The 57,671-nt window shown below is 34.4% G+C and carries 61 protein-coding genes, 1 other RNA gene and 1 pseudogene (2 of these 63 cut by a window edge); 27 read left to right on the top strand and 36 right to left on the bottom strand.

What is annotated here, in order from left to right; all coding sequences use genetic code 11:
- The 15 genes from TDSAC_RS08440 to TDSAC_RS08505 all read right to left on the bottom strand — a co-directional run.
- Nucleotides 1–46, bottom strand: partial view of a complex I subunit 4 family protein gene (locus tag TDSAC_RS08440; RefSeq protein WP_108310031.1) — the 5' end (the start) only. It extends 1,463 nt beyond the left edge of the window; the window shows 46 of its 1,509 coding nt (coding positions 1–46); its start codon is at nt 44–46; the stop codon falls past the left edge of the window.
- Nucleotides 47–1,825, bottom strand: a complete 1,779-nt coding sequence (locus TDSAC_RS08445; protein ID WP_108310033.1) for a Na(+)/H(+) antiporter subunit D — start codon at nt 1,823–1,825, stop codon at nt 47–49.
- Nucleotides 1,815–2,060 (bottom strand): hypothetical protein, encoded by a 246-nt coding sequence (locus TDSAC_RS08450; RefSeq protein WP_108310035.1) that lies wholly within the window; start codon nt 2,058–2,060, stop codon nt 1,815–1,817. The genes TDSAC_RS08445 and TDSAC_RS08450 overlap by 11 nt, the downstream gene beginning before the upstream one ends.
- A 22-nt stretch (nt 2,061–2,082) precedes the next feature.
- On the bottom strand, nt 2,083–2,235 hold the full coding sequence (locus tag TDSAC_RS09125) for a hypothetical protein (protein WP_199919791.1): 153 nt from the start codon (nt 2,233–2,235) through the stop codon (nt 2,083–2,085).
- Between the two features lie 41 nt (nt 2,236–2,276).
- Nucleotides 2,277–3,755 carry a monovalent cation/H+ antiporter subunit D family protein gene (locus TDSAC_RS08455; protein ID WP_108310037.1) on the bottom strand — a complete coding sequence of 493 codons (1,479 nt, stop codon included), beginning with the start codon at nt 3,753–3,755 and terminating at the stop codon, nt 2,277–2,279.
- Nucleotides 3,756–3,758: 3 nt separating this feature from the next.
- The gene (nuoK, locus tag TDSAC_RS08460) at nt 3,759–4,061 is read right to left on the bottom strand and encodes an NADH-quinone oxidoreductase subunit NuoK (protein ID WP_108310040.1); all 303 of its coding nucleotides are present in this window, start codon (nt 4,059–4,061) and stop codon (nt 3,759–3,761) included.
- Complete coding sequence (locus TDSAC_RS08465; RefSeq protein ID WP_108310042.1) at nt 4,062–4,577, bottom strand: NADH-quinone oxidoreductase subunit J family protein; 516 nt, start codon at nt 4,575–4,577, stop codon at nt 4,062–4,064.
- Nucleotides 4,574–5,575 (bottom strand): NADH-quinone oxidoreductase subunit NuoH, encoded by a 1,002-nt coding sequence (gene nuoH, locus TDSAC_RS08470; protein WP_108310044.1) that lies wholly within the window; start codon nt 5,573–5,575, stop codon nt 4,574–4,576. Before nuoH ends, TDSAC_RS08465 begins: the two co-directional genes overlap by 4 nt.
- Nucleotides 5,576–5,577: 2 nt before the next feature.
- Nucleotides 5,578–6,114 (bottom strand): NADH-quinone oxidoreductase subunit C, encoded by a 537-nt coding sequence (locus TDSAC_RS08475; protein WP_108310047.1) that lies wholly within the window; start codon nt 6,112–6,114, stop codon nt 5,578–5,580.
- On the bottom strand, nt 6,111–6,503 hold the full coding sequence (locus TDSAC_RS08480; protein ID WP_108310049.1) for an NADH-quinone oxidoreductase subunit A: 393 nt from the start codon (nt 6,501–6,503) through the stop codon (nt 6,111–6,113). The genes TDSAC_RS08475 and TDSAC_RS08480 overlap by 4 nt, the downstream gene beginning before the upstream one ends.
- Complete coding sequence (gene nuoI, locus TDSAC_RS08485; RefSeq protein ID WP_108310051.1) at nt 6,500–7,078, bottom strand: NADH-quinone oxidoreductase subunit NuoI; 579 nt, start codon at nt 7,076–7,078, stop codon at nt 6,500–6,502. Before nuoI ends, TDSAC_RS08480 begins: the two co-directional genes overlap by 4 nt.
- Nucleotides 7,075–8,334: an NADH-quinone oxidoreductase subunit D gene (locus TDSAC_RS08490; protein ID WP_108310054.1), complete on the bottom strand. Its 1,260-nt coding sequence runs from the start codon at nt 8,332–8,334 to the stop codon at nt 7,075–7,077. The genes nuoI and TDSAC_RS08490 overlap by 4 nt, the downstream gene beginning before the upstream one ends.
- Nucleotides 8,316–8,852 (bottom strand): NADH-quinone oxidoreductase subunit B, encoded by a 537-nt coding sequence (locus TDSAC_RS08495; protein ID WP_108310060.1) that lies wholly within the window; start codon nt 8,850–8,852, stop codon nt 8,316–8,318. Before TDSAC_RS08495 ends, TDSAC_RS08490 begins: the two co-directional genes overlap by 19 nt.
- A gap of 115 nt (nt 8,853–8,967) precedes the next feature.
- On the bottom strand, nt 8,968–9,474 hold the full coding sequence (locus TDSAC_RS08500) for a 4Fe-4S dicluster domain-containing protein (protein WP_108310062.1): 507 nt from the start codon (nt 9,472–9,474) through the stop codon (nt 8,968–8,970).
- A 72-nt stretch (nt 9,475–9,546) separates the two neighbouring features.
- Complete coding sequence (locus TDSAC_RS08505) at nt 9,547–11,631, bottom strand: molybdopterin-dependent oxidoreductase (RefSeq protein ID WP_108310064.1); 2,085 nt, start codon at nt 11,629–11,631, stop codon at nt 9,547–9,549.
- A gap of 212 nt (nt 11,632–11,843) precedes the next feature.
- Here TDSAC_RS08505 and queF point away from each other — a divergent pair, with 212 nt between their 5' ends.
- The 6 genes from queF (at nt 11,844) to TDSAC_RS08535 (ending at nt 18,616) form a co-directional block, all read left to right on the top strand.
- Entirely contained in the window at nt 11,844–12,227 is a 384-nt protein-coding gene (gene queF, locus TDSAC_RS08510; RefSeq protein ID WP_108310066.1) for a preQ(1) synthase, read from the top strand.
- 136 nt (nt 12,228–12,363) lie between these two features.
- Complete coding sequence (locus TDSAC_RS08515; RefSeq protein WP_108310068.1) at nt 12,364–14,538, top strand: methyl-accepting chemotaxis protein; 2,175 nt, start codon at nt 12,364–12,366, stop codon at nt 14,536–14,538.
- Between the two features lie 156 nt (nt 14,539–14,694).
- Nucleotides 14,695–15,255, top strand: a complete 561-nt coding sequence (locus TDSAC_RS08520; RefSeq protein WP_108310070.1) for a nitroreductase — start codon at nt 14,695–14,697, stop codon at nt 15,253–15,255.
- 18 nt (nt 15,256–15,273) lie between these two features.
- A complete protein-coding gene (locus tag TDSAC_RS08525) occupies nt 15,274–16,449 on the top strand; it encodes an FprA family A-type flavoprotein (protein ID WP_108310072.1) in 1,176 nt (391 codons plus the stop codon).
- Between the two features lie 2 nt (nt 16,450–16,451).
- Nucleotides 16,452–18,074: a citramalate synthase gene (gene cimA, locus TDSAC_RS08530; RefSeq protein WP_108310074.1), complete on the top strand. Its 1,623-nt coding sequence runs from the start codon at nt 16,452–16,454 to the stop codon at nt 18,072–18,074.
- A complete protein-coding gene (locus TDSAC_RS08535; protein WP_108310077.1) occupies nt 18,071–18,616 on the top strand; it encodes a CPBP family intramembrane glutamic endopeptidase in 546 nt (181 codons plus the stop codon). The genes cimA and TDSAC_RS08535 overlap by 4 nt, the downstream gene beginning before the upstream one ends.
- A 192-nt stretch (nt 18,617–18,808) precedes the next feature.
- Here TDSAC_RS08535 and TDSAC_RS08540 read toward each other — a convergent pair whose 3' ends face one another.
- Both TDSAC_RS08540 and TDSAC_RS08545 read right to left on the bottom strand, forming a co-directional pair.
- On the bottom strand, nt 18,809–19,864 hold the full coding sequence (locus TDSAC_RS08540) for a hypothetical protein (RefSeq protein ID WP_108310079.1): 1,056 nt from the start codon (nt 19,862–19,864) through the stop codon (nt 18,809–18,811).
- Nucleotides 19,865–19,956: 92 nt separating this feature from the next.
- Nucleotides 19,957–20,373 (bottom strand): hypothetical protein, encoded by a 417-nt coding sequence (locus tag TDSAC_RS08545; protein ID WP_108310081.1) that lies wholly within the window; start codon nt 20,371–20,373, stop codon nt 19,957–19,959.
- Nucleotides 20,374–20,593: 220 nt separating this feature from the next.
- Between TDSAC_RS08545 and TDSAC_RS08550 the strand changes: the two genes are divergently transcribed.
- The 7 genes from TDSAC_RS08550 to TDSAC_RS08580 all read left to right on the top strand — a co-directional run bounded on the left by TDSAC_RS08550 (nt 20,594) and on the right by TDSAC_RS08580 (nt 27,934).
- The gene (locus TDSAC_RS08550) at nt 20,594–21,142 is read left to right on the top strand and encodes a TlpA family protein disulfide reductase (protein ID WP_199919792.1); all 549 of its coding nucleotides are present in this window, start codon (nt 20,594–20,596) and stop codon (nt 21,140–21,142) included.
- Nucleotides 21,126–21,980 carry a zinc metalloprotease HtpX gene (locus TDSAC_RS08555; RefSeq protein WP_108310086.1) on the top strand — a complete coding sequence of 285 codons (855 nt, stop codon included), beginning with the start codon at nt 21,126–21,128 and terminating at the stop codon, nt 21,978–21,980. Before TDSAC_RS08550 ends, TDSAC_RS08555 begins: the two co-directional genes overlap by 17 nt.
- Nucleotides 21,981–22,020: 40 nt before the next feature.
- Nucleotides 22,021–22,590, top strand: coding sequence for a GTP cyclohydrolase I FolE (gene folE, locus TDSAC_RS08560; protein ID WP_108310088.1), 570 nt, complete (start codon nt 22,021–22,023; stop codon nt 22,588–22,590).
- The gene (folP, locus tag TDSAC_RS08565; RefSeq protein WP_108310090.1) at nt 22,587–23,426 is read left to right on the top strand and encodes a dihydropteroate synthase; all 840 of its coding nucleotides are present in this window, start codon (nt 22,587–22,589) and stop codon (nt 23,424–23,426) included. The genes folE and folP overlap by 4 nt, the downstream gene beginning before the upstream one ends.
- Nucleotides 23,426–23,932, top strand: coding sequence for a 2-amino-4-hydroxy-6-hydroxymethyldihydropteridine diphosphokinase (gene folK / locus TDSAC_RS08570; RefSeq protein WP_108310092.1), 507 nt, complete (start codon nt 23,426–23,428; stop codon nt 23,930–23,932). Before folP ends, folK begins: the two co-directional genes overlap by 1 nt.
- Nucleotides 23,907–24,407: a bifunctional nuclease family protein gene (locus TDSAC_RS08575; protein WP_199919793.1), complete on the top strand. Its 501-nt coding sequence runs from the start codon at nt 23,907–23,909 to the stop codon at nt 24,405–24,407. The genes folK and TDSAC_RS08575 overlap by 26 nt, the downstream gene beginning before the upstream one ends.
- A 62-nt stretch (nt 24,408–24,469) precedes the next feature.
- Nucleotides 24,470–27,934 (top strand): translocation/assembly module TamB domain-containing protein, encoded by a 3,465-nt coding sequence (locus tag TDSAC_RS08580; RefSeq protein ID WP_199919794.1) that lies wholly within the window; start codon nt 24,470–24,472, stop codon nt 27,932–27,934.
- A gap of 94 nt (nt 27,935–28,028) precedes the next feature.
- Here TDSAC_RS08580 and TDSAC_RS08585 read toward each other — a convergent pair whose 3' ends face one another.
- Nucleotides 28,029–29,723: an ABC1 kinase family protein gene (locus TDSAC_RS08585; RefSeq protein WP_108310099.1), complete on the bottom strand. Its 1,695-nt coding sequence runs from the start codon at nt 29,721–29,723 to the stop codon at nt 28,029–28,031.
- 15 nt (nt 29,724–29,738) lie between these two features.
- On the bottom strand, nt 29,739–30,029 hold the full coding sequence (locus tag TDSAC_RS08590; protein WP_108310101.1) for a phasin family protein: 291 nt from the start codon (nt 30,027–30,029) through the stop codon (nt 29,739–29,741).
- A gap of 188 nt (nt 30,030–30,217) precedes the next feature.
- On the opposite strand from TDSAC_RS08590, the gene ffs reads away from it, so the two are divergent.
- The 8 genes from ffs (at nt 30,218) to TDSAC_RS08630 (ending at nt 34,291) form a co-directional block, all read left to right on the top strand.
- An RNA gene (gene ffs / locus TDSAC_RS08595) (signal recognition particle sRNA large type) lies at nt 30,218–30,484 on the top strand.
- A 52-nt stretch (nt 30,485–30,536) separates the two neighbouring features.
- Nucleotides 30,537–30,929, top strand: coding sequence for a PaaI family thioesterase (locus tag TDSAC_RS08600; RefSeq protein ID WP_108310103.1), 393 nt, complete (start codon nt 30,537–30,539; stop codon nt 30,927–30,929).
- Nucleotides 30,926–31,372, top strand: a complete 447-nt coding sequence (smpB, locus tag TDSAC_RS08605; RefSeq protein ID WP_108310105.1) for an SsrA-binding protein SmpB — start codon at nt 30,926–30,928, stop codon at nt 31,370–31,372. The genes TDSAC_RS08600 and smpB overlap by 4 nt, the downstream gene beginning before the upstream one ends.
- 18 nt (nt 31,373–31,390) lie before the next feature.
- Nucleotides 31,391–32,260 (top strand): signal peptide peptidase SppA, encoded by an 870-nt coding sequence (gene sppA / locus TDSAC_RS08610; protein WP_108310107.1) that lies wholly within the window; start codon nt 31,391–31,393, stop codon nt 32,258–32,260.
- Between the two features lie 25 nt (nt 32,261–32,285).
- Nucleotides 32,286–32,636, top strand: a complete 351-nt coding sequence (locus TDSAC_RS08615; RefSeq protein WP_108310109.1) for a cupin domain-containing protein — start codon at nt 32,286–32,288, stop codon at nt 32,634–32,636.
- 10 nt (nt 32,637–32,646) lie between these two features.
- Complete coding sequence (locus tag TDSAC_RS08620; protein ID WP_108310111.1) at nt 32,647–33,027, top strand: cupin domain-containing protein; 381 nt, start codon at nt 32,647–32,649, stop codon at nt 33,025–33,027.
- Nucleotides 33,028–33,043: 16 nt separating this feature from the next.
- Nucleotides 33,044–33,637 (top strand): riboflavin synthase, encoded by a 594-nt coding sequence (locus tag TDSAC_RS08625; RefSeq protein WP_108310113.1) that lies wholly within the window; start codon nt 33,044–33,046, stop codon nt 33,635–33,637.
- Entirely contained in the window at nt 33,638–34,291 is a 654-nt protein-coding gene (locus TDSAC_RS08630; RefSeq protein ID WP_108310116.1) for an endonuclease III domain-containing protein, read from the top strand.
- On the opposite strand, the gene TDSAC_RS08635 is transcribed toward TDSAC_RS08630, so the two are convergent.
- Entirely contained in the window at nt 34,278–35,924 is a 1,647-nt protein-coding gene (locus TDSAC_RS08635) for a DHA2 family efflux MFS transporter permease subunit (RefSeq protein ID WP_234405745.1), read from the bottom strand. The genes TDSAC_RS08630 and TDSAC_RS08635 overlap by 14 nt on opposite strands.
- Before the next feature lie 106 nt (nt 35,925–36,030).
- Nucleotides 36,031–37,116 carry an HlyD family secretion protein gene (locus TDSAC_RS08640; protein WP_108310121.1) on the bottom strand — a complete coding sequence of 362 codons (1,086 nt, stop codon included), beginning with the start codon at nt 37,114–37,116 and terminating at the stop codon, nt 36,031–36,033.
- Between the two features lie 261 nt (nt 37,117–37,377).
- Between TDSAC_RS08640 and TDSAC_RS08645 the strand changes: the two genes are divergently transcribed.
- Nucleotides 37,378–37,794 carry a universal stress protein gene (locus TDSAC_RS08645; protein WP_108310123.1) on the top strand — a complete coding sequence of 139 codons (417 nt, stop codon included), beginning with the start codon at nt 37,378–37,380 and terminating at the stop codon, nt 37,792–37,794.
- A 48-nt stretch (nt 37,795–37,842) separates the two neighbouring features.
- Here TDSAC_RS08645 and alaS read toward each other — a convergent pair whose 3' ends face one another.
- The 7 genes from alaS to TDSAC_RS08680 all read right to left on the bottom strand — a co-directional run bounded on the left by alaS (nt 37,843) and on the right by TDSAC_RS08680 (nt 46,177).
- Nucleotides 37,843–40,407, bottom strand: coding sequence for an alanine--tRNA ligase (gene alaS / locus TDSAC_RS08650; protein ID WP_108310125.1), 2,565 nt, complete (start codon nt 40,405–40,407; stop codon nt 37,843–37,845).
- A 60-nt stretch (nt 40,408–40,467) separates the two neighbouring features.
- Nucleotides 40,468–41,106, bottom strand: a complete 639-nt coding sequence (locus TDSAC_RS08655) for a nitroreductase family protein (protein WP_199919795.1) — start codon at nt 41,104–41,106, stop codon at nt 40,468–40,470.
- 69 nt (nt 41,107–41,175) lie between these two features.
- Nucleotides 41,176–41,982: a slipin family protein gene (locus TDSAC_RS08660; protein WP_108310129.1), complete on the bottom strand. Its 807-nt coding sequence runs from the start codon at nt 41,980–41,982 to the stop codon at nt 41,176–41,178.
- Nucleotides 41,983–42,043: 61 nt separating this feature from the next.
- Entirely contained in the window at nt 42,044–43,336 is a 1,293-nt protein-coding gene (locus tag TDSAC_RS08665) for an NfeD family protein (protein ID WP_108310131.1), read from the bottom strand.
- A 2-nt stretch (nt 43,337–43,338) separates the two neighbouring features.
- Nucleotides 43,339–44,532: a DUF3084 domain-containing protein gene (locus tag TDSAC_RS08670; RefSeq protein ID WP_199919796.1), complete on the bottom strand. Its 1,194-nt coding sequence runs from the start codon at nt 44,530–44,532 to the stop codon at nt 43,339–43,341.
- Nucleotides 44,520–45,617 carry an LptF/LptG family permease gene (locus TDSAC_RS08675; protein WP_108310136.1) on the bottom strand — a complete coding sequence of 366 codons (1,098 nt, stop codon included), beginning with the start codon at nt 45,615–45,617 and terminating at the stop codon, nt 44,520–44,522. Before TDSAC_RS08675 ends, TDSAC_RS08670 begins: the two co-directional genes overlap by 13 nt.
- Nucleotides 45,614–46,177, bottom strand: a complete 564-nt coding sequence (locus TDSAC_RS08680) for an LptA/OstA family protein (RefSeq protein WP_199919797.1) — start codon at nt 46,175–46,177, stop codon at nt 45,614–45,616. The genes TDSAC_RS08675 and TDSAC_RS08680 overlap by 4 nt, the downstream gene beginning before the upstream one ends.
- Before the next feature lie 227 nt (nt 46,178–46,404).
- On the opposite strand from TDSAC_RS08680, the gene TDSAC_RS09130 reads away from it, so the two are divergent.
- Genes TDSAC_RS09130 through feoB form a run of 3 tightly spaced genes read left to right on the top strand, consistent with a single transcriptional unit; the run spans nt 46,405 to nt 48,924 of the window.
- Nucleotides 46,405–46,581 (top strand): hypothetical protein, encoded by a 177-nt coding sequence (locus TDSAC_RS09130; protein WP_199919798.1) that lies wholly within the window; start codon nt 46,405–46,407, stop codon nt 46,579–46,581.
- Nucleotides 46,568–46,795 carry a FeoA family protein gene (locus TDSAC_RS08685; protein WP_108310140.1) on the top strand — a complete coding sequence of 76 codons (228 nt, stop codon included), beginning with the start codon at nt 46,568–46,570 and terminating at the stop codon, nt 46,793–46,795. The genes TDSAC_RS09130 and TDSAC_RS08685 overlap by 14 nt, the downstream gene beginning before the upstream one ends.
- Nucleotides 46,762–48,924, top strand: coding sequence for a ferrous iron transport protein B (gene feoB, locus TDSAC_RS08690; protein ID WP_199919799.1), 2,163 nt, complete (start codon nt 46,762–46,764; stop codon nt 48,922–48,924). The genes TDSAC_RS08685 and feoB overlap by 34 nt, the downstream gene beginning before the upstream one ends.
- Here feoB and TDSAC_RS08695 read toward each other — a convergent pair.
- The 3 genes from TDSAC_RS08695 to TDSAC_RS08705 all read right to left on the bottom strand — a co-directional run bounded on the left by TDSAC_RS08695 (nt 48,894) and on the right by TDSAC_RS08705 (nt 52,108).
- Nucleotides 48,894–49,487: a ComF family protein gene (locus tag TDSAC_RS08695; RefSeq protein ID WP_108310145.1), complete on the bottom strand. Its 594-nt coding sequence runs from the start codon at nt 49,485–49,487 to the stop codon at nt 48,894–48,896. The genes feoB and TDSAC_RS08695 overlap by 31 nt on opposite strands.
- Nucleotides 49,488–49,560: 73 nt before the next feature.
- On the bottom strand, nt 49,561–50,754 hold the full coding sequence (gene metK / locus TDSAC_RS08700; protein ID WP_108310147.1) for a methionine adenosyltransferase: 1,194 nt from the start codon (nt 50,752–50,754) through the stop codon (nt 49,561–49,563).
- 118 nt (nt 50,755–50,872) lie between these two features.
- Nucleotides 50,873–52,108: a hypothetical protein gene (locus tag TDSAC_RS08705; protein WP_108310149.1), complete on the bottom strand. Its 1,236-nt coding sequence runs from the start codon at nt 52,106–52,108 to the stop codon at nt 50,873–50,875.
- 178 nt (nt 52,109–52,286) lie between these two features.
- Here TDSAC_RS08705 and TDSAC_RS08710 point away from each other — a divergent pair, with 178 nt between their 5' ends.
- Nucleotides 52,287–53,384: a PocR ligand-binding domain-containing protein gene (locus tag TDSAC_RS08710; RefSeq protein ID WP_108310151.1), complete on the top strand. Its 1,098-nt coding sequence runs from the start codon at nt 52,287–52,289 to the stop codon at nt 53,382–53,384.
- Here the strand turns inward: TDSAC_RS08710 and TDSAC_RS08715 are convergent, their stop codons facing one another.
- The 5 genes and pseudogenes from TDSAC_RS08715 to TDSAC_RS08735 all read right to left on the bottom strand — a co-directional run.
- Complete coding sequence (locus TDSAC_RS08715; protein WP_108310153.1) at nt 53,385–53,987, bottom strand: hypothetical protein; 603 nt, start codon at nt 53,985–53,987, stop codon at nt 53,385–53,387. It abuts the gene before it with no gap.
- Between the two features lie 21 nt (nt 53,988–54,008).
- A complete protein-coding gene (locus TDSAC_RS08720; protein WP_108310155.1) occupies nt 54,009–54,359 on the bottom strand; it encodes a DsrE family protein in 351 nt (116 codons plus the stop codon).
- A complete protein-coding gene (locus TDSAC_RS08725; RefSeq protein WP_108310157.1) occupies nt 54,356–55,336 on the bottom strand; it encodes a molybdopterin-binding protein in 981 nt (326 codons plus the stop codon). Before TDSAC_RS08725 ends, TDSAC_RS08720 begins: the two co-directional genes overlap by 4 nt.
- A gap of 1 nt (nt 55,337) precedes the next feature.
- Nucleotides 55,338–56,501 (bottom strand): molybdopterin molybdotransferase MoeA, encoded by a 1,164-nt coding sequence (locus TDSAC_RS08730; protein ID WP_108310160.1) that lies wholly within the window; start codon nt 56,499–56,501, stop codon nt 55,338–55,340.
- 47 nt (nt 56,502–56,548) lie between these two features.
- Nucleotides 56,549–57,115: pseudogene (locus TDSAC_RS08735) on the bottom strand (class I SAM-dependent methyltransferase); the annotation flags it as partial.
- A 217-nt stretch (nt 57,116–57,332) separates the two neighbouring features.
- Between TDSAC_RS08735 and thiM the strand changes: the two are divergent.
- Nucleotides 57,333–57,671, top strand: the 5' portion of a protein-coding gene (gene thiM, locus TDSAC_RS08740; RefSeq protein WP_108310164.1) for a hydroxyethylthiazole kinase. Its footprint extends 483 nt past the window's final position; only the first 339 of its 822 coding nucleotides appear in the window; its start codon is at nt 57,333–57,335; its stop codon lies beyond the right edge, outside the window.

Raw genomic sequence — 57,671 nt, forward strand, 5'->3', positions numbered from 1 at the left:
CAATAACAGGTATTAAAAGAATAAGAGACAATATAGGAAAGTTCATCTAAATCCCCCCTCTCAATAATATAATTACACAGGCAAGAATAAGTATCCCGATAACAAACAGGATCATGTAATCCTGCAAGTTTCCTGTTTGAAGTTTTCTCAAAGTCTTGCTTACCGAATAAGTTGACCTTGCACTACCGTTTACTGTCCCGTCAACAACATATGTATCAACTCCCTTAAAAAACTTTGCAAAAGCCATCATAGGATTCAAAAATAGCCATTCATATGCTGTATTTACTATTCTATCTTCAAATTCAACCAATACCTTCCTATCAATATACATAAATAATTGTAAACCCCTTCTATAAAACCAATCAAAATCAAGATTTATAGCCCTCATTTCTGGCGGATAGATACCTGATAACATAAGTAAGGTGAATGCAAGGGCAGAAAATCCTAATAATTCAACCATCTCCATCACATGATTTGGAGCATACGGGATATAGTGAACTGGGTATGGAAGTATGGAATAAAGTGCCCATGGGTAAACCCCTATTGCTATACAAAGGAATGCAGCTATTCCCATAGCAAGTAGCATATGAAATGGTGCTTCTTTAGGTCTCAAGCCTGAATCATGTGAAAAAAATGCAAAAAATGGGATCTTAATACCAGAGTGATGGAAAACACCAGCAGAAGCAAACAAAAGCAAAAACCACGCAATAGTAAGACCTTGATGTGCAGATGCCGCAACTATCATAGACTTGCTTACGAAGCCACTCGTTAGAGGAACACCGGATATGGATGCTGCCCCAACAATACAAAAAGTTAAAGTCCATGGCATTGTCCTAAATAAACCGCCTAATTCAGTAGCCTTTATCTTTCCTGTCTGTTTCAAAACTGCACCCATAGACATAAATAGAAGCGCCTTATACAGTATGTGGGCAAACGCATGAGCTACAGTTCCATTCAGAGAAAGTTCAGTTCCTATCCCTATTCCGGTTACCATAAATCCAACCTGGTTAATTAGAGAGTAAGAAAGAACTTTTCTCATATCGTTTTCAATGACTGCAAAGAATATTGGAAAAGCTGTCATTATTACACCTGCAATAATTAATATTTCTGTTCCTGGAAAAGCTCTTGCAAGAGTATAAACTGCAGATTTTGTTGTAAATGCACTGAGCACCACAGTACCAGCATAGCTTGCCTGTGGATAAGCATCTGGAAGCCATGTGTGTAAAAGTGGAAATACCGCATTTATACCAAACCCAATCAAAATGAGCAAAGATGCTAAATTCGTTAAGCCCAGATAATTAAATGCAATTGAACCTGTTTGATGAAAATGAAGAAGTATCCCACCCAATAAAAAAACTCCGCCTGTTACATGCATCAAAAGATATCTAAATGAAGCCTTTAGAGAATCCTCTCTCCCGCCTATTGCCACCAGGTAAGACGTGGACAAAGCCTTTATTTCCCAAAAGAAAAACAACGAAAAATAATCCCCAGCAAATACCACTCCCAGAGCAGCAGCCTCTGTCAAAAGTGCTGCTACGTGATGACGATAATCATCAAGTCCATAGGCATAAATAGAGTTTAGCAAACTTATAATACAAAATATTAACCCAAAAACATATGAAAGTTGATCTATTCTTACTGGAGCTAGATCAAGTCCAATAAAGTGTATGTTATAAACAAAGCCTTTTGGCAATATGAAGGCATTAAATAAAGCTACAGCCGGAACAATAATTATCCACCACTTCAAGACTTTGCCCCTAAGAAAAAGCGCAAAAAACGAACCGATCAAAAATATCAAAAATGGTGGTATGAAGCTAATTGTCATAATAATCCTCCTTGCGTTTTACAATCGGCCTTAGAATATACTTTGCTGCAAGAACCAATACTACACATGCAACAAAACCATAAACAGAGAAAAAGGAGGGAAATTCTTCAAAGCCGTATTCTGCCTTTTTGGGAACTATCAGATCAAGAATCGTGACCACTGTCAGGAATGAAAACAAAACAATAAGCGTAATTTTTAAACTCTCTGGCTTTTCAAAAAATTTATATGGGTTCAACTCTTTGCCTCCCTTCTTTTAATTATTGGTGTGAAACTATTCTATAATTTCCATTCAATAAAATGTAGCTAAGATACAACACACCTATAATAAACGCTATCGCAAAAATAAGTGGAAAACCCGGTTTAGGATCGTGCTTTAACTCCATTAAAGGCTCTTCGTGATCTTCTTTCATAAAACCCTCCTTAGAATTAAAACTCATAAATTTAATTTATCTTAAAACCCAGCAAGAACCATTCTTGCAAGATGTAAAAATATGCCAGGAAACCATCCTAACAAAATACTAATGACAGCAGTTATAAGCAATGGCACAGCCATAAATGGATTTTCTATAATGTTTTTCGTATAGTGATGTGAGTGAGCATCAACTTTTTCCTTTTCAAAAAAAGCCTTATAAGCAACAGGCAAGAAATATCCAGCATTCAATACTGTGCTAAGCAGGAATACAAATAAAAGAATTGTAGAATGCATCTCCATAGTTCCGTTTAAAAGAAACCATTTTGAAATAAACCCGCCCGACGAGGGAATCCCTATCATGCTCAGAGACCCTATAAAAAATGCAGCCATTGTTATAGGCATTCTCTTCGCAAGACCGCTTAGCTGGCTAACCTCTGTCTTGTGTGAACAAACAATTATAGAACCTGCACAGAAAAATAATGTAATCTTAGCAAAAGCATGGGTAGTAATATGAAAAATAGCGCCCATAATTGCGCTAGGCGTTAGCATAAAAGCACCCAAAAGGATATATGATAGCTGGCTTATTGTCGAGTATGCAAGTCTTGCTTTCAAATTATCTCTTGTAAGAGCTATGATAGAAGCAACAGTAATAGTAAATGCTGCCATAAAAATAGCTACATCTCTTCCCCATAAAGTAGCTAGAGTCTGTGCACCAAATATAAAAAGCGTAACCCTAAGTACTGTGAAGACGCCTGTCTTTACAACTGCCACAGCGTGCAAAAGCGCACTAACAGGGGTTGGAGCTACCATTGCAGCAGGCAACCATCCGTGTAACGGCATGATTGCACACTTTGCAAAACCATATATAAACATTAGATATAAAATTGAAAGTAAAACTTTCTGGGCAATAGCTGCTTGAGGAAAGATACCACCGTAGTGGAATTCTAAGGTACCTGCAAGATTATATGTTATAACAATTGCAGCAACCAAAAGAAGCTTAGCAGCACCCAAAAGATATATAACATATTTTCTCGAACCTCTTTTTGCTTCTTCGTCAGTCCCATGACCGACTAATGGATATGTTGCAAGAGTAAGTGCCTCGTAAAAAAGAAACATAGAAAATAAATTGGCAGAAAACGCTACGCCCATTGTGGTAGAAAGGGCCACTGCAAAAAATGAAAAATATCTTGTTTGATTAAGTTCTTTATGACCTCGCATATAACCAATAGAATAAAAAGTTGTCAATATCCACAAGAAAGATGCGCCCACAGCAAACAAAAACCCTAATGCGTCAACCCTAAAAGAGAATGAAATTCCGGGCAATAGTTGGAATAAAGTAAAATGATAATCTTTTCCTTGTAAAACTGACGGTAAGAGAGACAAAACAAGCAAAAACATTATTACGCTTGCAAGTACCGACCAAAACTCTCTTAAATTTTTATTTCTTTCACCACTATAAAAAATTAGCGGGATTGCAAGTAAAGGCGTTAATATTATTATCAGAGGTAAATATTCCATACTCTAACCTCTCATATCCTTGAATAGATCTATCTTTACAGTCTTCTTAAGCCTATAAGCATTTATTAAAAGTGCAAGACCAGTAGCCATTCCTGCTCCTGCATTGGCAATAATCAAAAGGGCAATAACCTGCCCCATAAAATCTTGCATATAGTGGCTCAAGGAAATTAGCGTTATGTTTACAGCATTTAACATAAGTTCTACACAAAGCAGCATCATAATAATGCTTCTCCTTGTCATAAATCCAATTAAACCTATTGCAAAAATACTGGCAGCAAGTATCAGATATGCATTTAATGGCACCATCTACTCATCACTCCTTTTTCCGGCTAGGACGATAGCGGCAATCATTGGGACAAAAAGCACTACGCCCATAATAATAAGCGGCAAATTAGCCTCAGAATAAAAAACCTGTCCCAAAAGCTTAGCGTCTGAGACCTTGTTTACCAAATCTATAGAAAATTTTCCTGTAGTGTTCAAATACGACGCCTGAAGTACAATTGCTAACACGCCTAAAACACAGAAAACAAGGAACGCCTTTGGGATTGACAAAGAGCTTACATCGCTAAGGTGATCTTCGTGTTTTACGTTTAAAAGCATAATCACAAAAATTAGCATTACAAGGATTGCTCCAGCGTATACTATCATCTGAATCATAGCAAAGAATTCAGCATTCAAAAAAAGATATATGCCTGAGATGTGAACAAACAAAAGAAGTGTCCACAAAACTGCATGTATATAATTTTTTCTGGTGATTACAATCAAAGATATAATTATAGAAGCCAAGGCAAAGTATGAAAAAAACAAAACTGGTATGTTCATGGTAAGAACACCTTCTTTATAATCATAATAATAAACAAGTTTGTTAGGCTAAGGGGCAATAGAAACTTCCAACCAATCTTAAGTAACTGATCGAATCTGTATCTTGGCACAGTACCTCTCACCCATATATAGAAGAACATAAAGAAATAAACTTTGAGCAAAAACCAGACTATGCCTGGCACCAAGTTTAAAAATGGAAGCAAAGAAGTTAAAAAGGGAGGAAGCGTCCAACCGCCCAGGAAACAGATGGTTAGCATTGATGACATAACGTACATTGCAGAATATTCTGCCAGGAAAAATAGCCCCCATCTAAAGCCAGAATACTCAGTCAGGTATCCTGCAACCAACTCTGTTTCAGCTTCAGGCAAATCAAAAGGAGTTCTATTGGTCTCTGCAAAAGCACAAACAAGAAAAACAAAAAAACCAATTATTTGAGGAAATATGAACATTCCCCAGGGCAACTTCTCTTGGGCATAAACAATATCAGAAAGATTAAGAGAACCAGACATAATCAAGACTGCAAGGAGCGCAACGCCCATGGGTATTTCATAACTTATTATTTGGGCGCTGGATCTAAGAGAACCTAAAAATGCATATTTCGAATTGGAAGAGTATCCAGCAATAATTATTCCGTATACTCCAAGAGATCCCATAGCCAGAATAAGAAGCAAGCCTACATTTATATTTGCCAGTACCCAACCTGCTGCATATGGAATGACTGAAAAAGATGTCATTACACAGGTAACCACTATTACAGGAGCAATTGTAAACAAAACTTTATCGGCTCCAAATGGAATATTGTCTTCCTTAAAAAAGAGTTTTATAAGATCTGCAAACGGTTGAAACAGGCCTAAAGGACCAACTTCAGTAGGTCCAAGCCTTGCTTGAATATGTCCCAAAATTTTTCTTTCAAAATATACTGCATAAGCAACGTGTAGTAACAAAACCCCCAAAACTATCGCAACTTTGACAATTAAAATAACAACATCTAACAGCATATCTACCCTCCTCTCCTGACTTCGTATTTAGAGAGGTCCTGAATTTTCTTGAGAAGCTTTTCGTGATCTTCCCAAACCCCTATACCCTTAAGAGGGTAATCTTTCCTTAGTGGATGCCCAACCCAATTGTCTGGCATAAAAATTCTCCTTAGATTAGGGTGGCCTCTAAATTTTATACCAAACATATCATAGCACTCACATTCGTGCCAATTTGCCCCCTTAAAGATACAGGTTACACTGTTTACTTCCATGTCATCTTCTGGAACCTGAATCTTCACCCTGATCCTATGTTTAAATTTAATAGAATATAGGTTATAAACTACTTCATATCTAACATCCCTTAATTTATAATAATCCACCCCGCACAAGTCGGCTAAGTGATCAAATTTTAAATTTTCGTGTCCTTTTAAAAAAAGAATGACTTCAGTATTATCATCTTTTGGAACATTAATGCTGAGCTGACCAAAATTAATTTCTTCAGATAACACCCTTTCTTTAAATTCTTCTTTCACTATCTTTAAAATCTCTTCTACAGTCATTGCCTCTTCCTCCTATGATACATATCGAATGCACCCTTCTTCCAGTCATAAATATAGCCGGCAATAAGTATTGCTATAAATATCAGTACACTAATCATGGCTACAGAAGAAATGTCGTCAAAATTTATTGCCCAGGGATAAAGAAATGCAATTTCAACGTCAAATACAACAAATAGCATAGCAATAACGTAAAATTTTACTGAAAATCTCTCACCCGTTTCTCCTATCGGATCGTTTCCTGATTCGTATGGTATCAACGATTCAGAATATCTTCTCTTTAATCTAAAAAAACTTCCAAAAACCAAGATCCCAACTGCAAAAAGAAAAGCAGCTATCATCATAAATAAGACTGGTAAGTATCCTGTAGGAACATATGAACCCGGCGTCATGATGCAATCTCCTCATTCTTTTTCTTAATTTCGATTGGTTTCTCATTTCTCTTTTGGGGGGTAAGCATCTTTTCTGGCATTCCAGGTGGCCTCCAAAACTTGTTGAAATAAAATTCTCCAGGATAATTAGCTAAAAACTCATCCCAATTAGAAAGAAGTTTTTCCTTGTTAAACAATAGATCAGACCTTTTATCCCCAAGATATTCGTATTCTTCAGTTAGAACAAGTGCATTTACCGGACAAACCTCCACGCAATAGCCACAATAAATACATCTGGTGGCATCTATAGAATATTCTTTTAATACTCTTGCGTTATTTTCATCTTTGCCCACTTCAATCTTTATGCAATTTGATGGACAGACAGTTTTACACCTCAAGCACATAATACAGCGCTCTTTGAGTTTATCCGGATCTCTTACGAGAGCTTGTCTGCCTCTAAAACCTGGAAATGGTTGTCTCTTTACATGTGGATAAAGCCTAGTAACAGGTTTTTTCAGCATAGTTCTAAAAGTTACAGAAAGACCCCTGAACCATTCTACTAAAAGTACATCTCTAATTAATTTTTGTATCCTCATTTATCCGACTCCCCTAATACAATATCAATAGAACCTATAATTGCGATAATATCTGCTACCATGTGTCCGATGGACAAAACTGGCATTGCAGAAATGTGGACAAAAGAAGGAGTTCTAAGCCTTAATCTGTATGGTTTCCCGGAACCATCGCTTACAACATAAATGCCAAGTTCACCCTTTGGCACCTCTACTGCACTATACAAATCACCAGTATTTATCATCTTTCTTTCTTTTGAGAGAGTAATAAAAGCACTTGCAACGCTTCCAACTGCTTCAATCTGTCTTGGCGGCGTTGGAATTACTAAATCTGGAGTATCGTCGCTAACTGTCTCCCCATCTGGGAGTTGATCTAAAAGTTGTTTTATTATCTCATTAGACTGTCTTAACTCTTCCATCCTGCAAAGATATCTATCGTAAACGTCTCCATTTTTACCTGTTGGAACATAAAATTTTACAAAAGGATACGCATCATAAGGTTGATCCCTTCTAAGGTCATAATCGACTCCTGAACCTCTAAGACAAGGACCGGTAAGACCCCAGTTAAGAGCGTCTTCGGCTGAAATTTGTGCAATGCCAATAGTTCTCTCCATCCATATAGGGTTCTTGGTAAGAAGCGTCTCGTATTCTTGTATCTTTGAAGGAAATACTTTTGTGAATTCTCGCAAACTTTGAACGAATTCAGGGCTAATATCGCATCTTACCCCACCAATCCTCGCAAAATTTGTAAGAAGCCTCGCACCCACAGTCATTTCAAAGAGATCCAAAAGCCATTCTCTTTCCCTAAAGCAATAGGTAAAGATCGTCATTGCTCCTATATCGAGTGCATGAGTAGCAAGCCATAAAAGATGACTACATATCCTTGACATCTCACAGAATATAGTTCTTATAAATTTCGCCCTAATAGGAGCTTCAATCCCAAACAGTTTCTCAATAGCAATAGCATAAGCGGTGTTGTTGGCAGGGCTTGATATATAATCTAATCTGTCCGTAAGAGGAAGTGCTTGAGCATAGGTCTTAGATTCCATTAACTTTTCTATCCCTCTGTGTAAATAACCTATATGAGGTTCCATACCAACTATTTCTTCTCCATCAAGTCTAAGCACTAATCTAAGCACACCGTGAGTTGCAGGGTGCTGAGGACCCATGTTCAGAATCATTTCTTTCGTATCGAGATTATCCTCAATTTCTGGAAGCATACAAACGTTTTGATCAGTCAAAATCTGTTCTTTAATATCTTTTATCTCCATGCTCCCCATACCATCCTTTCCTTCTTTATCTTCTGCTGGAGATATAAAAGAGCATGTAACAGCGCTTCAGGTCTTGGAGGACATCCAGGAAGATACACGTCAACAGGAACAATCTGGTCTACTCCCTGCAAAACTGAATAGGTATTAAAAATTCCCCCACTATTTGCACAACTTCCCATTGATATTACATATCTTGGTTGTGGCATCTGATCATAAACTCTTCTCAAAACTGGAGCCATTTTTAGTGTTACTGTCCCAGCAACAATCATAAGATCTGCTTGTCTGGGCGATGCCCTAAACAGGATACCAAATCTGTCAAGGTCGTTATGCGGTGCACCAACAGCCATCATCTCAATAGCACAACACGCAAGGCCAAAAGTCATAGGCCAGAGGGACGATACCCTTCCCCAGTTAACAACCCAATTAATAGCCTTGTCGATGGGAGAGACAATAGTGTTTAATGCCGGAATTGCTTTTACTCCATCAGCAATTTCTATTTCTCTTTCCTTTACCTCGTTTTCGTTCATATCAACCTCCTTGACAGTTACTAGAAATTAAATACACACAATAAATAGTGCAATAAATAACACTAAGTGATAAAAACTTTAAAATATTAACATTTATAATACTATCATTTTAGAATTATTTTTTCAAAGGTGATATATTCTTCGCAAATTGCTCTCTTTTAATTTGTGATGCCTCACTGGGAGATATGAATTTCAAAGCACCTGTCGTACATCCTGTAACACATGCAGGCTCTAGCCCTTGATCGATTCTATCCTTACAATAGTCACATTTCATAACCTTACCCGTCTCTGAATTCCACTGGGGCACTCCCCAGGGACAGGCAGTAATACAGTTCTTACAACCCACGCATAAATCTTCTTTAACGTAAACAATACCATCTTTTGCTCTTTTTATCATCGCACCAGTGGGACATGCATATACACACCATGGTTTTTCGCAATGAAAACATGGCATAAAAACAAAGTGCATTCGGGGAACTCCTTTTACCACCTGCGGACCGGTTGGAACTATTCTGCACAGTTTTGCACCTTCTGGAGCATTGTTCTTGGTCTTACAGTGAAGTTCACAGGCATAACAGCCTATACACCTTTTCTGATCTTGAAATATATAATACTTTCCCACATTACTCCTCCAAAAATTTTTTATTTAAAAACTACAAGCTCTTTTCTAAATAAAATAGATAATTATTAATAATTATTTCACCTTCTTAACAGAAACTGTACATTCCGTAAATGGGCAGTTTCCGCCAATTGCAACCTTTACAAGTCCCTTTTGAAGTCTTACATCAGACACTCCCTTGCCAAAAGACCTGGTTCTTAAGGGTACATCATCACCAAAGCCATGAAGCATAAAGAGTACATCAGGATGTATATATTTCGTAAGTTTTGCTTTTATATATTGCTTTTCTCCTTCATTTTCTACCTCAAGAAGATCCCCTTCTTTTATTCCAAGTTCTACTGCTCTATCTTCATGTATATATAGATGATTTTCACTCACATACTCGTTTAATAGCCTATTGTTTAAAGTAGTTCTGCCCTGAGTGTGCAAAGCGCACTTACTGGTAACTAATCTAAACCTCCCTGGTTTCAGTTCTATTGGTTTCTCATATGGGATAAAGGAGGGAATACCTACATCTTCTAATTTTTTAGAAATGAATTCTATTTTGCCAGAAGGGGTTTTAAACTTCAAACCATCAACCCTATCCCACATTATAGGCTTATCTACCAGTTCAATGTAGCCTTTTTCATTAAAATCTTCTAATTTGTATCCAGTCCCCTCCAATTGCCAGGCAATTAGCTCTTCTATGCTATTGTAAGGAAAATATTGACCCACTCCAAGTCTGTTTGCAAGTTCTTTGAATATCCACCACCTTGGTCTGGTATCAAACCTTCTTTGAACTGCTGCCTGTCTTAGAATGTAACCTGGCTTTGGACCATTTCTAGCTATAACATGATCCGTTCTCTCAAGATATGTATCTTCCGGCAAAATCACATCAGAGAACCAACCTGTCTCGCTGTAATTTATATCAATAGATACTAATAAATCCAATTTACTAAAAGCGTCTCTAATATAATCTGGATCTGGTAAAGAAGCAAGCGGATCGTGTCTGAATACAATATATGCCCTTACAGGATAAGGCTCATCGGTAAGAAGCACGTGAGCTAACTCCTGAGCTAATCCCCATTGCTCGCTAAGATGGGGATATTTTGTCCCACAACCGTCAAATCTTGGATCCTTTGGCTTTGGGACCTGAGCTAAAAGCGACTTTAGGGGCTTGCCTACAGCTTCAGGACCTTTATTAATAATTAAACCTCCCTTTGCCTCATATGCACCCAGAAGTGCATTAAGAGAACAAATAGCTCGTCTTAAATAAAAATCATTTGAGTACCACGCAGTCATCCAACCAAGGTGAAATATTACAGATGGCTTGGCATTTCCTACATCGTGAGCTAATTTTACAATTTCGGCTGCAGGGATACCAGTCTCATTTTCAGCAAACTCAGGAGTATAGAGCTTTACAAAGTTCGAGAGTTCCTCAAAACCTACGGTCCACCTCTTAACAAAGTCAGCATCATAAAGAGAATCCTTTATAATCACGTGTATTAAGGCTAGAGCTAAAGCATAATCAGTTCCTGGGTTTATCAAAAAAAACCTATCAGCTTTTGCTGCAGTATAGTTCCACCTAACGTCAATTTGAACAAGTTTCCCACCATTTTCAATCATATCTATAACGCTTTTTGCCTCCCCCGTAACAAGAGATTCAAGCAAGTTCCTGCCAAAACTAACTAGATACTTACAATTTTTATAATCATATGTAATACCATTTCTTGCAAGACCCGCTACAGAAAGATGAGCATTGTGAATAGAATTAGAGCATGTTGCATGATGATTAAAGTAATTTGGAGATCCGATTGCAGCAAGAAAAGTTTTTTCAAATTCGGTAATTGCTCCTCCTCTATCAGACAATACAACGCTCTTCGCCCCATATTTATCAATTATATTTTTCAAATTGTCTGCTACATAGTCTAAGGCTTCGTCCCAAGAAACACTTCTCCATTTACCAGACCCTCTTTCTCCGTCACGTATTAAAGGAGTCTGAGGCCTTTCTGTATCATTTAATAGAGCTTTGCCTGCAGCTCCTCTTGGACATAAATGATACCCCCCTAAAAGATAGGGATTCCCCCAGATGTGTTCAACTTCATTTCCATTGACATCAACCACAATAGGGCATCTTCCCGTACACATTGCACAAATACTATAAACCCTCTTGGTACCCATAGTCTCCTCCAAAATAATTTAAGATATTATAAAACAATTTATTTAAAATTGACAGAAAATTTAGACAATGTTTTTTCTTAAGCTATTATATATAATAAGTTACAATTATTAATTAATATATATTAATATTTAAGTGTAACAAAAAATTACTAAAAAGTTTATAAGAATTATTTATTATCAAATTTAAAATAGTGATACGATAAGGAGTTATTATGCCAGAAGCAAGTGGTAAGACATTTGAATTTAAAGACGAATCTCATATTAAAACAGATTTTCTTGAAGGTTTTAGTTTTAGCGCTGAAGAGTATATTAAGATTGAAACTAAAGAATTTAGTGCAGTCTGCCCCTTTAGTGGATTGCCAGATATTGGGCAGTTAATTATTGAATATTTCCCGGATGGAGGAATTTGTGTAGAGCTTAAGAGCTTAAAGTACTACCTCACATCATTTAGAAACGTGGGAATATATCAGGAAGCGGCCACAAAAAGAATATACGAAGATTTAAAAAAGCTTTTAAAAACCGATAGGCTAAAGGTAACACTTATCTATAACACGAGGGGTGGAATAAACACTTTAACAAGTATGGGAAATTTGTAAACAAAAACAATAAATAAAACAAATAATATAATAAATTATTCTAATTTTAACAATAAATTTAAGCAAAAAAATAGGACTGCTCAAGTGTTAAAATAGACTTTAAATTAGAAATTTTTAATTTTGGAAGGGGCTAAAAATGAACATTATTCAGAATTTGATTCAAAATTGGTCCGTGAGAAAAAAACTTCTTTCAATTACTTTGCTCAGCTTTTTAATCTTTGGGCTAACACTTATAACCCTTACTTCATTTCAATTTTTTGATAATGGGCACAAAAATGTCAAAGAAAAGCTTCACTACGCAATGGATGCATCAAATGAACTTTTAAAAAGCTATATGTTAAGTTCAAAAAATATGGCAAAACTTCTTTCGGATAGAGAAAGCGTGATAAAGGGCGTAGAAACAAAAAATTTTGACTTATTAAAAACCGTACTTGTTCCTTACATAAAAGAATATAAAGATTTATATATAGTTGTCACTGACAACAAGGGAAATGTAATAATCAGAGCGCACTCTTTAAATACTCCAACAGGTGATTCCATAGCAAATCAACTAAATATCCAAAAGGCAATTAAAGGAGAAAATACCGTTGGTATTGAAGAAGGGAAGATAGTCAAACTTTCTATTCGTGCAGGTTCTCCAGTGAGAGACAATAGTGGCAACATCATAGGCGCTGTGAGTGCAGGTTATACGATTTTTGACTCTAACAGGCTTGCAAGCGAAATGAAAAAACTACTAAACATAGATACTACGTTTACCTTTGGCAATGAAGTAGTTACTTCAACACTTAACAAGGATTTCAAAGGTCAAAAAATTCCTCAAGACATTTATGACAGGCTAACCAGGGGCGAAAGCTTTATTCAGAGGTTCAATTTTCTTGGTCATGATTATTATAACGTGCTAGTTCCTCTTAAAAACTCAGACAACAAAGTTGTAGGTTCTTATATTCTTTCATATCCGCCTTCTCTTATTGACGGTCCTATTTACAACTCTTTAATAATACAAATAATTACGATTATTATTTGTCTCTTAATCGGTCTTTTGATAATTGGTATAGGAATAGAATTTATCTTGATTAGACCACTTTCAAGAGCAAAGTCTGATATTGACTGTCTTTCCACAGGAGATCTGTGTTCTGATATAAGCGTCTCATCTAAGGATGAAATAGGCCAAATTGCTCAGGCATCTTTAAAACTTAGGGATAATTTCTCTGAAATATTACACGATATAAAAGACGTTTTAAACGATCTGTCGCAGGCCTCAAACAAATTATCAAACCTCTCTTCTGATGCCAGATATGCCTCAAGCGAAAGCGCAAACTATGCAGAAAAAACTGCTCAAAATTCTGAAGAATTGAGCCAAACGTTAGAAAAATTAAATAATCACGTAAATATTTTGCTTGGCGCTATAGAATCAATTGCAAAAGGCGCTGAAGACCAAGCAAATTCAGCTTCAAGCGTAGCTGAAAAAATGGGCAAAATTTCAGAAAACGCTCAAATTCTGCTCAAGATTACTAAAGGAGTAGGATCTCTTGCAACAGAAGCTGAAGAGAAATCAAAAATGGGATCTTTACTAATAGAACAAAACGATTCTTCATCCTTACAAATTTTAAACTCTGTTGAAGACCTTTCAAAGACTATTCTATCTCTCTCAGAGAGATCAAACGATATAGTAAAAATAGTAGATATCATATCCCAAATTTCCGAGCAAACAAATCTCTTGGCCTTAAATGCTGCAATTGAAGCAGCAAGAGCTGGCGATGCAGGAAGAGGTTTTGCAGTAGTAGCAGATGAAGTAAGAAAGCTAGCCGAAGAATCTCAAAGAGCAGCTAAAAATATTGGAGAACTGATAGAACAAACCAGAAAAGAGACGACGTTGGCTTCAGATGCAATGAAGGCCACCCTCGAAGAGGTAAAAAAGGGTAGAAATATAACTAAAGATTCAAAAGAAGCGTTTGAACAGATAAGCCAAAATATCGAAAGGTTGCTTAAAGAAATACAATCGGCTCAAAGCAACGTAGCCAAAGTTGAAGAAGATATTAGAAGTATAGAAACCAATATCAGTAACCTTGCGGCCCTTTCACAAGAATATACCGCTAGCACTCAAGAAATGAACGCCTCCACAGCGGAGCTAAAAAAAGATATAGATGGTCTCTCAGAGATTGCAAAGGAAGGTTCAATTGCAGCCAGTGAAGAATCCGCTCTTGCAAAGGAGTTGAGTTCTATGATGGGAGATGTAGAAAGCATTTCAAAGAAATTAAACACTAACGTAGAAAAACTAACCGAAAAAACCTCAAAATTTAAAATATTTTAAAATATAATTAACTAATTTTTTAAAAAACCATTGCCTAGCAGTACCTAAGTATTAAGAACAGACGTTGGGCAATGGTTTTTTGTATATTTTTATTATTAGAAAATTTCGTATAAAATAAGTTATTATTTAAACATTCAAATTATTAAGGAGGTTCTAATGAGCATACTTGAAATCATAAAATCAAGAAGGTCTGTTAGAAAATATAAAGATAAAAATGTAGAACCAGAAAAGATAGATCGTCTAATAGAAGCTGCTATATGGGCTCCAAGCGCTATGAATTCCCAACCATGGGCTTTTACAGTAATTCAAGATCGATCAACTCTAAAAGTTTTATCAGATAATTCAAAAAAATTTCTTATTGAAAATATGAATAAGTTTAAGGTCCTTGAAAAGTATAAATCTATGTTAGAAAAGGATGACTACAATATTTTTTATAATGCACCAGCTTTAATAACTATTTATGCCAAAAGTTATGGCCTATATCCCAAAGAGGATTGCGCACTTGCAGCAGAAAACCTTATGCTTGAAGCTCACGCTATTGGCCTTGGAACCTGCTGGATAGGATTTGCAAGAGAGTATATGGATCTGGAAGAAACAAAAACAAAGTTCAATGTGCCCTTAGACTATAGCGTTGTAGCGCCTATAATTGTAGGATATCCGGAAATATTACCAGCTCATGGTACAAGAAATAGTCCTATAATACTTTATAGAAAATAAAAATTAAGGAGGAAAGATATGAACTGTAAGTTAGCAGATTCACTATACGATATTGGAGCATTAGACTGGGAGATAAGAGATTTTCATGGAGTATATACTCCGCAGGGCAGCAAGTACAATTCATTTCTTCTCCTAGACGAAAAGATTGCCATTATAGATAGCGTAAAAGAGTGCTACGGCAAAGAAGCAATATGCAAAATAAAAGAAATAATAAAAGAAAGAGACGTAGACTATCTTGTATCTTTACACACAGAACCAGATCATGCGGGATCAATAATAGAGTATTTTAAAGAGTTCAAAAATATTAAATTAGTATGCCTAGAAAAGAATTATGAGTTTATAAAAAATTTTTTGCCAGATCTTGACGATTCAAAAATTTTAGTCCTAAAATCTGGAGAAAGTTTGTCGCTTGGTGAAAAAACCCTAATCCTAAAATCTCTTCCAATGACCCACTGGCCTGATACCACAAGCGTTTACGTTCCAGAAAAGGGTTGGCTTTTTACTTCAGACTTCTTCGGGAGCCTTATCTCTATCTCAAGGCCATTTTACGATCAACTACAGTCAGACATATATCCTTTTATAAGAGACTATTTTGCTTTCTTAATGAGACCATTTGAATCGCTTACAAAAAAGGCTCTTGACTACTATAAATCCCTTAATCCTACCATGATACTGCCTGCACACGGGCCGTTTTATAGAAAACCAGAAGACATAAAATATATTTTTGAGATTACTGAGAAATTAATAAACGACCCAACAGAAAACAAGGTGATAATTGTTTATACAACCATGTGGCACACAACCGAAAAGATGGCAAAACTAATTTCTGAAGGAGCAGGATGCAAAGATGATTGTGAAGTAAAGGTTTTTGACCTAAGAATAGATCCTGTTTCTGTCATTATGGGAGAAATTATGACGTGTAAAGCCTTTGCTATAGGCTCACCAACAGTTTATAACGGAGTATTTCCGAACATATTGCCATTGCTGAGATTAATGAGGCTTCTTAGACTAAAAGGCAAAAAAGCAGTCATATTTGGCTCCTACGGTTGGTCCGGAGGTGCCGTGAAAGAAATAGAAGAAGCCATAAAGCCTCTTGGTGTAGAAGTGATAGAAAAAATTGAAACAAGATTTTCTTTAAAGCCAGAAGAGATAAAAAAGTGCCTGGAAGTTGGCAAAATGCTGTCTGAGTTATAACCATGAAAAGAACACAGAGAAAAATAGAATTATACGATACAACTTTAAGAGACGGTGCTCAACGGGAAGGAATATCTCTAACTCTAGAGGACAAATTAAAAATAGTTAAGAGATTAGATGATTTTGGTATAGATTATATCGAAGCAGGCTGGCCAGGATCTAATCCAAAAGATGAAAAATTTTTTGAACAGGCAAGGGACTTAAAACTTAACTTTTCTAAACTGGTTGCCTTTGGTTCAACTAGAAAGGCAAATACGTCTACAGAAAGTGATAAAAATGTAATATCACTTTTGAACGCCAATACAAATGTCATCACAATATTTGGAAAATCCTGGGATCTTCACGTTAAAGAAGCCTTAAAAACCACTCTTGATGAAAACTTAAATATGGTCTCAGATACAATATCATATCTTAATTCAAAAGGAAAATCAGTCTTCTTCGACGCAGAACATTTTTTCGACGGCTTCAAAAATAATAAAGAGTATGCGCTTGCAGTCCTAAAAAGGGCAAAAGATGCAAAAGCAAAAAGAATAATTCTGGCAGACACAAATGGTGGCACTTTGCCAGATGAAATTAGAGAAATAATAAGAGAAGTAAAATCTTATTTAGGTAAAAATGCTATTCTTGGGATTCACTGTCACAATGACAGCGAGCTTGCTGTAGCAAATTCAATTGTAGCTGTACAAGAAGGGATATTACAGGTTCAGGGTACAATAAATGGTTTTGGAGAAAGAGCAGGTAATGCAAATCTTTGCTCTTTAATTCCAATCTTACAGCTAAAAATGAAAATTCCTCTCTTTGAAGAGGAAAAACTAAAGGCTCTAACTCCTCTTTCTAGATTTATAGACGAGATAGCCAATATAACGCCGAATGATCATCAGCCATTTGTAGGAAAATCGGTGTTTGCTCACAAGGGAGGCATACATGTAAGTGCAGTACTATCAAATCCTAAGACTTACGAACACATAGATCCCGAATTAATTGGGAACAAAAGAAGGGTAGTAATTTCTGAACTTTCAGGCACCAGCAACATAATATTCAAGGCAAAGGAAATGGGAATAGATTTAAACAAAAACAGACCTGAAACAAGAAAGATATTATCAACTATTAAAGAACTTGAAAACCAAGGATATCAATTTGAAGCAGCTGAGGCGTCTTTTGAGATACTCTTGTGGAAGGGCCTTTGCAAAACTGATGAATTATTCGATCTTATATATTGGAAAACAACAGTAGAATATAATGAAAGGCTAAAGGAAATTTATGCAGAAGCAGTAATAAAGTTAATTGTGGAAGGCAAAATTAGCCACAGCGTCGGGGATGGAAACGGACCAGTTAATGCAATGGACAAGGCCCTTAGATCAGCTTTATCTAATCATTTTCCATCTCTTGAAAAGATACACCTATCTGATTATAGAGTCCGAGTTCTCGGAGGAAGTTCTGGCACTGGAGCAGGGGTAAGAGTTTTAATAGATCATACAGACTCAGAAGAAACCTGGACAACGCTTGGAGTATCAAGCAATGTTATTGAAGCAAGCTACATTGCTCTGGTAGACGGCATAGAGTATGGATTGAGAAAGGAAAAGATAAGAAAGGACCTAAAAGAAATATCTAAAAAATTCCAATGAAAAATAGATTTTTGTTTTTCTCTACTATTGGAGAACTCTTTCTTCTTGCTGTAAGCGTTTTTATTTTGAAAAAATTCCAACAGATGCCAGATTTTTACATTGATTCACTAGGAATTTACACCTCTGTGTTAGTCGGGGTTCTGGTTTTTTTATTGGGTTTTTATATTTCAAAAGTTTTTTTGTTTGCAAAAAGAATAGACCAAGTGTTATACATCAATGTATTTAAACAAGCCAGCATTTTAGAAATGTTTTACATATCAGTTCTTAGCGCCTTTTCTGAAGAGATGTTTTTCAGGGGTCTAATGCAGGAGTTTCTTGGGATATATGCAGCGTCTATTTTCTTTGGGATACTACATACCCCTGAAATAAGTATTAAAGGTTTGTTTTATGCAATTTACATTTCTTTTATCGGCTTCATTTTAGGAGTGCTCTATACCCAACAGAGCAGTATACTTGCCCCAATGATCGCCCACTTTATAATAAACTTCTTAGGAATCATCCATTTAACTCTTTATAACAAGTTTTTAAAAGGGAAAGACTAATTTCTATCTTCATGTTAGAAATTATTAAAAAGGCAAAGGTAGTTTAATTAAAATATATAAACAATTCTTATAAAAGGTTTATAAGAATTTATTCAAAATTCAAAATTTTTTGATATAATACTTTCTGGGTTCCCCCCACAGCACGGCCATGAAGGTAAGACTTACTTCATGGCCTCTTTCATTGTAAGAAATTTATAAAATCCTTAATAATCCTAATATTATCTCTACGAATATTAAGACAACAATTGTAATTTCCAAAAAGTTTGCAATCTTTTGAAAAAAGTCTTCACGTAAAAGCTGATATATGTCTGAAAGAGTCTTAAGATTTCTCTCTAGAGAATTTTCCCACTCTGACACGTGAAGCTTCAATCCTAGAGATTTATAAATTCTTGCAAGATATAAATCTCCTATCAACTTTAGAGCATTATCTAGCCTTTCTCTATTAAGTGAAACATTTAAGAAGAAAAGGCTTATTTCTTTTATTGGCGGAAGAAAAATTGATTTTTTCTCAATTATTGATTCGAAGTAGTCCAAACTTTTATCAAGTATTCTATCTAACGCTCTAATTTGAGCTAATTCAACCTGACTAAATTCAATAATCTCTAAAATATCTTCATAGTCAGCATCGATAACAAAAGAAGCATTGTAATCTATGATAACCATATCAAATTCATAGTAACTAAGAACTATCTGAGTAGCTTCATCTATTTCCATCTGAGAAAGATTTTCCTTTTCCATTCTAAGTATATGCGCTAGAGTTTCTCTATTTTTTTTAAGAAATTCATAAGGTTTAGAATTAATCTCATCAGTTTGAAATACTATGTAGTCTTCATAAATTAGTTCGTCAAAAGGCTTTTTTAGAGTCTTGGCCAAATAATTTTTAAGTTCAGATACATAACTTAAAACTTTTTCTTCAAGATTGCTATCAAAGAGATCTGAAGAAATATGCTTTAAATTCACGAATTCAGTCTTACCGTTCCACAAAAGCGAGATTGACACTGCTCCAAAATCAAAAATTTTAAGATTTATATTTGATGGATAAAAATCATCAATGATGTCAAAGTCAAAAGGGATATCTAAATTTACAGTAATAGGGGGAGTTTCATATTGAAGCCTTTTGGGAGTGGATTTCGATCTCCTAAAATTAACCCTTTTTGAAGCATTAAGAAGATTTTGCGCAAGCGCAAGGTTTATTTCTTCAGCTATGTAAAAAGAATAGATTGAAAATATTTTTCCCCTGAATTCCATGATCTGATTTTACTACTAAAATTAAACAAAACAAATATGAAAATAAATTTTATTAAATTCGAAAAACAAAGAAAAAATATATCGTTAAAATTTTAATTGACAACCTCAAAATTCTTTACATCAATTTCGTTATAAAAAGTATATTTTCCAACCTGCTTGATATTATAGTATCTTCCACTTAATTTCAAAATATCATTATTTTTTATTGGAAGCCATCCAAAAGAAAAGCAATTATAAAAGTTACCATTCTTTGTCTTTATCTTAAAAGTGGTATACTTATTTCCCATTCTTGATGTTCTAAACTTTACATCATATACCCTCCCCTTAACTTTAATATTTCTGAATTCTTCTAAACGTTTAGTATTTTCATAAGTATTTTTGGGATAATTATTGTACTTTTGGTAAAAATTAGTTCTATCATTACTAAAACTTCTATAAAAGAACAAGCCTACCAAAAGAAATAAGATAGTCAGTATCCAAAAAATTCTTTTATTTTTTAAAAAAGGCATTTAATTTCCCCCAAATATTTTTTAAAATATAATTCTAAAGTTTCGTTTTATTTTAATGCCAAAAGAAAGATACACCGCTTAATGTAAGAATAACACAAATAATATTATTATTTTTTTAGATTCTTTTAAAAATTATAGACAGGAGTCTAATTCAATTTTAATTTGAAAAAAGTATATTTTCTTGTTAAAATATAATAACTGAAAAGTAGGAGAAATTGTCTTGAAATATATATTTTTTATCGTGTTGTTAATCGGAATCTTAGCTTTATCTGGATGCGGCCAAAGGGTTGAACAAAAGGAAACTATAAGAAACGAAAGTGAAAATCAACTAATAGGCAAATTAGCTCCAAACTTCAAACTTAAGGATATGGCTGGTTTTGAAGTAAATTTATCGCAGTATAGAGGAAAACCATTATTACTGGTTTTTTGGGCAACATGGTGTCCACATTGCAGAGTAGAGATGCCGCAAATCAACAAATTATATAAATCATTTAAAGAAGATGTGCTGGTATTTGGAATTAATGAAGAAGACGAAGAAAGTAGAATTTTGAAGTTTATGAGCGATTATCCTTTATCGTTTCCTATACTTCCCGACAAAAACGGTGAAGTGGCAAGATTATATAAAGTTAATTCAATTCCTGCAGTATTTTTTATAGATCCGTCAGGAGTTATAAGGAATGTCGATGTTGGCGAAACAAGTATAACTACTATTGAAAATTGGTTAAAACCATATGTAAAGGAGGTAAGATCAAATGGGAGATCAAATTAAAACCTTCTTACTACTTGGATTGCTAAGCGTTATTTTGATTAGTATGGGAGGCTTAATAGGCGGAAAGGGTGGCCTTTTAATAGCTTTTTTAATCGCATTAAGTATGAACTTTATCTCTTACTGGTTTTCTGACAAAATTGTTTTAAAAATGACTGGTGCCAGAGAAGTCTCAAGGGATGAAGCACCAATACTTCACGATATTGTCGAAGAACTTGCATACAGAGCAAATATCCCAAAACCAAAAGTATATATTACCAATGACCCTTCGCCTAATGCCTTTGCAACTGGCAGGGATCCTGAACACTCAGCAGTAGCAGTAACCAGTGGCATACTAAAAATTCTTGATGCAAGGGAATTAAAAGGCGTTTTAGGACACGAAATTGGACACATAAAGCACAGAGATATCTTAATATCCAGTCTGGCAGCTGTACTGGCTTCTACAATAACCTTTGTAGCAGATATGGCACGATGGGCAATGTTTTTTGGCATTGATAGAGAAAGAGATGATAACAATAATCCTATAGCTCTTGTAGGAAGCATATTAATGCTAATACTTGCCCCAATCGCAGCTATGCTCATTCAATTTGCTATTTCAAGATCTAGAGAATTTCTTGCTGATGAAGAGGGAGCAAAGCTCTCACGCGATCCTGATGCTTTAGCCGATGCATTAGAAAAATTACATAGAGGAGTAGAATTAATCCCATCAGATGTCTCTCCTGCTCTCTCTCATATGTATATAGTAAATCCTTTAAAAGGTGATTTTATTGCTAACCTGTTCAGTACTCACCCCCCTTTTGAAGAGAGAATAAGAAGGCTAAGAAATATGAGAATTTACTAGTTTTTATAATTTAAAGCTAATATCTTATTTAAGGAGATTAATTTTGGATCAGGAAAAAATAAAAAAAGCAGTTTACGATATATTGATAGCAATTGGGGAGGATCCAAACAGAGAAGGGTTGAAGGACACGCCTGAGAGAATAGCAAGGATGTATGAGGAAATATTTTCAGGTATAAACGAAGACCCACTTTCAGTGCTCAACGTTGAATATCACGAAAATACTGATGAAATGGTATTAATAAAAGATATACCATTTTATTCAATATGTGAACACCATCTTATTCCTTTTATTGGCAGGGCTCACGTCGCCTATCTTCCAAAAGACGGCAGGGTTGTAGGGCTTTCTAAAATTGCAAGAGTTGTAGATATACTATCAAAAAAGCCTCAACTTCAAGAAAGGTTAACATCAGACATTGCCAAAACAATAATGAAAGGGCTTAACCCTTTAGGAGTAGCAGTCGTAGTAGAAGCCGAACATCTTTGCATGAGCATGAGAGGAATAAAAAAACCAGGACACACTACTGTTACTTCTGCTTTAAGAGGCGCATTTAAGGCCTCTTCTTCAACGAGATCTGAAGTGCTTAGCCTGATCTTCGGGAGACTTATATGATATTTAAAGCACGTAACAAAAGTTTTGATTTGAAAAAAACTATTATCTTTGGGATTTTAAACGTAACACCTGATTCATTTTATGACGGCGGCAGGTGGTTTAACCCTGATAATGCAATAAAAAGAGCCTTCGAAATGATTGAAGAAGGTGCAGATATAATTGATTTAGGCGGAGAATCTACAAGACCTTTTACAGATCCTACACCGTTAGATGTAGAATTAGAGAGAATCCTGCCCGTTTTAAAAGAACTGGTCAAAAATAATATAAGCGTTTCGGTTGACACTTACAAACCAGAAGTAGCGAAAATTGCTCTAGAAGAAGGTGCTATTGTAATCAATGATGTCTTTGGTCTCAGATCTAAAGGTATGCTAGAGATAATTTCTACATTTAATCCTAAGCCTGGCATAATCATAATGCACATGAAAAAAAACCCTAAAGAGATGCAGGTTAATCCTGAGTATAACAATATCTTTAGCGAAATCTCAGAATTTTTACACACTCAAGCAAAAAAGGCTATAAAAGCTGGTTTTACAAAAGAGAACATACTTTTAGATGTTGGCCTTGGCTTTGGAAAAAGTTTTGAGGATAATTTAAAACTATGTTCAAATTACGAAAGGTTTTTAGAAGACAATTTTCTCCACATCATAGGTCCTTCCAGAAAAAGTTTTACGGGACTTGTTTCAAATGGCGTTCCTACTGAGGATAGACTACCAGCAACTATTAGCTTATCTAGTATATGTGTTTACAAAGGGGTACATGCACTTAGAGTTCACGATGTAAAGGAAATAAGACTTGCTTGTGATATGGCTGAAGAAATGAGAAAAATATCTATTTAATGCCATTTGCCTATTTATCTCTTGGATCGAATATTGGGTATAGAAAGGAGTATTTTAAGAAAGCAATAAAGTTTTTAAGAAAAAGCTGTTGTGAGGTTGTAACCATTTCACACACATACACTACAGATCCTCTAGAAATTACCAATCAACCATACTTTACAAACTGTTTAATAATAGTTAAAACAAAGCTGTCACCTATGTCACTCCTTTATTTGTGCAAACATATAGAAAAGGAAATAGGCAGGTTTAAGACATTCAGATATGGTCCGAGAGTTATTGACATTGATATATTAAGTTATAATTATTGTATGGGAAATACTGATATGATAAAAACATTAAATTTTTCTTATAGCATAGTGAGCAAAGAGTTGACCATTCCACACCCAAAGAATGTGGAAAGGGGTTATATTAATGTTTTATTTAATGATGTTCTAGGAAATCCTTATAAGAAATTACAAGGAGTAAATAGAGGGGATAAAATTGGCCACAGAGCTAGTAGAAGTTAAAGTTTTGGGTGTAACAATTGATCCTACCAATAATCAAACTGTTGTAATATTAAAAGAAATTGACTCAGACAGGGTTTTGCCAATTTGGGTAGGACCGTTTGAAGCCGGAGCAATTGCTATGGCGATAGAAGGGATAAAACCACCAAGACCCATAGCTTACGATCTTATGAGCGATATCTTACAAATATTTGATTTAAACGTAGTAAAGGTAATTATAGAATCTTTAAAAGATGGTGTCTTTTATGCTCAGATAGTAATTTCTCAAAATGACAGGGAAGAATATTTAGATTGTAGACCATCAGATTCTATTGCAATTGCAGTGAGACTGCTTGCCCCCATATACGTCAAAAGAGACCTTTTTGAATCTTCATCAGTAAGCTTTATAAAGAAAGAAATAAATGACGAGGAGGAAGAAACAAAAAAATTTAAAGATTTCATAAAAAATCTAAAACCTTCCGATTTCAAATGGCATTAAAATGCGTTAAATATGCCATTGTAAGTGCTGTTATATTATGTATATTATGTTTGATCCTTTTCTTGAACACTGATAATATAAAGAGGACTTTTATATATCCTACTATAAGTTCAAATTTACCAGAAGGAACAAACTTCCAATCAGCCGACATCGGTTTAAACAAAATTATAATTCATAACGTAAATATTAACGATGACTTTAAAGCAAAAAAGGTTTATATAAGTTTTTCTATTTCACTGATGCCTTTTAAAATAGTCCCAACTGAAGTTAAAATATACGATGCTTCATTGAATGTAATATTTACTAAAGATAAAGGTTTTTCTTTACCTGAGGATGTTTTAAAAGCACTTACCCCAAAGGAGGGGACTCCACCTGCTAATTTTATATTAGATTTTTATAACTCTACATTGGTTATTAAAAACAGCTCGATAATACTTCCTATAAATGCAATTGGTTTTGTTGAAAATAATTCATTAAATCTTAAAACAGTTTCAAATTCAAATTATGGGGATATAAATTGTACAGTAAAAATTGATCCTGATAAAAAAGAATTCATATTCGATGCTCACAACGTAGAAGCTAAAGAACTGTTACAGTTTATTAACCTTGATAAAAGAGTAACAATAAAATCGGGTAAAATTTCAGCAAAGGGTAGCTTTATATTAGAAAAAGATATCCCATTGACAAACATCTACATCTCTTCAGAAAACTTAACAACAGAAGCAAACAATCATGTTTTTGCTGGTCCTATTAATCTATATATCAACTATCCTAATTTAAATTTAAATTATTTTTCAAAGGAATCTGATTTTGGACCAATAAAAATAAGCCTCATATACAATTTAGAATCTGATGGCACTGCTCAAATATTTTTGCCTGAATACCCTTTAAAAGAGCTTGACTGTACTGTAAGCGCCTACTTATATACAAATAGCATTAACTCACCATATTTTTATGGTAGGTTTAATGCTAATAATATGTCATTTAATAATATTGAGTTAAAGGATGTAAGTGGTGAAATCAACACAGACGGATATTCTTCGCATGGCACACTGGAGGCCACACTCTATGATTATCCAATATCCGGAGGATATGCCATTAGTGGCGACAAATTCGCATTTGTAGGTAATTATAGAAATATTAACTTTACCCTTCACAAAATAAACAACCTGGCACAAGTCCAGGGCGATTTTTTATTCAATTATAGGCAGATTCCTTTTAACTCGATTATTAACTTATCAAAAAATCCTATAGACTTTTCAGGAACAATAGGATCGGGAAATCTTTCAGGAAGTATTGTAAAAAACACACTTTTATCAAAGGTAGAGTTAAATCTTAAAGACTTTCTTGACATAGAAAGCGGCCATGCAAAACTCAATATAAATTATTCTTCAAACACTGGTTTAAATTCAAAGGTTAACTTTGCAATGCTAACAAGATATGGGGCTTACTTGAAGGGAATAGGATCTGTTTCAGCCAGAAATCTTAGCAACATGGAATTCGACTTTTCTTTATTTTCTGGCACAAATGAAGCCAATATAAAAGGCAATCAGAATAAATTTATCGCAAGTGGTAAGGATATTTCTATTGACGCATTATATCAACTATCTCCTTTTACATTTGAAGAGGGAAGGTTAATTAAAAAACCAAATTTAAATTTTTTATACAACATTGGAACAATAAGAGGCTTTCCACGACCCCCCTCAAACAAAATCCTGTATCAGGTATATTCAATAGATTTAAACAATGGTACTACAATACTCTCGCCTGAATCATATCTCTCATTTTATCAAAGTATTATAAAAAGCATAAAACCCTATCAACCACCTGTTTATCTAAAAGGCACTACATCATTTGAGATAAGTTACGACAATGGAAATTGGAAGGGAGAAACAAGTATAAAAAATTTTTATTCAAATTTTTATTCATTTTCCAAAGCAAAAGTAAGATTTCATGGCAATAACAATGAATTTTTTATTGACTATGCTGATATCTACAAGGACTCTGGAGAATTAAGTTTTTCAGGCTTTATAACTCCTGTTTTAAATATTAGTGGAAGAACAAAGAATTATCCGATAGAATTTGAAGGTTTTAATTTACTAGCCGACTCTACATTTAATTTCTATCATTCAGAATCGTCAACTAAAGGTGCAATAAATCTTAATTCTAATAACATCTCTTACAACGGGAAAAGTGGCGGAAAACTATCTATGGATGTTTCTTTAAATTATCCTTTTCTAAAAGTAAACAATCTCTCACTTGAACACGATGGGCACACAGCAACTCTTAAAGGTACGCTCCCCATGAACAAAAAAGCACTCAAAAGTAATGAGACCACTGACTTAAAGCTTTCAATATCAAATTCAAGCATTGCCTTGCTTTCCTTTTTGTTGCCAAAAAATATGTCTATAAAATCAAGTGAAGGAAGTATAGATCTTAAGGTATCTGGCAGTTTTGATTCACCAACTCTTAGTGGGAACGCCAACATACCTAATATGACAATACTTGTAAACAATCAAGAGATTAAATTAAAAGATTTCAATGCAAAGCTTACTGGCGATGAAATAAATCTAGCAGGATATCTTATTGAAAACGGTGGCATTGCAAGTTTAGAGGGTCATATAAACGGCACATCAAAAAATCTTGATATAACTATTTTAGGGAAGAACTTTAATGCAAATTTTGGAAAAACTTATAATGGTTTAGCAGATTTTTATTTAAATCTAGGTGGAAGTATTTTTGACCCGGTCTTAAAAGGTAATATTAATTTAATAAAGGGCCATATGGGTTTTCCAAACAACAGTGCCTCTGTTTTACCAAATATTAAATTGAATCTTAACATAAATATTGGACGAGATGTTGATCTTCGAAATGATTTTTATACCCTATATCCTTCTGGAAGTGTCAAAGTAGAAGGTACTTTAAACAACCCGATTATATTCGCAGATCTAAACATCAATTCAGGGAGAATTTCTGTTTTTGATCAACCATTCCAAATTACAAGAGGTAATATTAAATATACGCCTCTTGCTCACACTGTAAATATTTTGGCCCAAAGCAGCATATCAGAATACAAGGTATATCTTACGGTAAGCGGACAATTAGAGAATCCAAAGCTTTCCTTCTCGTCAGTTCCAGAATTAAGCGAATCCCAGATAATAGCATTAATTGGTACCGGCAAAAACCCGGTTACTTATGCCTCAACTGTAGCAGCAATGTCGCCAATAACCGCCGTATCACAAGCTCAGGGAATATTATTTGAACCTATAAAACAGGCATTAGGATTATCCCGATTATCCTTTGGGATGTCTGTTGATGGCAAACCAGAAATCACAGTTTCAAAATCCTGGAATAAAAAAATTTCAACCTCTGTTACCTACACGCTTGGGACAAAACCTCAGGCCACCTATCAAGCTGATCTACAACTCTCAAAAGCTACATCCCTTGTTATAAGGAATTCGATAACAGACAACATATCGTTCAATAGAGGCACCTTTGTGGGTTTATATTACAGATTTAGATTTTAAAACTTTACAGAAACTTGAGATAATTTAATTTATCCCTTAAGCCCATAAATAACCTTCTAAAACCACGAAAGGTTAGATGATTAATATGAACTGATTATAAATTCGAAGATTTTAATGTTTCAACAAGTAACTTTAACCCCAATAAAAATACTAACACAAAGCCCAAAACTCCAGGCAAAGGATATCCAAATATTTTAAGGGTAGTTTGAAATTGAAAAAGCATTGATGAACCTATCACTAAAGATGCAATTATAATAGCAAGGCTAAGACGGTTTCCTACTTTATCCATATGATTAATAAGACTTTCCAATCCCCTATGATCTAAGTTAATCGTAATATTGTCATCTTTAAGCTTTAAAAAGATTTCTCTTAAGTTAGAAGGTAATTCCTTGAAAAGTGAGGCTGTATCTTCAAGGATGAAAGAAAATTCTTTAGAAATTCTGGAAAGATTAATATTTTTTAATATGAGATTTTTAATATGAGATTTTAGATACTCTATCATGTTAAACTCTGGATAAAGCACTCTACCAATTCCTTCATGAATTACTAAAGTTCTCAACATTAATACTAGATATGTAGGAAAACGAATTTTATACTTTCTAATTATGTCTAAAAATTCTTCAATCAACGTCCCTACTTTAAGATCTTTCAAAGGAACTTCATAATATCGTTCTAAAAAATCAAACAAATCAATTCTAAAGTTTATTATATCTTTTGGTGCTGGGGCCATATTAAGGTTTAAGATAGCTTTTATTAACAAATCTACATCTTTATCTAAAATAGCTTTTAAAATATTGATAAGCCAATCTACAATAGTATCATCAAGAATACCCACCATTCCAAAATCTACAAAAGCCATTACATTATTATTTAGAAGGAATATATTCCCAGGATGAGGATCCGCATGAAAAAAATGGCATTCAAAAATCTCTCTAAGGATAAAATGAGCGCCGTTAAGAGCAACGCATTTTTTGTCCACATTTAAATCGGGAAAGCTATCTATTTCAGAAAGTTTATAACCTTTTATGTATTCCATTGTCAAAACCTTTGGTGCAGACAAATCCCAGTAAACTTTCGGAAAATAAATTGTTTGATCGTTTTTAAAACACTTCCTAAATCGCTCAATATTGCGTCCTTCTCTAATAAAATCTAATTCTTTACGAATTGTTTTAGCAAATTCATCGACAATTCTATCAGGTTCATAATAACCGATTTCTGGAAAGTGTTTTTTTAATAAAAAAGCAAAGTCATATAAAATTTTGATATCTGCTTCAATAATCTTTTCTATCCCTGGTCTTTGAACTTTAACGGCCACTTCCTCTTTACTGTTAGTTACGGCTTTGTGCACCTGGGCCAAAGAACCTGCAGCTATGGGTACTTCATCAAAAGAAGTGAACATTTCTTCAAGGGGCCTTTTAAACTGATTTTCTATGACTTCTCTAACCTTTACAAAAGAAAATGGGGGAACATTATCTTGTAATTTGCTTAATTCCTCTATAAATTGATGAGGGAGAAGGTCCGGTCTACAGCTTAATATTTGACCAAATTTTATAAAAGTAGGCCCTAGTTCCTCTAAAGCTAGGCGCACTCTTTCTGGTGTAGAAAGACGCTCTATACCTGCTTTTTCCTTTTTGGCAGCTCCCTTTTGCCAGAAAATAAAAAGCTTAAATCTTAGACGTTCTTCAACTTTATCAAGAACATCCTCGAAGCCATAGCGAATTAAAATTGAAAATATCGTTAAATATCGTTTTAGTTCCCTATAATTTCTTCCTATTTTTAGTAGTAACACAGATTAATAATTATTTTAAGAATTTTTCTTTTCTATTTCATCAAGTCTCTTTAAAATTTTATCCATATCATCTTTAGTAGGTAAACCCATTTCAGATATAGTTTTTTTAACTGTTTCAGATACTTTTTGTGTCAACTCTTTTTCTTGCTTATCTATATGTTTAAGAAGTTTATCCACTACCTTATACTTTTCTTCTTTTGCAATCTCACCTCTCTTAACCAATTCATCAACCAATTTCTCAGCTCTTTCTCTAGTAATATCCATCACACCAAGCCCCATCAACAAAGCTTTGTTAATTAAATCCATCCCTTTTACCTCCTTAAATAAAACTAGTAGAATTAACTAAAGTCACTTTAATTATCAATTTTACTACCAGTATATTAATTTTAAATAAGACCTATAATAGGTTTAAAAATATAAAATAAATAGTATGTTTCTATTACATTGTTTATTAATAAATCATATATTTGTGGCTACTTCATGTTAGAATATTATTGTGCTAAGCGGGGAGCTGGCGGTGCCCTGTACCTGCAATCCGCCATAGCAGGGCTTAATTCCCCAGCCGAGGCTTAGAGATGTAACGCAGCACTGTGTAGTGCAATGTTGATAGCAAGGCCTTACGCGGCGGCGCTATCGTGAACCCCGCCAGGACCGGAAGGTAGCAACGGTAAGCGGTCAGACCGGGTGCCGTAAGTCCCCCTTGCAGGAGTTGCACTTACAGAAAGCGGTTGTATCTCTATTGTCGAAGCTGGGGTGCACGCTAAATAATACTTAATACTTATTTTTAATTTTAATATTTCGAGAAAGGATGTTATGCTAATAGCAGATGACTGGTGTTTTGCTTGTGGAAAAGCTAACCCACTAGGGCTTCGTCTTGAAATATCTCAAGACGAGGAAAGCGTGCTCACAACCTTTCAATTTCAAAAAAGCCATCAAGGATGGAATAATATTGTACACGGTGGAATAATATCGACGATTTTAGATGAATTGAGCACCTGGGCAGCTGTTAGATTAGGATACAAGGTAGTAACAGCTCAGCTAACGGTAAAATTTAAAAAACCTATTTATATAGGTACCAATGTAATGGTGTCTGCTAGAGTGACTGAAGACAAGGGACGTCTAATTTATGCCCAATCTCAAATAGAAAGTATCGACAAAACCATATTATATGCTACTGGGTTGGCTACTTTATCAATTATAAGATGAGCAGTTTTTCCCCTATAATAGAAAACAGAAAAGCACGATTTGAATACGAGATACTTGAAACTCTTGAAACTGGGATAGAGCTCAAGGGTACAGAAGTAAAGTCGCTTCGCCTTGGCAAAGCTTCTTTTTCTGGGTCGTATTGTCAAGTTGAAAAGGGAGAGCTTTGGATATATGATTTTCACATATCCCCCTATGAACAGGGGAATATTTTTAATCTTGATCCTAAAAGAAAGAGGAAACTTCTTGCGCACAGAGGTGAAATATTTAGGTTATATAATGCTGTAAAGCGTAAGGGACTTACATTAATACCACTAAAGCTATATTGGAAAAGAGGAATGGCAAAAGTTCAAGTTGGGCTTGCTAGGGGTAAAAAGTTATATGATAAAAGAGAGAGTATCAAAAAAAGAACAATGGAAAAGGAAAGTAGGAGAGGAGACTACTAATTATGAAGAGGCCAAAAGATGTTTAAAAGGCTTGGTTTGGCATTTGCTTTTCTTCTAGTATTAATTGTCGTTTTTTCTTTGGGATACATCTCAGCAAAACTCAAACCACCCGGAGTAAAAGTGGGTTACATCGAAATTAATGGGACAATAAACAATCAAACAAGTGAATCTGTATCATCAGCAATTAGAAAGGCCAAGCAAGATCCAAATATCAGGGGAATATTATTAAGGGTAAATAGCCCTGGCGGTTCGGTTGGCGCCAGCCAGGAAATATTTGAAACTCTAATGAATTACAAAGAAAGCACAGGAAGGCCTATCATTGTATCCATGGGAGATGTAGCTGCTTCTGGTGGTTATTACGTATCTATAGCTGGCGATAAAATTTTTGCCTTACCATCTACTCTTACGGGTAGTATTGGGGTAATTTCCAACATATTAGACATTCACGATCTCATGAAAAAAATTGGAGTAAAAGAAGAAACGCTAAAAACAGGTGAATACAAGGATACAGGCTCTATATTTAGATCTCTTACACCACAAGACAAAGAATATTTGATGGGGCTTATCGGAGACGCATATGGTCAATTTTTATACGACGTTTCAACAAGACGCAATATACCAATTGATAAACTAAGAACCATTGCTGATGGCAGAGTATTTTCTGGAGCAAAAGCAAAGTCTCTTGGGTTAATAGATGAACTTGGTACGCTTAACGACACCATAGATTATATGAAAAATCTATTAGGAGCTAAAAAGATTACATTAGAAAAATTAAACAATAAAGGTATTTTAGAAGAACTTATGGGCACTTCCTCAAAAACAGATATAGAACAAAAAAACTTTTTGATATATGCTCTATCTGTTTTAAAAAACAGTTTACTAAAATAAAAAAATTAAGTTCAGGAGGTTATTGGTGTCTAAAATTGGCAATTCATCTGAAGTTAAAAGCGAAAAGATGGAAGTAGACGGTGCAAAGGGTGCAAGCATTAAATGGCTTATAACGCCTAAAGACGGTGCACCTAATTTTTCAATGAGATTGATCATTATTGAACCAAATGGACAAAGCCCCGCTCATTCGCACGATTTTGAGCACGAGATGTTTATATTAGAAGGAGAAGCAACTGTAGTCTCAGATAACTCAGAGACAAAAGTATCAGAGGGATCATTTATTTTTATAAAGCCAGGAGAATTTCATACAGTTAAAAATACTGGAACAAAAGTTTGCAAGTTTCTGTGTATGATACCAAATTATTCCATAAAGTAAGGGTGAAATAATGTTACCAAGATTAAAAAATTTAAACAAACTAGTTTTTGAAAGAAAAAATGGCATAAATAAAAAGGTTGTCTTTTCTCCAAACACAGATGGCAATCATTTTTTGTCATTACATCTATATGAGGGAGTACCAGGAGAAGAAATCAAACTCGATACAGAAGTAGGCGATGAAATAATTGTTGTAATTAATGGGAGTTTGAAAGTAAATATTAATGATATTGAATATCATATAAAAAAGGATATGTCTATTCTTTTACCATCAGGCAGAAGCTACCAACTTATAATCGAAGGAGGAGAACCACTAAAGGCTTTTGTAATAGGTTGTGAGCAATGTCTTCTCGCAAACGAACAAAAAAAAGAATACGAATTAATAAAAGGATAAGAATAGATAGAGAGATATGTTTACAGGTATTATAGAGGACGTTGGCCAAATAATTTCTTTTTCTCCACAGGGGTATGGATACAAAATAAAGATTTCTTTCAAAAAACAATTTGATGATTTAAAAATTTCTGATTCTATAGCAGTTGACGGTGTTTGCCTGACAGTAACAAAGATAAACGGTCAATCCTTTGAAGCTGATATCTCAAAAGAAACCGTTTCTGTTACTACTTTTAAGCATTTGAAAGCTGGGATGAAAGTAAACCTTGAAAGAGCAATGAAACATGACTCGAGATTCGGAGGGCATATTGTGCTGGGTCATGTAGATGGTGTAGGAAAAATTACATCTATCAAGAATGAAAAGTTGAATGCGATACTCACTATAGAATTTCCTCCTCCACTGAAAAAGTATATAGCCCACAAAGGTTCTATAGCTGTAAACGGAATTAGTTTGACCATAGCTGCTGTAAAAGAAAATTCTTTTGATGTGGCACTCATACCTTTAACTATCAAGGAGACTTCTCTCTCAGATAAGAAGGTGGGCTCACCCGTCAATATTGAAGTTGACGTTATATCAAGATATATTGAAAACTTGTTAAAGTATAAGGATTAATTGACAAAAGAAATTGATCTTATAAAAAGTTATAGAATTTTATATGATTTTTTGGGTCCTCAAGGTTGGTGGCCAGCCGATACACCTTTGGAAGTTGCAGTTGGAGCTATTCTTACGCAAAATACCTCATGGCAAAATGTAGAAAAAGCTATCTTTAATTTAAAACAAAAAAAATTAATGAATCTAAACGCACTAGTTGAAATTAATCCAGACGAACTAGCAATGTTTATTAAACCTGCTGGATATTACAACATAAAATCCAAAAGATTAAAAAATTTTGTATCAAAAATATACAAAAATTTTAAAACAATCGAAGAAATTAAAAAATTAGAACTCATTGAGGCAAGGAGATTTCTTCTGGGAATAAACGGGATTGGATATGAAACTGCTGACTCTATTCTTCTTTATGCTCTTGAATATCCAATATTTGTAATTGACACGTACACTCTAAGATGGCTTGAAAGATTCAATATAAAGTTTTCTGGCAACAAAAGGGTTATTTACCACAAATCGCAGGATTTTTTTATGAAGAACTTGCCCAATGAAACTAGGCTGTTCAAAGAATATCACGCTTTAATTGTGAAACTCGGAAAAGAATTTTGTAAGAAGAAACCAAACTGCAAAAAATGCCCCTTCTTCATCAAAGCTCAATAATACTTTCTGTAGCCTTTGAATCTTCTCTATTTTTCAGTTTATCAGGTCTAGTATCTCTAATTAAAAGGCTAAACAAAGTGGCTACAATAAACAAAAAGAGTATCCAAAAAAAAGTAGTATTATAAGCCATTATAGCAGCGTGAAGATCAATGTAGTTGCTCAAAATAGCGAAGGTTTTGTCTGGCAAATCAGCAGGGGTTGAACCTGCATTTTGCATCAAAGCGCCACTTATATCTGCAAACCAGTTGCTTAGTATTGGAGATGTAGTAGCAGGACTAACCAGAGAACTCTGTGTATAAAATGGGTTATTTGTAACAATATGCTCTACCATATATGCTCTGTTTATAGTGGTGGAATTTTCAAGCATTGTGGCAAAAACTGCTATCCCAACGCTGCCACAAACAGTTCTTATAAGATTAAAAAGTCCAGATGCTCCAAACATATACTTTCTTTCAACAGTCATTAAAGCTGCAGTGCTTAAAGATACAAATATAAACGCAAATGCAATTCCCTGAATTAACTGAGGAATCAATATGTCCCAGGCATTGATATCTAGATTCATTACAGTTAGAGGATAAAAGCTAATTGCAGCCAATACTGTGGCAATAAAGATCATCTTTTTCGGCCCCAAAAAATTGTATATTCTTCCAGCAAGTGGCATAGCAAAAGCCATAGCGAGACTTCTTGGCATAAGAGCTAAACCTGATTCCATAACTGAGTAACCAAGAACGCTTTCAAATAACATTGGCAATAAAAACAAACTTCCGAAAAGTCCCATACCAAAAATGCCGCCAAGCATTGTAGCACTGGTAAAGGATAAATCCTTTAAAACTCTTAACTCTACAATAGGTTTATCAGTTTTTAATTCCCAAATTATAAACAATATAAGAGAGACTGCGCTGGTAATGGCAAGTTTTACTATAAAATCAGATTCAAACCACGAATTTTCCTGACCCTTTTCAAGCATTATTTGCAAGGTCGAAAGACCCACCGTCATCAACATAAGACCTACATAATCAATTTTGCCGGTGTGCCTTTCTCGATCAAGAGATTCTTTTAAAAAGAGAGAGATTAGTATTAGATCTAATATTATAAACGGCATATTTATATAAAAGATCCAGTTCCAGCTATAGTTATCAGTTATATACCCACCAAGTGTTGGCCCAATACCTGGCCCCAAAACAACTCCCATACCAAAAACTCCCATAGCTTTACCCTGTTCTTCTGGGGGAAACGTTTCTCTAAGAATTGCCTGTGACATAGGAATTAGAGCACCACCACCTATGCCTTGAATAACTCTAAAAAGGATCATCGATTCCATATTCCAGGCAAGACCACACAAAAAAGAACCTACTCCAAAAATAATTACGCTAAAAGTAAAAAATCTTACCTTACCAAACAAGTCGCTTAGAAAACCAATTGCAGGCATTACAACTACGTTTGACAACATGTACGCTGTTGAAACCCAGGTTATTTCAGTAACTGACGCTCCAAGAGAACCCCTCATATTTGGTAAAGCAACGTTTACAATGCTCGTGTCAAGAGCAGCTATTAACGTGCTAATCATTATTGTAAGGGTTACCATCCATTTATTTGGCAAAGTAGTATCCTTAGGCATTATTAATAATTTCACATCCTCAGAATTGAATAAAGTAGATACATAAATAAATTAAAGTTTATTTAAATCCCAGAAAGAAAGTTTTAATCTAACCTATTAAGTTTATAAAAGAATATGCCAACTAAAATCCTGTATCGACATAAGGATTTACTGAAAGCCCAGGATAAAGAGGATGTTTCGGATCATATGGGCTATCAATTGCTATCCTTACGGGTACCCTCTGAACAACTTTGACGAAGTTTCCTGTGGCATTTTCCGGAGGCAAAAGGCTAAATACTGCTCCAGTTCCTGGTTGGAAGCTTTCAACGTGTCCCTCAAACTTAATTCCAGGATACGCATCAACATATATGTCCACCTTTTGACCTACTCTCATCTTATCAAGTTGAGTTTCTTTAAAGTTTGCAGTAACCCATAAGTCATTTTTCTTTACCAAAATAAATAAAGTTTGTCCGGGTACAGCATAATTTCCTACTTCTGCAAACTTTTTTGCGATATAACCATCTTCTGGCGCATAAATTTTCGTTCTTTTAACATTAATAAGAGCCTGATCTAGATTCGCTTTAGCTTCTTTAATAGCATATAAAGCTGTAACTTTTTGTGCTCTAATGGTATCTAGAGCTGCCTTTGCCCGAGTAACGGCTTTTTGAGCAGCTTTCATAGCAGCTACAGCCGTCTTTTCCTTGGTAAGATAGGTATCATAAACATCAGCAGAAACTGCATTTTGTTTATATAAGTCTTCATACCTCACCCTCTCTTTTTGCGCAAGTTCCGCCTGTGCCTCAGCTGATGAATAATTATCCATTGCTTGTTGCAGCGCCGCCTCAGCTTGTTTTTCAGAACTTTCAAGCTCATTGATAGTTGCTTTAGCTTTATTAAGTGCAGCCTCATTTAGATTAAGAGCATTTGTATAATCAGAGGTTTCAATTTCAGCGATAACCTGGCCCTTTTTTACTTCTTGGTATCTCTCTACATTAACTGCAACAATCTTGCCCGATATCTGAGGTGAGATATAAATATACGTACCCTCAATATATGCATCGTCTGTGCTCTGGTGAGTAAGAGAATAAACTATTTTTTGATAAGCAAAGGGAGAAAGTAAAGCGAGCACAACTAAAATAAATATAAGGAAACCTTTTTTAGAAGGCTTTTTTGGTTGTAGGAGTTTAAATTTAGTCCTGACATTATTTTCTTTAGGTTGGTCTGACATAATTCCTCCTAAATAGTTTCTTATTGATAAAGTATTATTTTAGTAAATACTGACCAATCAGTCAACCACATAATTCTATGCAAAAATAGCCTAACTTCAAGGGTACAATTATTGATGTATCTAAAACGTTTTATTGATAGTTTGTTTCTATAAATAACTAAATTTTTTGAAAACAAAAAGAATTCTAATGAAAAAAGATATTTACAATGTCTTTAAAGTGATATAATTATATTTAGTAAATAATTTAAGGAGGCGTTTGACATGGATCGGAAGTCTGTTTTGGTAGCCTTTAAGAACTTTAAGGGAGATAGATCCGTTTTGAAAGAGGCTACAAGGATTGCAAGGTCAAATAATGCTGTCGTTTATCTTCTGAACATAGTCGAGCGCTCTAGTTTCCTTGGGGTATATAACCCGGATGCAGAAGAAGAACTTCTTAAAAGGGCAGAAAGTGAGATAGAAAAAGCGAAAGACTATCTTAAATCAGAAGGTGTCGAGGCGTTAGGACTTGTGAAATTTGGCGAAAGAAGCGAAATTATATGCGACGTTGCAAAAAAGATAAAACCAGTAAGGATTGTAATTGGAAACAGAGGGCTTAGGGGTATAAAAAGGCTTTTATTTGGCGGGGTACCAGAAAGAGTAGTAAAAACCTCTCCTTGTCCTGTATATGTTGTAGAATAGCTGAAAAACAGATTTTACCCCCGAAGTGAATTTCGGGGGTTTTTATATTTATACGGTCTTCAAAAAATCTTTCAAAGCGTTGATAGCAAAATCAAGCTTGTTGATATCTTTAATTCCACCCTGTACAACTTTGTCTCGGCCTCCAGATCCTCCACCTGTGACATTTGTAATAATCTTGGCTAATTCTTTTGCACTAATACCTTTTGACACCTTATCTGAAATTGACAATACAAAATTAGCACCTTGGTCGTTGACTGAATAAATAAATAGTATCAGGTTATCAAAATGATTTCTAGCTAAATCTACAAAAAAGAGCATATCCTCTTTAGTGCAGCCATTTAAATTTTCAGAATATAAGGAAAATTTCCCAATCTCTTCTGCAGCAAGATTGTTAGCCCTTATTCTCAAATAATTCATGGTAACTTCTTTAAGTCGTTTTTTAGTTTCATCCAGATCTTTTATGATAGAAATAGACTTTTTCACTGGAAAACCACTTGCATCTAAAATTTTATCTATTTCATCAAGGTTTTTTCTTTTTTGTTGAAAATATTTTAAAGCTTTAATTCCAGTAAACGCTTCAATCCTTCTAACAGAACTTGCAATAGATTCTTGTTTTACAATAGCAAACATGCCAATTTCACCTGTCATTTTCACATGAGTGCCTCCACACAACTCTGAAGAAACGCTGTCAATATTTACCACTCTAACCTTAGATTTATACTTGTCCGAAAACAAGGCTATAGCACCTGATTTTATTGCATCTTCAAGATTCATCTCTTGAACTGTAACTTTATAATTTTTCATTATTATTTTATTTACAGATATTTCAATATCAGATATATCCTCATCAGACAAAGCATTCGAAAAAAAGTCAAATCTTAATAGTTCATCCGAAACAAATGAGCCTCTTTGGCTAACAGCCTCACCAAATTTCTCTCTAAGAACAGCGTGTAAAATATGAGTACAGGTATGATTGCTCGAGGACAAACTTCTTCGGTTTATATCGATTTCAGCTTCTATGGAGTCCCCAGCGCAAAAACTTCCAGATTCTACTTTCCCAAAATGAAATATTGCATCCTTTTCCTTTTGCACATTTATAACTCTAAAGGTAGAATTTTTGGATACAATATAACCGATATCAGAAATTTGACCTCCGCTTTCCGGGTAAAAAGGGGTCTTATCCAAAACAATATATCCTTCTTCACCGAAAGAAAGGCTCCTTACTTCGTTATTACTTTTGTATATACCCAATATTTTTGAACCAGTCTTAAAATTATCATAGCCAACAAATTCTGTAGTAAGAGATGTGGTTATAACCTCGTTTACAAACTGTGACCCCTGTCTGGAAAGATTTTTTCTTTGTATCAATAATTCGTTAAATCCCTCAATATCAACGCCTACATTAAATTCTGCAGCCATTTCTTTGGTTAACTCAACAGGGAAGCCATAAGTGTCATAAAGCATGAATGCAATTTCTCCAGAAACAATGCCATCTTTTCTAATTTGGGGCACTAATTTATTGAAAATGCTTAAACCATCTTTGAGACTTTGGGAAAATTTTTCTTCTTCCGCTCTTATAGCATCTATAATATATTCTTTTTTCTCAAAAAGCTCAGGATATGAATGACGGTATATATCAGAAACAGTTGGAACTGCCTTATATATGAATGGAATCTGATACCCTGACAGGTGTGAAAGGGTAAGAGCCCTTCTCAAAAGTCTTCTAACTACGTAGCCTCTTCCCTCATTTGAAGGGAGTACTCCATCAGATATTGCAAAAACAGCGCCTCTTAGATGATCAGACATAACTCGCAATGGGATAATTCCTTTCCCTTTATATTCTATTCCAGTAATAGAAGAGATCTTTTCAATAATAGGATATATTAAATCTGTCTCATAATTTGAATCCTTTCCTTGTAAAACTGAAGCTATCCTTTCAAGACCCATTCCGGTATCTATACCTTTTTTGCTAAGCAATGTTAAGTTAGATTCTTCATCCCTATTGTATTGCATAAAAACGAGGTTCCAAATTTCAAGGAACCTATCACAATCACAAAGTGGAGAACAATCAGATCTCTTACAACCAAAGTTTTCTCCTCTATCATAATATATTTCAGAACAAGGACCACATGGACCTACAGGCCCAGCAGACCAAAAATTATCCTTTTCACCCGATCTATAAATCTTTTCAGCAGGTATATCTAAAGACCTCCAAATTTCATAGGACTCATCGTCATCCTTGTATATAGTTATAAAAAGTCTTTCCTTTTGTAAATGTAAAACTTCTGTAACAAAAACCCACGCAAAAGGGATAGCCTTTTCTTTAAAGTAGTCACCAAAAGAAAAGTTACCTAACATCTCAAAGAATGTATGATGTCTAGCAGTTTTTCCCACTTCTTCAATATCATTGGTTCTCAAACATTTTTGAGAAGTTGCCGCCCTCTTAAAAGGCGGTTCTTCTCTCCCCAAAAAATATGGTTTAAACGGAACCATGCCTGCAATTGTAAACAAAATTGTTGGATCTTCCGGAACAAGCGAAAAGCTTGGTAAAACAGTATGACCTCTATCTTTAAAATAATTTAAAAAAAGGCGTCTAATATCATCTGAAGTCAATTGATAAACCTCCTACACTACAATCTAAAAAATTAATATTATATTATTATATAAACAAAATTACATAAAGCGTAAAACTTCATTAACACTTTTACGCCTTGGCGCAGCCAAATCTTTTATCGCAGGCTTACCTAGAGGTATAGTAGCAACAATTCTGTCGGCTTCTTGAATCCCAAGAATTTTGCCCATTTCCTTTCTTGCAATATTTGGTGCAGTCATCCAACAACTTCCATAACCTAATATATGTGCAGCAATTTGAAGTTGCAAAATACTTGCTGAAACGCTTTGTATTGATGCCTCATATGCAAAGGACGGTTCATCCTCTTCTACAAAATATTCGTTAATAAAGTCCATTACTGACTTATAAGGCTTCGCAATAGCAAATATTACAACGGGAGCTTCTTTGAAGAAAGTAAAATAAAAACTCGATTTTGAAATAAGTTTTATCTGTCTTGTATCTTTTTCTTTATCAAGAGTAGATGCTAGAAATTCAAGTTTTTTAAGTACTGCGTTTGCAAGTTCTTCCTTTAAAGAGTTGTCGTAAACCGCTATATATTCCCAAGGTTGAGAATTTGTAGCAGATGGGGACATAGTAGCGATATATATAATCTTTTCTATATCCTCTTTCGGGACCGGATCAGGTAAAAACTTTCTATGGGATCGACGATCTAAAAGAATGTTAATAAAGTCTTTTTGCATCATCATCCTCCCTTACATAATTTTACAAAAAAGTTACTTAAAAGATACAGGTTTAAAATTTTAAAATGTTTATTTATCCTCTTTTTCTACGCTTTGCAAATATGCAGGATTGAAAATATGGCTTAAAAGATTTATCGGAATAGGAAGTATGGTAGTCGTATTTCTCTCTGGCGAAATATCGGCAATTGTCTGTAAAAATCTAAGTTGAATAGTTAAGGGATTTTGTGCCATAACTTCAGCAGCCTGTTTTAACTTCTCTGATGCCTGAAATTCTCCATCTGCAATAATAACCTTTGCTCTTCTGAGCCTTTCTGCTTCAGCCTGTTTGGCTATAGCTCTTTGCATCTCTTGAGGTATTTCAACATCTTTTAGCTCAACCACGCTTACCTTAATGCCCCATGGATTGGTTTGTTCATCTATAATTTGTTGAAGTCTGTGGTTTATAGCTTCTCTTTGTGACAACATTTCATCAAGTTCAGATTGACCAAGAACCGATCTTAAAGTTGTTTGCGCAATTTGGGAAGTAGCTCTTACAAAATTCTCAACCTTGAGCACTCCAAGTTCCGGATCTACTAATCTAAAATATACTACTGCATTCACTCTGACCGGAACATTATCTTTTGTAATGATCTCCTGTGGAGGAACGTCCATCGTAATAGTCCTCAGATCTACCTTTACCATTCTTTCAACAAATGGGATCAAGAGTATAAGACCAGGCCCTCTTACCCCTACAAACCTACCCAATCTAAAAACAACACCTCTTTCATACTCCTGAGTAATTCTTATAGCGCTTGGAAGAACTATTGCAGTTACAAGTATTACAAACAAAATAAAAATTAAAACTGAGCTAAAAGCAAATCTAACAACCTCGTACATATTAGCCTCCTCTCAAAGCTTTTTTTAATTAATTGAAAAGTTAATTATATAACTTAAGCTTTTATGTCCTTTTTACTTTAAGGACAATTCCCTCTTTACCTACTATTCTCACGGTATCACCAACCTTATAAACCTGATCATCTATTGGCTTTGCGCTCCAAAGTTCTCCATCAAAAAAAACTAAAAGTAGCTTTGCACCATCTCTCACATCTTTTACTTCAGCTTCTTTATCAATAAGATAAGAAGAATCTATAAATGGCTTTTTTCTTCTAGTTCCTAGAACAAGATAAAAAAGTATAGCTATTAATAAACCAGTCAGTATAGCTGCTGGAATTACAACTGTAAGAACTGATGGATAGCCTAATCTCTCAGAGGGTTCAAAAATCATGAACATTCCAAAAACTAAACTTATAATACCGCCAATAGTCAAAATACCAAAAGATGAAACAAAAATCTCCGTCACAAAAAGAATAACAGCAAATCCAACAAAAAGTAATCCCGTAATATTAAATGGTAGATTACCAAGCGCAAAAAATGACAACACAACACATATAAAACCAATAATTCCAGGGAAGATTAACCCAGGACTTGCCAACTCAAATATAATTCCATAAATTCCAACCATCATTAATATGCTTGCTACAGTAGGGTTTGAAATAAGATGCAAAAAATTTTCGAAAAAGGACATTTTATAATATACAAAATTTGGCTCTAAATTAAGAACTATTTTATTGTTATCAGCTATAACTGTTCTGCCATTTGCTTGAGAAACCAAAGAATCTAAATCTTTAGCCACAATATCTATTACGCCTTCTTTAATTGCCTCTGAATCGTTTAGGCTTTGGCTATTTAATACCGCGCTTTGAGCCCAATTCTCATTTCTTCCGTGAATTTTTGCAAGGCTTCTAATATATGAAGCAGCATCTTGAGTTGCCTTTTCAAGCAAAGTTTTATCGTTTCCCCCTCCAATCATCACAGGGTGAGCAGCACCTATAGAAGTATTTGGTGACATAACAGCCAGAGAAGACGCCTCTACAATAAAAGTACCCGCCGATGCAGCTCTTGCGCCAGATGGATATACAAAGCTTGCAACAGGTACCTTTGACTTTAAAATAGATTGAACTATCTCTCTCATAGACTGATCAAGACCGCCAGGTGTATCAAGTTCTATTACTACAAGTGACATATTTTTATTATTTGCGCTCTCAATACCACTCTTAACGTATCTTGCTATTACAGGATCTATTGCACCATTGACATGTAAAACCAATATCTCTCCTGCACAAGCCTTATTAAAAAGAGAGAAAGTAAAGAGAAACAAAAACGCTATGATTGTAAAATTAAAATATCTCATAACTAATTAACCACTATTTGAATGTGCAAGGGACCAATTGCGTAAGTATCTTCTGCCGCAAGAATGCTAATTTTAACGCTACCCTGATAGGACAAATTTTTAATATTTCTTATCGCATTATAAAGAACAGGATATGATACGTTTCCAACAGTTCCAGTTAAAGGATCTGGAACAATCCCCCTTAACTTAGCAACATGATTAGTTTCCTGCAGTAAAGCGCCCAGCTTAGCAAGAAGTAAATTGCTGTCAAGATTTGGGTCTACTTCAGCAGATACTATTGTCTCGCCCTTTCTAAAAACAAGATTGTTTTCAAAAACTTGAAGAGAGGCAAGAATATGTTTCTCACCAACCACGACATTGCCTTCAGAAAGTATCCTCACTGCAAATTGAATATTATTTTTTGCCATCAAATTAATAGAATTAATAACATTTTGCTTTGGAATAAAAAGAACAGTATCAGTATTTTGTAAACCCAATTCATTTATAAGAATAGAATTGGTTTTTTGTATAAAGTCATTTAGCTCGCTTTCACAAACTGATTTATCTCCTCCTTGTATAATTGTTTGGGCAATTATCTGATGAGCCTCAAATTGAAGTTTACCAGTTCTAAGAGATTGGATTGATGCCTTTAACTTATCCAACAAAGCTTTTGATGAACTAATATCGTTTAATAAATTCTCCTTTTCAGAATTTAAAGAAGCAATTTTTTCATCTAGCAGAGATTTTTGATATTCCATTTCCTTTATATGAGAGAGAGCTAGCTTATTTTCTTTTTTTAAGTTTATGGTATCTAAAATTAGCTTTTGTTTTTCCCTATTAACGTTATTTAAATCAAACTTGAGATTTTTTAACTCTTTTGAACTTTTATTATATTCATGTAAAAGCCTTTCCTTTTCTTGAGTCAAATTATCTTTTTCTTTTGTAAGAACAGAAATCTCTTCCTTTAGTGTTTGAAGGCCAAAAAGAGCTACCCTTGCATTTTGAGAAAGTGACAGCATAATAACAACAGTTATTGCAGCTATTAAAATCCCTGAACTAACAGACATAAAGGTCGCAGTATGTTTGGGCCTTAAACCAAAAACAGAAAGCTTTTTTTTACCAGCCTTTTTCCCTAATTTATCTGCAATGTAAGCAACTATCGCGCTAAGAATAAGAAGAATGGGAATAAAATAAAATCCTAATTCTAAGTGTCCCACTTGACAACCATAAATATTCCAAAAATTGTAATTAGTATATCTGCTCCGAATGAGGCTATAAAGGGAGGAAGATAATTCATATAACCCAGAGTTGTAAATAGGCTAAAAATTAGATAATAAAAAAGAACAGTAGTTATAGCAATGCCAAAACCTATAACAGACGACTTTCTTTCGGAAGCTATGCCAAAGGCAACACCTATACAAGCAAAAGCAAAGCATGCAAATGGAAGAGAAAGTTTGTTATATAAATCAACGTACAAAGACTTATCAACAATATCTCTGGAATTTGAAAGATAGCTCAGTAATTCAAAAAAGCTCATATCTCTAGGCTTTTTTGTAGGCAAAGCCTTTACAGTTTGAGGCAAAACCCCAAGAGGAACAATTAACTTTTCGAAATCAAGTCTGCCCATAATAATGCCATCCTTAGAAAATTCATAAGACAATCCTTTTGATGCTACCCACCGGTTACCCGTAAATGAAAGTTTGCTAGAATATATCGTTCTTTTCAAGAATTCATTATCAAATTCCTGGATATAAACGTCCTGTAAAGACATTGTAGCAGGTTTATATTCTTTTGCGAAGATTATAAATTTTGGTTGAGGGCTGTCAGGAGGTAACTTAAATAAAACATTTTGTCTTTCAGTATTAAGTTCTTTTTTTAGGTCCTTTGCAATAATATATCTGCTTTTATCTAACAAAGGATAGGCTAGTTTTTCAAATGTAAAAAAAGAGACTATTGAAAAAAAAATGCCAATTATTATGAAAGGAAAAGAAAATTTAAGGACAGATAAACCTGCAGATCTTAGAGCCACAAGCTCCCAATTTGATGAAATCCTGGAAACTGCCATCAAGACTCCTAAAAGAGTTGCCATTGGGAAAGCAAAAGCTATAGAATAAGGCAATCCACATGCAGCAAGTTTTACACCTGTTAGAAATGACCCTTGATTGTCAGCAACTAATTTGATGGTTCTCATTGATTCCCCTGCCAGCATCAACCCAGAAAAAGCAAGAAGACCAAAGAAAAAAAAAGGCAAAAAATCTTTTAGTATATAAGACCAAAAAAGTTTATTTAAGAGAAGCTTCATTGCCCTGTGCTTGTATTATTTTCTAAAAAATTGTTCGTCTCTTTTTTTGAGGAGGCTTCTACATTGGCAGATTTTACGTTTGTTCCTTCAATCTTACCGGTTTTTAAATTTATAGAGAACTTATCACCTATCATTTTTGAAGAAGGAGAACCAATTGAAGCGTTTCCAATTAAAGTGGCTACATCATCAGATAAAGTTAACTCATTACACGAGAAGGAATACTGCTTATATACGCCATCTTTAACGTCAAAAGCATCCACATTAGTTTTGTTGTCTGATTTCTTCAAAATAATTTTTTTCGCTAAAAAACTCATATCTTTACCGCTTAACTTGCCATCAAAAAGATCCAGAACAGACTTATTAGGATAATATTCTGCTTTTTCACCAGTAAACCCATAGTCCTTGTAGCTAATTACAACATTTCCTTCGGCAACCCACGTGCCTGAACCAAAATCAAGATAGACCTGGTCTGCTTTTACATTTGGCGTCTCAGCAAGAGAAACTCCTGTGAGAAAAAATAAAGTTACAAAAAAAGCTAAAAGAAATCTTATAAAATTCAAATTTTCCTCCAAAATTAAGTATTTTAGCTTTTAAAACTACTGTTTTTGGCTATCAACTATTACATTATATATTATAAATGAAATAAGATTAGATTTGTTTTAAAAAGTAAAAAAACAAATCAAATAAATTATAAACATCTCCGCCTTTAAATAAATAGTTGGTTGACAAAAGTCGATAATTATACTAAATTTTAATTGTTAGTCAAAACTAACTTTGGAGGAAAATTATGGATTTTTTATTTATTTTATTGGTAGGCATTATTTCCTTTTTTGTGTTATATAAAATTTTTTCTAAAAGAAAAAGTATGTGTGACAGTTGCCCTAACAAAGTTTGTAAAACAAAAGATTTTAGCTGTTGCGATTTAGAAACCCTTCCCAAGGAGGAAAAAAATGGTTCTAAATAAGGCTTTGAAGAACAAAAAATATAGAGTGATTGACATAAAATTGGACGAAAAGCTTGCAAGAAGGTTGCAAGAGTTGGGAATAGTAAAGGGTGGAAAAATTCACATGATAAGAAAGGCTCCTCTGGGAGATCCTATACACATCTGTGTAAACGGACAAAATATTTCATTAAGGGATTCGGTTTGTTCAGGCATCGTTATAGAAGAAGACAAATAGACAATTTAAGCGAAAAAACCATAAAGATTGCATTTGTAGGAAACCCTAATGTAGGCAAATCAGCTCTCATAAATGCACTATCTGGCTCAAACCTGAAGGTTGGCAATTGGCCAGGGGTCACAGTTGAAAAAAAGGAAGCAAATATTATTATAAATAACCAGTTGTTTTCTCTGGTAGACTTGCCAGGCGCATATTCTTTAAATCCTTTCTCTTTAGAGGAAAAAATAACCAGAGATTTTTTAATTAATGAAAGGCCAGACTTAATAGTAAACGTAGTAGATAGCAACCAACTCGAAAAAAGTCTTTTTTTAACTTTCGCGTTATCAGAATTTGAGATACCTATGATAATAGCCCTAAACTTTTTTGATGAAATGATCAAAAACAAGACAGAAATAGATCTTAAAAGGTTAAGTGATCTTTTATCAGTAGAAATAGTTCCTACATCAGGAATAAAAGGAATTGGCATAGATGAACTTAAAAGAGCAATATACAAAACTGCAAATGAAAGAAATTTGCCAAATATTCTCTTTGAAGAAGAACTTGACAAGAGGTTTAAACGTATAAAAGAGATATTATCTGACAGAAGAGAAAAATTAGGTTATCCCCTATCCTTTGTAGCTGCAAGGATTCTAGAAAACAACCAGCAAATGATAAGCGAATTAAGTGACAAAAAGCTTCTTGATAAAAGCGTTTTGGATTATGCCGTTGGCAACACAACATATATTGAATCAAGATATAAGCTTATATCTTCGATATGTAAAAAAATTTTAAAAAGACATAAAGATAATAATGAATTAACTCAAAAAATTGATGCAATACTTTTAAACAAATTTTTAGGTTTGCCACTATTTTTTATTATGATGTTTATAGTATTTAAACTCACCTTTGATCTGTCAAAACCATTTGTAGACTTCACCGGTTATTTTATAAATGATTACGTTGGAAAGTATACAATTTATCTCCTATGGTTTTTACCAGATATATTTAAATCTCTTATAAAGGAAGCTATCATAGGCGGTGTAGGTTCGGTAATAAGTTTCTTCCCACTAATAGGAATTTTCTTTTTATTTATATCAATTCTTGAAGAAAGTGGTTATATGACAAGAGCAGCTTTTCTTATTGACAAGATCATGAGTTCGATTGGATTAAGCGGCAAAGTATTTATTCCTCTTATACTTGGTTTTGGATGCAACGTACCTGCTATTTATGCCACAAGAGGCCTTGATTCCCAAAAGGATAGACTCCTTGCTGGCCTTATGATACCACTAATGTCTTGTTCAGCAAGACTGCCAGTATATCTTTTGTTTACTGCTGCTTTTTTCGAAAACTTCAAGGAGTTAATAATACTTGGATTATATTTCCTGGGCGCTTTTATAGCAATAATACTTGTCATATTGTTACAAGTTTCAGTTCCCTCTTTAAAAATGGATTCTACGCCGTTTATATTAGAATTACCGCCATACAGAATCCCTCCTTTAAAATTTCTCTTAAAACTCACAGGTTTTAGAGTAAAGTCTTTCGTAAGAAAGGCTGGTTCTGTAATACTATTCACAATGATACTTGTGTGGAGCGTAAACTCTTTGCCGTACAACGCACCTAGTGGAGAAAGTTACCTTGCACAGGGTTCAAAAGCAATTTCATTTATATTTGCGCCTGCTGGCTTTGATAAATGGGAAGCAGTTGCAACTCTTTTGCCAAGCGTGGTTGCTAAAGAGGCAGTCATTGGAACTCTAGGACAAATACTCGAAGGAGAACGAGTAAGTTCGGGCTCAGTAAAAGATTCAGAAGAATACAATTTTTCAAGTGATACTTTAAAAGTAATTGTAAAATTTAAAGATTCTTTTATTGAAGCCGCATCAAATCTCTTAAATTTCTTTACAATTACATCATTTCAAGAAAAAGAAAAAAATGAAGGACTCATAAACAGGTTAAAAACTTTATTTACGCCGCTTTCAGCTCTATCCTTTATGATATTCATTTTACTCTTTGTGCCGTGTATTGTTACTATTAGCGTCTTAATTCAAGAATATGGTATAAAGTGGACTATCTTTGAAATCTGTATATTATTGGTAATTTCATATAGCGTTTCTACCTTAGTTTACCAAACCGGGAAATTATTTGTACGTTGACTTTTTTTATAGTTTTCCCAAAAAAGTGGTGAGACAGCAAAAACCAAAGAATAAACTATTTTAGAACCTGATCTGGTTAATTCTTTGTATGCACTTCTTAAAGTCGCTCCTGAAGTTATAACATCATCAATTAATAGCACTCTTTCAGGACTTAATTCTGCTTTAAAACAGTCTTCAACATTAAGGCTTCTTTCACGAAAATACAAAAGATGCTGTTTTTTTGTCTCCCTTATCTTTTGAAATTTATATATAGGAAGTCTCTTTTCTTTAGAGATATTGCTTACAATTCTGTCAAGATGGGAGCGTCCAAACTTGTCATCAGGAATACACGAAAGATAAAATCCATCAAATTTTTTATCTTTTAGAAATCTCAAAACTAATTTAGATATCTCTTCCATTGCTATCGAGTCTGATTTTGCTTTTATTACTAAATCTTTAAATTTATCCTTATATATACCAATAGAAAAAGATTTTTTAAAAGGAGGATAAAAAAACTCAAAGGCTTTTTCAAACGTTGAACTACAGTTTGAACAAACATATTTAAGACTCAAATCGTCACACAAAATACAATGCCCCCCAAACAGGAGGGCAAAAAAATCTTTTAAGATTTGCAAGGTTAAACTCTGAATTTAAAGTTTAATTTAAACCCTTTTTGAGCTCATCAACCTTATCTAACTTTTCCCAGGTAACTCCCAGATCAACTCTACCCATATGACCATACGCAGCAAGTGGCCTATATATAGGGCGTCTAAGATCTAATTGATTGATGATAGACCTTGGTCTAAAATCAAAAATATCTTTAACTAGTTCTTCTATCCTTTCCTCTGGCAGATTATTAGTACCAAATGTGTCTATCATTATTGAAAGCGGATTAGCTTTTCCTATAGCATAAGACACTTGAATCTCAACTCTTGACGCAAGTCCTGCTGCTACAATGTTTTTTGCTACATATCTTGCATAATATGCACCAGATCTATCAACCTTTGTAGGGTCCTTACCAGAAAATGCTCCTCCTCCGTGTCTGGCCATGCCTCCATAGGTATCTACAATTATTTTTCTACCAGTCAAACCAGAATCTCCTTGTGGACCACCAATCACAAACCTACCAGATGGGTTAATTAATATCTTCATTGAATCATCCCTCAAATTCTCTGGAATTACTGGCATAATAACCTTTTCTACTACCTCTTTTTCAATTTCCTCATTCTCAACATCTGGTTTGTGCTGAGTAGATATAAGAACAGTATCAACTCTTATTGGTCTAAAACCCTCATATTCTACAGTAACCTGTGTTTTACCATCAGGTCTTAAGAAAGGGATTATTCTATTTTTTCTGACAAAAGCTAACCTTTTGGCTAAATTATGGGCAAGTGTAATAGGGAGCGGCATATATTCTTCTGTCTCATCACAGGCAAATCCGTATACCATACCCTGATCTCCTGCCCCAAGTTCTTCTTCAGGCGCACTAACTTTTTCACCACGTTTTTCCAAAGCCACGTCAACTCCATGAGCTATATCGGGCGATTGTGGATCTATAGAAGTCAGAACTGCACAAGTTTCGCTATCAAATCCGTATTTTGCCCTGGTATAACCGACCTCTTTAATAGTCTTTCTGATAATACTAGGGATGTCTACATACGTCTTTGTAGTGATCTGCCCAACTACTAACACCAAACCTGTAGCAACAGTGGTCTCAGCTGCAACTCTCCCAGTTGGATCATCTTCTATAATTGCGTCAAGAATGGCGTCGGAAATCTGATCTGCAATTTTATCCGGGTGGCCTTCTGTAACGGATTCTGAGGTGAAAAAATAATGCTTGTTTTGGATCAATTTTTGTACCTCCTGAAGATTAAATTTTAATTCACATTATCAAATATTTATAAGAAAATTGCAAGCATTACAATTCATTCGTGGCAATTTAAGAATTATATTCAAGTAAATCCAAAATTTATTCTGTTGACCAGTTATTAATAGCGTTATTTATATCGGGCCAAATTTCAGGAATCAAATCAGAAAGAACTTTCCCTTCTTCAAAGAGAATTTGCTTTCTGGTAACCCACGTTTCATTTTGATGTAGGCGAAAGGATATTTCTTTCTTTATATTGTCTGACCAAACCATTTTACCCTCTACGTCAATAAGCTTAAAATTCACGTCCATAAGAATCTTTTTTTTAGGAGATAAAGACAAAAATCTTCCGATCCACCAGGAACCACCAAAGGATGGTAAACTCAAAAGATCAAGAACCGCTCCAGGGCTTGACGCTATTGGCTGAGGTAACAAAAGAGGTTGAGGGAAGTTTGGAACGTGAGAAATAGTTGTAACCAAAAAGAGCGTTTCTTCAGGCCTAAATCCCATTTTATCTGCTATAAAGGCCCTTGAATCAGTAGACATATCCGCAGGATTGAACGCAGCAACGTCTTGAAAGGACAAAAGCATGACATCACTTTTGTACTTTTTTAAAGAATCTACAAACATCTTCATAGGGAAAGGTGTCTCTTCATAAGAAGCAAGATATATTCCATTTTTTGCTTGAGGAGGAAAAACTATAATTGATGGCACAACTCCTAAAGTTTTTCTCCCAAGAGGATAATATGGAGCATTTAGTGCTCTAACTCCAGATAAAAACGGCTTTAGTGCAACTTTTATCTCGCTGTGTAAATATTTAAGATAGTTGACTTCTCTGAATCTTTGAGGAAATCCACCTGGTAAATATTTAACAGGGCCAGAATTAAACGTTTTTATATTCCTTTGAGCAACTCCATAAATTAAGTCCCCCGTCTTTGCGTTATAAATTCTGATTTCAAGCCAAATATTTATTTCATACTTATCAAAAATTAAATTTGGAAGGTTAACTATATCAACAAGGTGTATAATTGGCAAGACTACTATATCATCATTATTAACATTTCCCAAAGCAAAATATGCACAAGACATAATAAATTCTTTATTTATCCCATTAAATTTCTTTTCAAATAATTTAACATCATCAGCGTCCATATATTTAAGGGAATATCCTGGGAGCGTATTATCAAACGCTCTTATTTGTGATTCAGAATATCCGGGATCTTCATCCAAAAAAGTTGTCTCAGCAAGATAAGGAAGTATTACAGCCTTTTTCTCATTAGCAGGACTTGCATTAGCTTTTAAAACTAAAGCACAAAAAACTAAAAACGCTAGTAACAAAATTTTTAATCTCATATTAGTATTTTATCAGAAAAAGTTAAAAATCAATTAAAATATATGTTAACTATTCTGAATATTTAGAAAAATTTTATTTTTTTAGTATACCAGGAGATTAGATGTTAAAATTCATTAAATATTATAGTTAAATTATTTCATTTGAAAATCATAGGAGGAATAAATGTCTTCAGAAGAAAGGTTAAAGGAAGCAATAAATTATTTTGGAGAAGAAGAGCTAAAATTATCAAAGTTACTTACAGAAGAAGAAAAGAGATGGATATATGATTTTTTTGATAAACTTTCAAAAGAACTCGATTTCGCCGTAACAATATCCGATCCGGAGGGAACTCCTGTTATACCTCCAATAAATCATTCTGACTTGTGCGGGAAAATTATACGAGCTACAGAAAAGGGGTTCACACGATGTAAACAAGAAGCAGCAAAGCGTGGCAAAGATGCAATGGAACAAGGCAAGCCACAATATTACTTTTGTCATGCAAATATTCAAGACTTTATAGTTCCAGTTCTATTATATGGAAAAAGAATAGGAAATATTGCAGGGGGACAGTGTTTGCCCAAAGAACCCGATAAAGAAATGATAGAACACTTTAGAAAGTATTTTACTGAAATTGGGGTAGAAAACATAGAAGAAGCCCTTAAAACTTTAAAAACTGCCCACATAAATTCAAGAGAAAGAATAGGAAATTTTACTATAATGTTCGACGCTCTTGGGAAAATTATCTCAAATTATCTTATGTTTCAAGTCGAAGCAAAGATAGAAGAGATGAAATTATTCGAAACTATAGACAAAAACCAAAAAATATCTTCTTCCTTAACCCAAACACTTAACTCACTATCAGCAACTTCTGAAGAATTAGCCGCTTCAAGTGAAGAAACCGCTGCCATTGTCAACGAAGCAAGAAACAAATTGGACGAAACTGAGGCTATAAATACTTTTATCAAAAAGATTGCAAATCAAACAAGACTACTTGGTTTAAATGCTGCAATAGAAGCATCCAGAGCAGGTGTACATGGTAAGGGATTTGGAGTTGTGGCAAGTGAAATACAAAAACTTGCTACCGAGTCTATGAAATTTGCCAATAAAATAAACGAAACATTAACTGAAATAAATATATCAGTAAAACAAATTCTCGAAAGCTCTCAAAATATAGCTAAAGTATCGGAAGATCAAGCAATATCTATAAATGAGATATCAAAAGTAGCAGAAGAATTATATGTAATTTCAGAAAAACTTTTAAAAATAAGAAATGCTAAATAATTATTTTTTCTCCAATTTATTATATAGTTCATGAAGTGAATCATAAAAACTTTCATTTGGATCCTTACATACCAAATTTTTCATAAATCCAGCCAGGGTACCAGCGCTTTGATCGTCGACCACGTCAACTTCATCCGGCCTATAAGCGGCTGTATACCCAAGGCCCCATATCAGGGCGTATCCTACAAGGTCGTCAGAGGTTGTATCATTTGCATCAAGGGAAGTCAAAAACGCTTTACATGTATACTGTTTTGGATTAAATATTGCTACATCCTCACCATTCTTTGAACTTCTTACATATTTAAAAGTAAAATATTTTCTGATAAATTCAACAAAAGATGTGTTCAAATTTTGAGAGCAGCTTTCATTCAAATCATTAGCTAGAGACTTTAACATATCGCTATTCAAAGACATAAGGCTTTCATCTTTAAAAGTTAGAAAACCCCAGGCCCATAATGTCTGCAAAGCTACGCTACCAGAATCATTTGAATAGCTCTGGACAAAATCCTTACAAGTATATATGTTTGGGTCGAATCCTTGAGCAAAAACAGTAGAACTAAAGATCAGGAAAAAAAATAAAAACAATAGTATTATCTTTTTCATTTTTTGCTCCCTCTTTTGTATTTACGGCTTTATATATGAAAACCCTAAATCTTGAAGTCTTACAATCTCGGTAATACCTGCTTTAACAACCTTAGCCCAATCAAATACCACTTTCTTATCTATCTTATAAAAACTTAGAGCGTTATTGCAAAATTCAAAGGTAACCCTCTTTTCAGATAACTCTTTCATATTAAGCTCAAGTTCGCCCCTTAATTCATTTGTTAAAATTAATACACCTGCCGAGTTAGCTACAACCCTTATATCGAACTCACTTTCACCTGATATATCGTTAATAAAATTATTAATATTCTTTAAAGCAACTGGCCAATCTTCTAACTTTGAAACGTGAAAACATACTTTGAATAGATTCATCTTAACAAACCTCCGTGTCCAGAATGTCTAATCATCTCAAAGGTAATCCTCAAACCAGCAAAAGCAAGCTGTCCAAACAAGTCAAATGCCCCTGGTTCGAATCTCAGTGCACCACCAGGAATACCAAAAATTGGAATATCATTAAAATAGGCCACAAGGAACATTGCACCAGGTGAAAGTGGCGCACCATAACTTACTACAGCTGCACCAGATCTTCTTACTCCTTCAGCAGAAACGTCATCTGGACTCATCCCACCAGTTATAATTATAACCTGAGCTTTATTTTGAACAAACTTTAAAATAGTATTAGAAATTAAATCAGGATCATCTGGTAAACATTCCCTCATAAATACTTCAGAATTAAACTTTGCTACCTTACTCACAATTAGCGGGGTAAATGAATCCTCTTTTCTACCATAATAAATCTCTGATCCAGTAACAATCAGACCTACTTTCATGCTTATAAAAGGATGAAGAGTTAGAACTTTCCCAAGATTTTTGCACTCACCCTCAATTAATTCTATTTCTCTTTTCTTTACAACTAATCCTTGAACCTTTGCTTTTGCAACAATTCTACCTTCTTCAACTACAGTATTGCTTTTAAGAGTAGCCACAAAGGTATCTCCTCTTGAGTTTATAGCATCGAGTTGCCTTACCCTAACTTTAAAAAGTCCCTTTTTTGTTGCAATCACATCAGCCCAGGCTTCACCAGGCATTTTAACAATCAGATTATCGCCAGATATCGCCCTTGCAAGCCTTAAAGCAGCCTCATCTTCATGAAGTTCGTCTTCAGCAATTTTTAAATCCCATATAAAATCTTTGCCGATCTCTTTCAAAATAGGTATATCATCGGCAGTAATGACATGCCCTCTTCTAAAAACAGCCTCTTTGTGCTTGCCAGGAATAATTCTCGTTAGGTCATATCCTAGTGTCATTCCAACACTTTCTTCAATTGGCACCCTTTTAGAATGATACACTTTAAACCTCCAAAGAAAATTCGAATACCTTTACTTTAGTTCCTGTATCCTGTGGTGGGCCAGGATTTAACATAGCAATATGGGTCATATCTCTAAAACCCCTAAGAGAATGGCTGTGTTGTGAAAATTTTTTGAAATAAAATTTATTGCCAATCATAGTACCTCTTAAAAATCTTACTTCTTTAGAAGACTTATTAAAGGCCTCGCCAAGCACGCTCTCAAAAGATTTAAACCTATAATCCTGGCCAGAAAGCAAAAATATTAAGGGCCTTATAAAAAGAAAAAATCCCAAGGCAGCAGCCCAAACGTTGCCAGACAAACCAAAGTAATAAGTTTTATGTTTCTTAAAAGCCATTAAAGACTTACCTGGTTGCATTTTTACTCTCCAAAAAATTGGATCAAATATTTTTTGGACAACAGGGAAAAGGCCGTCACTAGAATCAAATGATGCATTCCCAAAAGAAATTATAATATCTGAATCATCCAGCGCTCTCTTCAATTCATCTTCAATCTCGTAATTATACCTACATATGAGGTTTCTTTGAATTTTTATATGAGGCCTTTTTAAAATTGCTTCAAATGTTGGCGTTAAAAAATCTTTATACAAACCTTCTTCCTCACAACTTACAAGTTCTTTTCCTACTGCAAGTAAAGATACCCTAACCTTTTCAAAAACCTTTACTTTAGTCTTATTAACTCTACAAAAAGTAGCGAAATCAAAGGGAGAGATCTTCGAACCATTATAAGAAACAATTGATCCTGCTTCATACTCTTCGCTTTTTTTAAATATGTTTCTCCCCTCTAAGGGTATTTTTTTAATATAAACAATATCAGAACTTACTAAAGTGTCTTCAATCAGAACCACAGCATTGCTCCCATTTGGGAGAATTGAGCCTGTAGAAACCTTTACAGCTTCGTTTTGAGAAATTTCTCCTAAAAAGGGGCTGTCTGTTCTAGACTCACCAATTATTTTACACCTGTCACTACATGGTAGTTTTATTGCAAAACCATCCATAGCAGCCAGGTTTCTCGCTGGTATATCTTCTTCTACTTTAACATCTTCAGCTAGTATTCTGCCTATTGAGTCCCTGATAGGAACATATTCTGTTTTCAAAAGAGGAGCATTTTGCAATATTAATAATTTAGCTTTCTCAACGTCAATCACATTAAATCCCTTTCTCTATATTTAATGATCCGATCAAAATTTTTGTTCTACGAACTAATTCTGTCAGATTTTTTTAATATTACGTGATAAATTGAAGGCGTTAGATCTTCCATATGAATCAGATCAAATCCTGAAAATATAAGCGTACCCAACAATAGATCTTCCTTTACCCTAACTACAGCTGGCGGTCCAAAATCTTCTTTCCTTTCCTTTTTCCACTCAATTACCGATAGTATCCCTGTAGATTTTAACCAATTGTTTATCTTTTTCAAAATTAAAGGAGCATCTTCTAATTCGTGATATACAGACGACATTATTACAAGATCAAAATATTCTTGCTGAAACTCTAAATCTTCAAAACTCGAATTAAGAACAATTAGGTTGTTTATATTTTCACTTTTTGCACGATTTAACATTACGTTTAAAACATCAGCATTTTTATCAACAGCAAATACCGTCCCCTTAGGAAGCATCTTTGCACATGGTATAGAAATTGCTCCTACTCCACAACCAAAATCTAATACCCTTAGATCGTCTTTAATTATTATTTCTTCTAAAACCCTATTAACGTCTATAAACTGTGATATGTCCTTGTACAATTCTAATACCCTCCTAGAAAACTCTTTAACATTATAACGCTAAAAACTAAATTGTAGTTTTTAAACAATTTATTAATAAATTTTATTACTTTATAAACAATATTCAAACCTGATTCGAGTTTTTAGAACACTTTATTACAGTCTTATTTTATAATTTAGTTATCTTATAAAGCAATCTATAGTATTATAAAATATATGATTTTTAAAATAAGATCTCTAAGGAGCTTGAAAAATGGACAATTACGATTGGATTAAAAAAATATTACAGAAAATAAAAGAAAGAAAACCACTAATTCACCACATTACAAATTATGTTGCAATGAATGATAGTGCAAACGTAACGCTTGCAATTGGTGCACTTCCAATAATGGCATTGGAAGAAGTTGAATTAGATGATATTACAAATATGGCTTCAGCAGTGTTGTTAAACATTGGAACTCTAAAGCAAGATGAAATAAATCACATGCTCCTTGCCGGGAAATATGCAAATTTTAAAAATATTCCCCTGATTCTAGATCCCGTAGGAGCTGGGGCAAGCAAGTTTAGAACAAGAACAGCAAAAAACCTCCTG

This window comes from Thermodesulfobium acidiphilum (assembly GCF_003057965.1).
In the GTDB taxonomy this organism is placed as follows: Bacteria; Thermodesulfobiota; Thermodesulfobiia; order Thermodesulfobiales; family Thermodesulfobiaceae; genus Thermodesulfobium; species Thermodesulfobium acidiphilum.

Coding starts and splice junctions, on each gene's coding strand:
- TDSAC_RS08445 (WP_108310033.1), bottom strand. CDS start 1,825: ATGACAATTAGCTTCATACCACCATTTTTGATATTTTTGATCGGTTCG.
- TDSAC_RS09125 (WP_199919791.1), bottom strand. CDS start 2,235: ATGAAAGAAGATCACGAAGAGCCTTTAATGGAGTTAAAGCACGATCCT.
- TDSAC_RS08455 (WP_108310037.1), bottom strand. CDS start 3,755: ATGGAATATTTACCTCTGATAATAATATTAACGCCTTTACTTGCAATC.
- nuoK (WP_108310040.1), bottom strand. CDS start 4,061: ATGGTGCCATTAAATGCATATCTGATACTTGCTGCCAGTATTTTTGCA.
- TDSAC_RS08465 (WP_108310042.1), bottom strand. CDS start 4,577: ATGAACATACCAGTTTTGTTTTTTTCATACTTTGCCTTGGCTTCTATA.
- nuoH (WP_108310044.1), bottom strand. CDS start 5,575: ATGCTGTTAGATGTTGTTATTTTAATTGTCAAAGTTGCGATAGTTTTG.
- TDSAC_RS08475 (WP_108310047.1), bottom strand. CDS start 6,114: ATGACTGTAGAAGAGATTTTAAAGATAGTGAAAGAAGAATTTAAAGAA.
- TDSAC_RS08480 (WP_108310049.1), bottom strand. CDS start 6,503: ATGACGCCGGGTTCATATGTTCCTACAGGATACTTACCAGTCTTATTT.
- nuoI (WP_108310051.1), bottom strand. CDS start 7,078: ATGAGGATACAAAAATTAATTAGAGATGTACTTTTAGTAGAATGGTTC.
- TDSAC_RS08490 (WP_108310054.1), bottom strand. CDS start 8,334: ATGGGGAGCATGGAGATAAAAGATATTAAAGAACAGATTTTGACTGAT.
- TDSAC_RS08495 (WP_108310060.1), bottom strand. CDS start 8,852: ATGAACGAAAACGAGGTAAAGGAAAGAGAAATAGAAATTGCTGATGGA.
- TDSAC_RS08505 (WP_108310064.1), bottom strand. CDS start 11,631: ATGGGTACCAAGAGGGTTTATAGTATTTGTGCAATGTGTACGGGAAGA.
- queF (WP_108310066.1), top strand. CDS start 11,844: ATGCCAGAAGCAAGTGGTAAGACATTTGAATTTAAAGACGAATCTCAT.
- TDSAC_RS08515 (WP_108310068.1), top strand. CDS start 12,364: ATGAACATTATTCAGAATTTGATTCAAAATTGGTCCGTGAGAAAAAAA.
- TDSAC_RS08520 (WP_108310070.1), top strand. CDS start 14,695: ATGAGCATACTTGAAATCATAAAATCAAGAAGGTCTGTTAGAAAATAT.
- TDSAC_RS08525 (WP_108310072.1), top strand. CDS start 15,274: ATGAACTGTAAGTTAGCAGATTCACTATACGATATTGGAGCATTAGAC.
- cimA (WP_108310074.1), top strand. CDS start 16,452: ATGAAAAGAACACAGAGAAAAATAGAATTATACGATACAACTTTAAGA.
- TDSAC_RS08535 (WP_108310077.1), top strand. CDS start 18,071: ATGAAAAATAGATTTTTGTTTTTCTCTACTATTGGAGAACTCTTTCTT.
- TDSAC_RS08540 (WP_108310079.1), bottom strand. CDS start 19,864: ATGGAATTCAGGGGAAAAATATTTTCAATCTATTCTTTTTACATAGCT.
- TDSAC_RS08545 (WP_108310081.1), bottom strand. CDS start 20,373: ATGCCTTTTTTAAAAAATAAAAGAATTTTTTGGATACTGACTATCTTA.
- TDSAC_RS08555 (WP_108310086.1), top strand. CDS start 21,126: ATGGGAGATCAAATTAAAACCTTCTTACTACTTGGATTGCTAAGCGTT.
- folP (WP_108310090.1), top strand. CDS start 22,587: ATGATATTTAAAGCACGTAACAAAAGTTTTGATTTGAAAAAAACTATT.
- folK (WP_108310092.1), top strand. CDS start 23,426: ATGCCATTTGCCTATTTATCTCTTGGATCGAATATTGGGTATAGAAAG.
- TDSAC_RS08590 (WP_108310101.1), bottom strand. CDS start 30,029: ATGGATTTAATTAACAAAGCTTTGTTGATGGGGCTTGGTGTGATGGAT.
- TDSAC_RS08600 (WP_108310103.1), top strand. CDS start 30,537: ATGCTAATAGCAGATGACTGGTGTTTTGCTTGTGGAAAAGCTAACCCA.
- smpB (WP_108310105.1), top strand. CDS start 30,926: ATGAGCAGTTTTTCCCCTATAATAGAAAACAGAAAAGCACGATTTGAA.
- sppA (WP_108310107.1), top strand. CDS start 31,391: ATGTTTAAAAGGCTTGGTTTGGCATTTGCTTTTCTTCTAGTATTAATT.
- TDSAC_RS08620 (WP_108310111.1), top strand. CDS start 32,647: ATGTTACCAAGATTAAAAAATTTAAACAAACTAGTTTTTGAAAGAAAA.
- TDSAC_RS08625 (WP_108310113.1), top strand. CDS start 33,044: ATGTTTACAGGTATTATAGAGGACGTTGGCCAAATAATTTCTTTTTCT.
- TDSAC_RS08640 (WP_108310121.1), bottom strand. CDS start 37,116: ATGTCAGACCAACCTAAAGAAAATAATGTCAGGACTAAATTTAAACTC.
- TDSAC_RS08645 (WP_108310123.1), top strand. CDS start 37,378: ATGGATCGGAAGTCTGTTTTGGTAGCCTTTAAGAACTTTAAGGGAGAT.
- TDSAC_RS08655 (WP_199919795.1), bottom strand. CDS start 41,106: ATGCAAAAAGACTTTATTAACATTCTTTTAGATCGTCGATCCCATAGA.
- TDSAC_RS08660 (WP_108310129.1), bottom strand. CDS start 41,982: ATGTACGAGGTTGTTAGATTTGCTTTTAGCTCAGTTTTAATTTTTATT.
- TDSAC_RS08665 (WP_108310131.1), bottom strand. CDS start 43,336: ATGAGATATTTTAATTTTACAATCATAGCGTTTTTGTTTCTCTTTACT.
- TDSAC_RS08675 (WP_108310136.1), bottom strand. CDS start 45,617: ATGAAGCTTCTCTTAAATAAACTTTTTTGGTCTTATATACTAAAAGAT.
- TDSAC_RS09130 (WP_199919798.1), top strand. CDS start 46,405: ATGGATTTTTTATTTATTTTATTGGTAGGCATTATTTCCTTTTTTGTG.
- TDSAC_RS08685 (WP_108310140.1), top strand. CDS start 46,568: ATGGTTCTAAATAAGGCTTTGAAGAACAAAAAATATAGAGTGATTGAC.
- TDSAC_RS08710 (WP_108310151.1), top strand. CDS start 52,287: ATGTCTTCAGAAGAAAGGTTAAAGGAAGCAATAAATTATTTTGGAGAA.
- TDSAC_RS08715 (WP_108310153.1), bottom strand. CDS start 53,987: ATGAAAAAGATAATACTATTGTTTTTATTTTTTTTCCTGATCTTTAGT.
- TDSAC_RS08720 (WP_108310155.1), bottom strand. CDS start 54,359: ATGAATCTATTCAAAGTATGTTTTCACGTTTCAAAGTTAGAAGATTGG.